The sequence below is a fragment of the Caulobacter sp. SSI4214 genome, assembly GCF_012184455.1.
Lineage (GTDB): Bacteria > Pseudomonadota > Alphaproteobacteria > Caulobacterales > Caulobacteraceae > Caulobacter > Caulobacter vibrioides_E.
The window spans coordinates 1-54,925 of sequence record NZ_SZWJ01000007.1; the positions used below are offsets into that span (position 1 = coordinate 1).

Below are 54,925 nucleotides of genomic sequence, written 5' to 3' on the forward strand. Positions count from 1 at the left end.
GAGCGGCGGCCTCCAGCGCATCGGCCAGGCGGCGCAGGGCGCGAGGGTTCTCACAGCCCAACGGCGCCCCGGTGACGTCCTGAACATAGAAAACGTCCAGGGCTTGGCCCTGACGGGAGGTAAAGACCCGGGCGCCGACCACGTTGCCGCCCAGCGACGAGATGGCGAGCGCCAGGTCGGCGAACAGGCCGCGACGGTCCTTGGCGGCGATGACGATCTCGGCGGCGTTCTGGCCGGGACGCACCCGGCCCTCGGCGGCGGCCCCGCCCTGGATGGCGGCGCGCCGGGCCAGGGCGGCGTGCTCCACAAGATCCTCGATCGGAAAGGCGCTGAAATAGGCGTTTTCCATGGCCACGGCCCAGCCCATCGCGGCGGGGTCGGTTTCGATCAACGCGGCGCGGGCGGTCTCGGCGACGCCCTCCTGGTGGCGTTGGACATTGGCGGCGGCCTCGCTGCCGCGCCCGCCCCGGAACACCGCCTCGGTGGCGTTGTAGAGCTCACGCAGAAGCTGACCCTTCCAGCCGTTCCACACGCCCGGCCCCACCGCGCGGATGTCGGCGACGGTGATGACCAGGAGCAAACGCAGGCGCTCGGGATTTTCGACGATCCGGGCGAAGGCCGCGACGGTGCCGGGGTCGGAGACGTCGCGCTTCTGGGCGAAGTCGCTCATCACCAGATGGTTCTCGACCAGCCAGGCGACCAGCTCGACCTTGCTGCGCTCGACGCCCAGGCGCTCGCAGGCGCTGCGGGCGCTGCGAGCCCCGGCCTTCTCCTGGCCGCCCACCCCGCCCTTGCCGGTGTCGTGCAGCAGCATGGCCAGGAACAGGGCCTCGCGATCCTCGATCAAGGGCATGATCGACACGGCCAACGGATGGTCCTCGGCGAGACGGCCGGCGGCGATGTCGCCAATGATGCCAACGGCCCGCAGGGTGTGCTCGTCCACCGTGTACGAGTGGTACATGTTGAACTGCATCTGGGCCACGACGCGGCCGAATTCGGGGATGAAGCGGCCTAGGACGCCCGCGTCGTTCATCAGGGTCAGGGTGCGATAGCTGCGCTTTCCCCTGGCCAGGAGGTCCAAGAACGCCTTGGTCGCTCGCGGGTCGCGGCGAACCTTCGAGGTGATCAGCGACAGCTGCCGGGTCACCGCCGTGAAGGCGTCGGGGTGCAGATCCAGATCGCGCTCGTCGGCGATCTTGAACAGGCGGATCAGGTTGACCGGATCGGCCTCGAAGATCTCCGGTCCGTCGATGTTCAGACGCCCGTTGTCCTCATAGAAGCCCTGGACTTCCAGCGCCTTGCGCTTGGGTCGCCCGCCGGGAAGGAAGCGTGAGATGCCCTTGGGCTCGTTCTTGAAGTGCTCGGCCTCCAGCTTGGCCGAGAAGGCGCGGGTCAGGGCCCCGACCTCCTTGGCGATCAGGAAGTAGCGGCGCATGAAGCGCTCGACCGCCGGCGCGTCGCCCCGGTCGCCATAGCCCATGCGGCGAGCGATCTCGGGCTGCAGGTCGAAGGTCAGGCGCTCCTCGGGCCGACCTGTCGTGAAATGCAGATGGGCGCGCACGGCGTGCAGGAAATCGAAGGCCCGGATGAAGGCCTTGGTCTCACGGCCGGAGAACACCTCCAGCTTGAAGACGTCCTCGGGCCGGTCGACGGGGTGCAGGTACTCGGCGATCCACATCAGGGTATGGAGGTCGCGCAGCCCGCCCTTGCCTTCCTTGACATTCGGCTCGACCATGTAGCGGCTGGTTCCGGCCCGGGCCTGGCGGTCGTCGCGCTCCTTCAGCTTGGCGGCGACGAACTGGGCGCCCGTGCCCTTCATCACCTCGTCGCGGAAGCGCTTCTTCAGCTCCTCGGCCAGGCGCTCGTCGCCGGTCAGGCGGCGCGCCTCGAGGATCGAGGTGCGGATCGTGAAATCTTCCTTCGACAGCCGCACGCACTCCTCGATGGTGCGCGACGCGTGGCCGACCTTGAAGCCCAGGTCCCACAGCGCATAGAGCATGAACTCGATCACGCTCTCGGCGTGCGGCGTCTGCTTGTAGGGCCGCAGAAACAGCAGATCGATGTCGCTGAACGGCGCCAGGGTGCCGCGGCCATAGCCGCCGACGGCCAGCAGGCACAGGCGCTCGCCCTCGGTGGGATTGCGCGCCCGGAAGACGTGCACCGTGGTGAAATCATAGAGCGCGGTGATTACCTCGTCGGTGACGCCGCTGATCAGGCGGGCGGTCTCGACGCCGCTCGCCCCGTTCTCCAGCCGCTCCTTGGCGATCATCCGGCCGCGAAACAGCGCCTGCTTCAGAATGTCGATGGCGCGCGACCGCTGCTCGGCCTCGTTGCCGATCGAGTCGAGGGCGGCGGCCGACAGGCGCGCCCGAAGGGCGAGACCGTCGACGACGTGTTCCAGGCGGGTGGGGCGGAGGCGACGCGGCATGACGGTTATAGGACTTACCACAGCGTGACAGCCAAAAGTGGGCCGTTTTGGCGACCATCACACGGCCACTAAAGACTCTAGGTCTTGAGCAGACCCTTAAGACGATAGAGCGCTTCCAAGGCCTCGCGCGGGCTCATGCCGTCAATGTCGAGGTCCGACAACGTCTCCTCGACGGCGCTGGGCGCCGCTTTGGCGGGCGCCCCCATGGCGGTTGTGGCCACCGCCTGACTCGCGGCGAACAGCGGCAGGTCGTCCAGCTTGGCCGGCGACTGGTCCTTGCTCTCCAGGCGATCCAGCACCTCGCGGGCCCGGGCCACGACCGGCAGGGGCACCCCCGCCAGCTTGGCGACCTGCACGCCATAGGAGCGGTCGGCGGGTCCGGGCGCCGCCTCATGCAGGAAGACGAGGTCGCCGTTCCACTCCTTGGCCCGCAGGGAGAGGTTGGAGACAAAGCTCATCCGCTCCTCAAGCGTCGCCAGCTCGTGATAGTGCGTGGCGAAGAGGGCGCGGCTCCGGTTGACGTCGTGCAGGGCCTCGGCGCAGGCCCACGCGATCGCGAGGCCGTCATAGGTGGCGGTGCCCCGGCCGATCTCGTCGAGGATCACCAGCGAGCGCGGCCCGGCCTGGGTCAGGATGGCGGCGGTCTCGACCATTTCCATCATGAAGGTCGAACGGCCGCGCGCCAGATCATCGCCAGCGCCGACGCGGCTGAACAGGCGATCGACGACGCCCAGCCGGAAGCTGGCCGCCGGCACATAGCACCCGGATTGGGCCAGGATCGCCAGCAAGGCGTTCTGGCGCAGGAAGGTCGACTTACCGGCCATGTTCGGCCCGGTGACGATCGACAGACGCGGCCCGCTCTCGCCCGAGGCGTCGAGACAGCAGTCGTTGGGCGTGTAGGGATCCCCGGCGCGCTTGACGGCCGCTTCCACCACCGGGTGGCGGGCAGCCTTGGCGTCGAAGGCGTAGGACGTATCGACAATCGGCCGCACCGCGCCGGCGTCCTCGGCCCATTCGGCCAGAGCGGAAGCCACGTCCAGGCGAGCCAAAGCCTCGGCGGCGATCTGGATGGCGTCGGCCAACATTCGGGCCTGCTCGCGCCAGTCCTCGAAAGCGGCGACCTCCATGGCCAGGGCCCGCTCGGCCGCCTGGGCGATGCGGGCGTCCAGGTCGGCGAGCTCCACCGTGGTGAAGCGGACCTGGTTGGCCAGGGTCTGGCGGTGGATGAAGGTCGCGTTGAGCGGCGGCTGGAACAACGGGTCGGCCTTGCCGGCCGTCGCCTCGACGAAATAGCCGAGCACGCCGTTGTGGCGGATCTTCAGCGGCACGCCGCTCTCGGCCATCAGTTGGGCTTCCATGGCCACGATCACCTTGCGGCTGTCGTCGCGCAGACTTCGGGCCTGGTCGAGCTCGGGCCGGACCCCCGCCGCCACGAAGCCGCCGTCGCGGGCCAGGGCCGGCAGATCCGCGCCCAAGCCCTGTTCCAGGGTGTTCAGGAACCGCGACAAACCCTCGTGCAGCGAGGGGGTCAGGGCTTTGAGCGCGTGCTCGACCTCGAACGGCGGCGGCGACAGGGGATCGGGCGATCCGCCGGCCATGCCGGCCAGACGCTCGCCGACCTTCAGCGTGTCGCGGATACAGCCAAGATCACGCGGGCCGCCCCGACCCAGGGCCAGACGCGACAGGGCCCGGGCCATGTCACCGGCGCCCTTGAGCACTTCGCGCAGGCGCTGGCGGAGCTGGCGGTGCTCCACGAACCATTCCACGGCGTCCAGGCGCTGGTCGATGGCGGCGACGTCCAGCAACGGCCGGGCCAGGCGCGAGGCCAGCATCCGCGCCCCGCCGGCGGTCACGGTGCGGTCGATGGCCGCCAGCAGCGAGCCGTTGCGGTCGCCGGTCTGGGTGCGGTCGATCTCGAGGCTGCCGCGCGTGGCCGGATCGATGGCCATGACGTCGGCGTCGGCCGCTCGCCGGGGCGCGCGAAGCGCCGGCAGCTTGCCGGCCTGGGTCATTTCCAGATGGGCGGCGATCAGGCCCAGAGCGCCGATCTCGGCCGGCGTCAGGCCGCCGAAGCCGTCCAGCGTCTCGACGCCATAGAGGCGCTTGACGCGGGTCTCGGAGGCTTGCGGCTCGGACAGGGCCGAGGGCATCGGCTGCACCAGGCCGCCACAGATCTTCAGCGTCTGGGAGAGGCTGTCGTCGGACAGCAGGCGGTCGGCGATCAGGGTCTCGGACGGCGCCAGGGCCGCCAGGATCGGCGCCACGGCCTCCTTGGCCAGGGCGAAGACCTCGACCTCGCCAGTGGACAGCTCGACGGACGCCACGGCCGCCTGCCCGGCGCGCAAGGCCACGGCGGCCAGACGGTTGGCGCCCCGCGCGTCCAGCAGACCGTCCTCGGTCAGGGTGCCCGGCGTGACCACGCGGACGATGTCGCGGCGGACGACGGACTTGGAGCCGCGCTTCTTGGCTTCGGCCGGGTCTTCCATCTGCTCGCAGACGGCGACCTTGAAGCCCAGGCGGATCAGCTTGGACAGGTAAGCCTCGGCCGCGTGCTGCGGCACGCCCGCCATCGGGATCGGCTGGCCGTTGTGCGTACCCCGGAACGTCTGGCTGATCCCCAACGCGGCGGCGGCCTTGTAGGCGTCGTCGAAGAACAGCTCGTAGAAGTCGCCCATGCGGAAGAAGATCAACGCATCGGGCTGCCGCGCCTTCATCTCGAAGAACTGAGCCATCACCGGCGTCGCGCCGGTGGGATCGATCTCGGAAGCGGCTGTGGGCGAGGCGTGGGCGTTCATCGCCCCGGAAACTACAGAGCGTCGCGGATGGCGTTAAGGGGTTTGGGGCCGGTTATCCACATGGGTAGCAAATTGCATTTTTTGCACATTGCTCCGAGGCGGTGGCTTAAGAACAGAGCGCTGTCACTTCAAACCTTTGCCCGTGTTCTTGATCGCCTTCTGAAGTCTACGTCCCACTTTCTTGATATCTTCGGCAGCAGGAAGCGCTTCTGGCATCTGCCCACCGATGTCCTTGATTGTTTGTCGAACCTTAGCCCCAACCTCAAAATGTGCGCGATTAGCCGCCAATCGGCCCTTTATGCCTTCGCGACGTAGCTTCTCTTCGGTTTGCGTAGCACGAAAGAGGTTTGCCGCGAGCTCAGTGCTGCCCATGTGGTCGAGGATAGCTTGCTTGGCTGCCAGGCTCTTTCGTCGACGAATACCCGCGACATCCAGCCCGCCATATAGACCTTTGTATCCCTCGGTCTGAAAGATCGCGAACTCCACGCCCTCACGCACACCAGCGTTCTTCGCCGCACTCGCGAGATGCTTGTTATGGGTTTTGATTTCATCACGGAGAAGAACACGCCGCTCGTCCTCAGACAGCGGAAGATACTCTTGAGCTTCTTGGTCCGCGATCTCCTGACGGCGCGTCTGGATCGCGAAATAGGTCTGAGCAAAAGCGATTGGTCGTTTTCGACCGTCACCATTCTGGGCGACCAAGTAGCAAGCGTAGCGGCTAAGTACGATATCATCGATCTCCCGCTCAGCGCCCTTGCCGATCGTGATCATCTTCCCGACGTCGGCAAAATGATCGGCGCACTGATGCCCGGCCTGTTCACAGGCCTCCTTCGCCTTAACGATGACAGCGAGGAAGTTATCCCACTTGGCATATCCAAGCAGGATCTGAAGGTCGCGACCGAACCAGTATTCGTTACCGCCGTCGTCGAGCTGTGCGGCAGCTTCAAACGCCGCCATTAACCCTTCGATCGTCTCTTCCGATCGTCTAAGCGGAATCGGCTCCGGAGGCGCGTGAGGACGATCCTGGGAAAATTTCTGAAGCGCCTCGTCAAACGCCAAATTGGCGATCTTACGGGCATGCTCGGGCTCATCAGACATCAGGGAGGCACCTTTAGCGAATAGGTACCCGGCTCTAGAGCCAGATCGGAACAATTATAGAACGATTCCGAAATTCTGCTAGAGCGCCAGCGCTTAGTTCCCCGTAACCTCTTCCCAGAACCTCTTCGCCTTGCCGACGAAGTTGGCCGACTTGGGGTTCTGCTTCTCGCCGCAAAGACCGGCCAGCTCGCGCATCAGTTCCTTCTGGCGCGCCGACAGGTGGGTCGGGGTCTCGACGAACAGTTCGACCACCAGGTCGCCGCGCTGGCGGCTGCGCAGGGACGGCATCCCCTTGCCCTTCAGGCGGACGGTCTTGCCGGTCTGAGCGCCTTCCGGAACCTGGACCGAGATCTTGCACTCGCCGTCGCAAGCCTCGCCGCCCAGCAGGCAGGGGGCCTCGATCTCGCCGCCCAGGGCGGCCGTGGTCATCGGCACCGGCACGGTGCAAAGCAGGTCGAGGCCGTCGCGCTCGAACAGCTCGTGCGGGGTCACCGATAGGAAGATGTAGAGGTCGCCGCGCGGACCGCCGCGGGCGCCGGCGTCGCCCTCGCCCGCCAGGCGGATCCGAGCGCCGTCGTCGACGCCGGCCGGGATGCGCACCGATAGGGTGCGCTCGCGCCGCACCTGGCCGTGGCCGTGGCAGTTGCCGCAGGGGTCCAGGATCATGCGGCCCGAGCCGCCGCAGCGGGGGCAGGTGCGCTCGACCGCGAAGAAGCCTTGCGTGGCCCGGACGCGGCCCGCGCCGCCGCACGTGCCGCAGACCGTGGGATTGGTGCCCGGCTTGGCGCCGGAGCCCTCGCAGACCTCGCAGGTCATGGCGGCGGGCACCTGGATCTCGACCTCGGCGCCCGCATAGGCCTGCTCGAGGGAGATCTCCAGATCATAGCGCAGATCCTGGCCGCGCTGGGGTCCGTTCGACTGCCGGCGACCACCGCCGAACATCTCGCCGAACACGTCGCCAAAGACGTCATTGAAGATGTCGCTGGCGTCGAAACCCTGGCCGCCGAATCCGCCTTGGCCGCCCTGGCCATTGACCCCGGCATGGCCGAAGCGGTCATAGGCCGCGCGCTTCTGCGGATCGGAGAGGACGCTGTAGGCCTCGTTGATTTCCTTGAACCGGCCGGCGGCGTTTTCGCACCCCCCGTTGCGGTCGGGGTGGTGTTCCATCGCCAGCTTGCGGAACGCGGACTTCAGACCAGCTTCGTCGATGGTCCGGGTCACGCCGAGAATTTCGTAATAGTCGCGCATCGTCAGCGTCTGGCGCCCAAAAGGCCCACGAAAGTGGCGTTGATAGGGGAAGAGGTGGGATAGCGCTCGGCCCGGCGCAAGGCGTCTTCGGGCGTCGAGACAAGAGGTCGCGGCCGCGGAACAAGGCTATCGCGAATGTTCCGCGGCGCGCGCATGGCGGCTTAGTGCGCCGGCTTGTCGTTGTGGTCGACTTCCTCGAACTCGGCGTCGACGACGCCATCGTCCGCGGCGTGGGCTTCACCGCCCTCGGCCGAGCCTTGCTGGGCCGCGTACATCGCTTCGCCCAGCTTCATCGAGGCCTGGATCAGGGCTTGGGTCTTGGCCTGGATGGCCTCGACGTCCTCGCCTTCCAGCGCCGACTTCAGGTCGGCGATCCCGGTCTCGATCGCGGTCTTCTCGGCCGCGCCGACCTTGTCGCCGTGCTCGGCCAGGGCCTTCTCGGTCGAGTGCAGGATCGCCTCGCCTTGGTTCTTGGCCTCGACCACCTTTTTCTTCTGCTCGTCCTGAGCCTTGTTGGCCTCGGCTTCCTTGACCATCCGCTCGATGTCCGCGTCCGAAAGGCCGCCGTTGGCCTGAATGCGGATCGAGTGCTCCTTGTTGGTCGCCTTGTCCTTGGCGTGGACCTGGACAATGCCGTTGGCGTCGATGTCGAAGGTAACCTCGATCTGCGGCACGCCGCGCGGAGCCGGCGGAATGCCGACCAGGTCGAACTGACCCAGGATCTTGTTGTCGGCGGCCATCGGGCGTTCGCCCTGGAACACGCGGATCGTCACGGCCGACTGATTGTCGTCGGCGGTCGAGAAGGTCTGCGAGCGCTTGGTCGGGATCGTCGTGTTGCGTTCGATCAGCGGGGTGAACACGCCGCCCAGGGTCTCGATGCCCAGGGTCAGCGGGGTCACGTCCAGCAGCAGCACGTCCTTGACGTCGCCTTGCAGCACGCCGGCCTGAACGGCCGCGCCCAGCGCCACGACTTCATCGGGGTTCACGCCCTTGTGGGGCTCGCGACCGAAGAAGTCCTGAACGGCTTGCTGGACCTTGGGCATGCGCGTCATGCCGCCGACCAGAACGACCTCGTCGATGTCGCTCTTCTTCAGGCCGGCGTCCTTCAGGGCCTGCTCGCACGGACCGATGGTCTTGGCGATCAGGTCGTCCACCAAGGCTTCCAGCTTGGCGCGCGACAGCTTGATGTTCAGGTGCAGCGGACCCGAGGCGTTCATGCTGATGAACGGCAGGTTCACTTCGTACTGAGCGGTCGAGGACAGCTCCTTCTTGGCCTTTTCGGCCTCTTCCTTCAGGCGCTGCAGGGCCAGCTTGTCCTTGCGCAGGTCGACGCCCTGCTCCTTCTTGAACTCGTCGGCCAGGTAGTCGACGATCCGAAGGTCGAAGTCTTCACCGCCCAGGAAGGTGTCGCCGTTGGTCGACTTCACCTCGAAGACGCCGTCGCCGATTTCCAGGATCGACACGTCGAAGGTGCCGCCGCCCAGGTCGTAGACGGCGATCTTCTTGTTGTTGTCCTTGTCCAGGCCATAGGCCAGGGCCGCGGCGGTCGGCTCGTTGATGATCCGCAGGACTTCCAGGCCGGCGATCTTGCCGGCGTCCTTGGTCGCCTGACGCTGGGCGTCGTTGAAGTAGGCCGGAACCGTGATGACCGCCTTGGTCACCGGCTCGCCCAGGTGGGCTTCGGCGGCTTCCTTCATCTTCTGCAGAATGAAGGCCGAAACTTCCTGCGGGCTGTAGTCCTTGCCGTGGGCCTTGACCCAGGCGTCGCCGGTCGGGCCCTTGACGATCTCGTAGGGCACCATGCCCTTGTCCTTCTCGACCACCGGATCGTTGGCGTTGCGGCCGATCAGGCGCTTGATCGCAAACAGGGTGTTGGTCGGGTTGGTCACGGCCTGGCGCTTGGCGGGCTGACCGATCAGGCGCTCGCCGTCTTCCAGGAAGGCCACGACCGACGGCGTGGTCCGAGCGCCCTCGGCGTTCTCGATCACCTTGGGGTTCTTGCCGTCCATGATGGCGACGCACGAGTTCGTGGTGCCAAGGTCGATGCCGATAATCTTGCTCATCTTCGTACCTGTCGCTCCTTTAGGCGGACGGCGGTGACAAGGGCCTTCTCGGAAGCGCCCCGGTTTTTCTCGCTCCGTCCCCAGTGGGGTTCGTACTCTAGTGGTTGATCCAAATCCTGTTCGCCCGGCGAAAACCGAGCGGGCAGAATGCGTTGTTCGAAGTTGACGAACCCGTCAACCCCGCTTCGCAGCGGATATGGGGGATAGCCGCGACGGTGCAAGGCCATAACCCCTCACGGCGAGGGGGAATCTGGGCCGGCGGCGACGAAAAAAGGCCGCGCCTCGCGGGCGCGGCCTTTGATATCGCGGGAAGATCCCCGAACGGCTTAGGATCAGCCGTTCTTGGCCACCCAGGCGGTGATCGCCGGCAGACGCTGCTGGCGAATCTTGGCGCGGTTCAGCACCCCGGCCGCGGCCTTCTCGGCCTCCTTGCGCGAGCCCTCGGCCAGGTTGGCCGCGGCGTAGGCCTTGATCTTGTCGGCCATGGCGGGGTTCGACGAGCTGGCGCCCAGACCCGGGATGAACCGGGTGCGGGAGCTGGAGTCGACCTTCTCGTTGACGGCGTCCTTGTGGGCCACGGCCCAGTCGAACGTCATGTCCGGGTGGTTGCGCGCCACGCCCGAGATCATCGAGCTGGACAGGGTTTCGCCCGGCTCCGGCGTCAGGGCCAGGTCCAGCGCCTTCTGGGCCAGGGTCTCGTCCTCGGCCGAGGCCAACAGCGAGTAGAGCTGGTTGCGGATCAGCGGGGTCTTCTCGGCCTGGGCCTGGGCGCGGATCGCGTCCCAGGTCGCGGCGTCGGCGTGCTTGGCCACCACGGAGGTGATGGTCCGGCGCAGCGGTCCGGGCAGGGCCGACGGATCGGTCTTGGAAGCGTTGAAGCGTCGGGTGGCCTCGGCGACCACGTCCGGATCGCCCAGCCCGCCCAGCACGCCGATCAGGTCGTTACGCAGGATGGCGATATTGTCGGCCTCGCCGGGCTTGGCGGTCCAGCCGACCTTGGCCAGCAGCGGCCGCAGGCGGGCGATGGCGAACTTGCGGAACGCCGCCCGCTCGGCCGGCTGACCTTCATAGTAGCCGTCGATCCCCAGGAAGGTGCCCGCCATCCGCGACAGCACCAGCGGATCGGCGTCCGCCGGGACCATCTTGCTGATGTCGAGGAAGTCGGTGGCGGGCTGGTAGCCGGCCAGGCCCATCGCCCACGAGTCGGTCATCAAGCCCAGTTGGTCGATCGCCGGCAGCTTGGCGAAGTTGGCGGCGATCTTCCCGAAACGCTCGGGACCATATTGGGTGCGGAAATAGCCGGCCTGGCCGGCATTGACCACGACCGGGCCACAGCCCGCCACCGTGACCGAGCCCTTGCCGCCGACGACAAGCGTCTTGGCCTCGCCGCCGCCCAGGGCCTTGACCGTCACCGGCACGCGCCAGGCCAGCGGCTTCTTGTCCTGATGATCGCGGCTGAATTCGCCTTGCGTGAAGGTCAGGGTCGTCTTGCCCGCCGCGCAGGTCTCGCCCGTCACCGTGATCAGCGGCACGCCCGGCTGCAGGGTGAAGTCGTGGGCGATGGCCTTGATCGGCTTCTTGGCCGAGGCCTCGACGGCGCTCCAAAGGTCGTCGCTGACCGTGTTGCCGTGATTGTGCTTCTTCATGTAGGCGCGCACGCCGTCGCGCCAGGCGTCATGACCCACATAGCTTTCCAGCATGCGGATGACCGCCTCGCCCTTCTGGTAGGTGATGGTGTCGAACGCCTGGCTCGCCTGCTCGACCGTCGCGACGTGCTGGACCACCGGGTGGGTGGTGGCCAGGCTGTCGACGCTCATCGCCGCCTCGCGGCCGCCGACGGCCTCCAGGGCGCCGTTCCATTCGGGGTGGAAGTGTTCGGTCGCCCGACCCTCCATCCACGAGGCGAAGCCCTCGTTCAGCCAAAGGTCGTCCCACCAGGCCATGGTGACCAGGTCGCCGAACCATTGGTGAGCCATTTCGTGGGCCACGGTGGTGAAGACGTTCTGCTTGTCGGTCTCGGTCGAGATCTTCGGATCCAGCAGCAGGGCGTATTCAAAGTAGAAGATCGCGCCCCAGTTCTCCATGGCGCTGAAGAACTGGCTGCGGCCGGGGGCGGCGATGTTGTCCAGCACCGGCAGCGGATAGGGCGTGCCGAAATAGTCGTTGTACCAAGGCAGGATCTCGGCGGCCGACTTCAGCGCGAACTGGGCCTTGGGGATGTCGCCCTTCTTGGTGACCACGCCGACATCGGCGCCCCCGGCCTTGACCGAGGCGCGGTCGAAGTCGCCGAGACCGAAGAACAGCAGGTAGGTCGACATCTTCGGCGAGGTCGCGAACTTGACCACCGTCTTGCCGTTGCCCAGGTCCTTGGACGAGGCGATCGGCATGTTGTTCAGGGCCATCTGGCCGGTGGGGATCGTCGCCTCGACGCTATAGGTGGCCTTGTAGAACGGCTCGTCCCAAGAAGGAATGAAGCGACGGGCGTCCGAGTTCTCGAACTGGGTGTAGATCGCCCGCTTCTTGCCGGCCTCGGTCTCGTAATCGAGGGCGAACAGGCCGGCGGCCTGCTTGTAGATCTTGCCCGCGTAATCGATCGCCAGGACGTATTTGCCCTTGGCCAGCGGCTTGTCGAACGTGAAGCTGGCGGTCTGGGCGTCGGCGTCGACCTTCACCTTCGCCTGGCCCACGCCGGCGATGGACACCTTGTCGAACGTCAGGTCGGCGGCTTGCAGGGTGACGGTGGCGGTCGGCTCGACCACCTCGATCGCGATCTTCACCTGAGCCGTGAAGGTTAGCTTGTCGAGGTCGGGCGTAAAGGCCAGATCATAGTGCGACGGGCGGACGTTGCGCGGCAGCTGGCTCGTCACCGAGGCGAAGGTGGCGCCTGGCGTACCGGCGGCGGCCGCGCTCGCGACGGGCTTGGCCTTCGCGGCGGCGGCTTTCGCGGCCGGGGCGGCGGAAACGCTCCCGGCGGCGAACAACATCACGGCGACGGCCGCGGAAGACATGAGACGACGCATGTTCGGTCCTAATGTGGAAAATTCGTCCGGCCCCCTCAGCCGGACGCGCAAACCAACACCGTCTGACAAAATGTCGCGCGTTAAATTTCAGTAATGTTTCGATCGCTTGAGATAACGCCCGGTTTCGACCTGTGGCCCGGCCTGCTGGACCTCGCCGCGCAACGGGATCTGGTCGAGACCGTCATGGCGGCGGCGGAGAGCGCGCCGTTCGCCCAGTATGAAACGGCTTATGGCAAGGCGATGAGCGTGGCCATGACCGCCTTCGGCCCGCTGGGCTGGACCAGCGACGGCGCCGGCTACCGCTATGCCGACCGCCATCCCGGAACCGGCGGGGTCTGGCCGGACATGCCCCGGGCGCTACTCGATCTCTGGGCGAAGCTGGGCGATACGGAGACGCCCCCGGACTCATGCCTGATCAATCTCTATCGCGACGACGCGCGCATGGGCTTGCACCAGGACCGCGACGAGGCCGATCCGCGCTTTCCGGTGCTGTCGATCTCGCTGGGCGACACGGCGGTGTTCCGGATCGGCGGGACCCGCCGCAAGGACCCGACACGCTCCCTACGCCTGTCCTCGGGAGACGTCTGCCGGCTGTCGGGTCCGGCGCGGCTGGCCTTCCACGGCGTGGACCGCATCCTGCCGGGTTCGTCGAGCCTGGTCCCCGGCGGCGGCCGGATCAATCTGACGCTTCGTCGGGCGCGGCGCGTGGCCTGACGCCATCGCCCCTTGAGCCATAAAAGGAAAAAGGCCGCCCCTTCGGGAGCGGCCATTTCCGTTCGAACCCTTTGAAAACCTGGACCCGGCTCAACCCCGCAGCTTGCGCGTCAGGGTCTCCAGGTCTTGGCTCAGCGCGCTGTCCTCGGCGCGTAGGGCTTCGATGCGGCGCACGGCGTGCAGCACCGTGGTGTGGTCGCGGCCCCCGAAGCGGCGGCCGATGTCCGGCAGCGAACGCGTGGTCAGTTGCTTGGCCAACCACATGGCGGCTTGGCGCGGGCGGGCCACGGCGCGGTTACGGCGCTCGCTGAGCAGGTCAGCCTGCTTCATGCCGTAGTGCTCGGCGGTCGCCTTCTGGATGTCGTCGATGGTGATGCGCTTCTCGCCCGAACGCAGGTGCGGGCGCAGGATGGCCTGGACCTCGTCCAGGGTCAGGCGCGACAGGCCCTCGCCCGCGCGGGCCGAAAGGGTGTTGAGCGCGCCTTCCAGCTCGCGGACGCTGTCGGTGAAGCGGTCGGCCAGGAACTGCATCGCCTCGGGACGCATGGTCGGCTCGAAGCCTTGCGCGGCCGAAAGGGTCTGGATCTTCCGCTCCAGAATGCCCAGGCGCAGGTTTCGGTCGGCCGGCTCCAGGCCGCAGACCAGACCCGCCGACAGGTGCGAGCGCAGGTGGGCGTCCATCTCGGTCATGGCCGACGGCGGGCGGTCGGCCGAGAAAACCACGCGGCCGCCTTCGCCCACCAGGGCGGTCAGGGTGTGGAACAGCTCTTCCTGGGTCGACTGCTTGCCGGCCACGAAATGCACGTCGTCGATGATCAGCAGGTCGGCGGCGCGCAGCTCTTCCTTGAAGGCCGCCGTCTGACGATCCATCACGGCGCGCACGAAGGTCGACAGGAAGCGCTCGGCGGTCAGATAGACCACGCGCTTTTCCGGCGCGTTGCGCATGGCTTCCCAGGCCAGGGCGTTCAGCAGGTGGGTTTTGCCGAAGCCGTAGGGGCCATGGAACAGCACGGGGTTGAAGTGACCGTCGGCCCAGTTGGCGATCCGGCGGGCCACGGCGTGGGCGAACTCGTTGGCCGGGCCGGGCACGAAGGTCTCGAAGGTGAAGCGCTCTTGCAGGCCCTGGGTGCGCGGGGACTTGGCGCCGGTCGGGGCCAGCGCGGGGGCGTCGCTGGAAACGGGCAGGACGATCTCGATGGGCTCCGGAGTCGGCGCGGCCTTGGGCGCGGCCTCGACATAGGCGCCCGCCGCCCCTTCCCGAGAGGCCTCGAACTCGAGACGCGACTTCAGGTCGATACGGCGACCCATGGCGTCGTTGGCGGCCCACAGCTCGCCGATCCGGCGCCAGGCGCTGCGACGGATCCAGTCGCGAGCGATGCCCGTGGGGGTCACGACGACGACATCACCGGTCGCGGCCTCGCGCAACGCCGCGGGCGCGATCCACGACCCGAAAGCCGCGTCGCCCAGCTCGCGTTTCAAAGCCACGCAAACCTTCGACCATACGCCCGGCGCCGGCTCGCAAGCCGTCGCGATCGTCGCCGAGAAGTCCTGACTGGCCACCCCGCCCTTCATCGTCATTCGTCCACCGCCTCGTACAAAAAAGAACCGCCGCATACACATCAGCCGCCGCCCCCCATGGCGCTCGGCCGGTTTCCTCAACGCACACAGGTTCTTACCCGGCGAACACGATCGGTCCGCCGCCGCCTTGTTTTTTCCAAGACTGGAGAAGCGTTGAGACGCTTAAACTAGCCAGCGGCCCCCGCCGGTCAAACGGAAAACTTGCGTCCGATCGCGGATATTTCTGTTGACTCGCGAGCGCCCCTCGCCCCGCAAGGGAATAGCGCCGCCGACTACTCAGATCACAGATTGCAACGACAGCGCTAAGACCTTTGATCCAAAGCAAAAGCCGGTCGAGCGCGCCCGACCGGCTTTTTTAAATACTTGAAAAGGTTGGACGAACAGCGTTCGTCCAAAATCTGGACTAGGCGGCGGCCTTATCCAGCTTCTTCAGGCGCGCCGCCAGACGGGACACTTTGCGCGAGCCCGTATTGGGGTGAACCACGCCCTTCGAGACCGCGCGCATCAGCTCCGATTGAGCTTCCACGAAAGCGGCCTTGGCGACGGCGACGTCGCCCTTGGCGATGGCGTCTTCGAACTTGCGCAGGAACGTGCGCACGCGCGAACGGCGAGCGGTGTTGACTTCGGTGCGACGAGCGATCTTGCGGATCGCTTTCTTGGCGCCGGGATTATTGGCCATGCGGTAGGACCTTCAAACGGACAGCCCGCGGGCGGCCGCGAAGCAGTTGAAATCGAGCGCGCGGATATACGGGAAGCGCCGGCCGGGGTCAACGGTCCACAGGCAGGAATCCGATGGTCCGGACGAAGCAAACGATTCCGCTTCCATTACGTCCCCGTGAACGTCGGCTTCCGCTTCTCGACGAAAGCCGCCATGCCCTCCTTCTGGTCGTCGAACGCGAACAGCGAGTGGAACAGGCGACGCTCCAGGGCCACGCCGGTCGTCAGGGTCGTCTCGTAGGCGGCCTGCACCAGCTCCTTGTTCATCGCCACGGCCAGCGGCGACTGGGCCGCGATCTTCGCGGCGATCGCGAGAACCTCGTCGATCAGACTGTCGGCCGGGAAGACGCGGGACACGAGGCCCGAGCGCTCAGCCTCGTCGGCGGCCATCATCCGGCCGGTCAGGATCATGTCCATGGCCTTGGACTTGCCCACGAAGCGGGTCAGGCGCTGGGTGCCGCCGATGCCGGGCGCGACGCCGAGATTGATCTCGGGCTGGCCGAACTTGGCGCTATCGGCCGCTATGATCATGTCGCACATCATCGCCAGCTCGCAGCCGCCGCCCAGGGCGTAGCCGGCGACGGCGGCGATGATCGGCTTGCGGCACTGCTCGATCGCCCGCGCCCCGGCGGTGAAGAAGTCGGCCTTGAACATCTGGGCGTAGGTCTTGTCCGACATCTCCTTGATGTCGGCGCCGGCCGCGAAGGCCTTGGCCGAGCCCGTTAGGACGATGCAGCCCACCTGGTCGTCGGCTTCAGCCGCCGCCAGGGCCTCGGCGAGCTCGGCCAGCAGGGCGGTATTGAGCGCGTTCAAGGCCTCGGGCCGGTTCAGGCGGATCAGGGCGACGCCTGGCGCGCGCTCGGGGGCTTCGACGATCAGGGTCTGGTACGCGGCCATCACGGGGTCTCCTGCTTGGAGAGTCCGTTATAAAGACACCGTCGCGCTTGGGGAGCCTCCCCTTACGTTCCGGCCGAGCTTTCAGACCTGGCACACCGGACAGAAGAACGTCGAGCGACCGGCCTGGACCTCCCGGGCGATGACCCCCTTGCAGCCCGTCGTCGGGCAGGGCTCGCCCTCGCGGTCATAGACACGGAAGCGATGCTGGAAATAGCCCAGGGCCCCGTCGGCGGCGGCGAAGTCCTTCAAGGTCGAGCCGCCGACCTCCACCGCCTCGGCCAGGACATCCTTGATCGCCGTGGTCAGGGGCGAGAGACGCGTTGGCGCGATCTCGCCCGAGGGCTTGAACGGCGAGACGCGCGCGCGGTGCAGGGCCTCGCACACATAGATATTGCCAAGGCCCGCGACGGTGCGCTGATCCAGAAGCAAGGTCTTGGGCCCTTGCTTGCGGCCCGCGAAGGCCTTTTCCAGCACACCGGCGTCGAAATCCGCGCTCAGCGGCTCGGGGCCCATGGCCGCGAACCAGGCGTGGCGCGCCAGCTGATCGGTCGGAACAAGGTCCATGAAGCCGAACCGGCGGGGATCGTAATAGGTGACCACGGCGCCGGCTTCGGTCTCGAAGACGATATGGGCGTGCTTGTCGTCCGGCGAAACGGGATGGGCGAAGTCCCCCGGGCGCCGGACGCCCTCCGGCGCCGCGATCTCGAACCGCCCGGTCATGCCCAGGTGCATCACCAAGGTGTCGCCCCGGTCGAGCGGCGCCAGCAGGTACTTGGCGCGGCGATCAAGGCGCAGGATCCTCGCGCCCGTCAGGCGCTGGACGAAACCCTCCGGCAAGGGAAAGCGGAGATCGGGCCGATTGGCGCGGACACGGACCAGGCGCGCGTCGGCGAGAACCGGCTCCAGGCCTCGGCGAACGGTCTCGACTTCGGGCAATTCGGGCAAGGATCATTCCTTAAGGCGATGACGCGACGCTTGGCGCGGGCTAAGAGCGGACGTTCATATAGAGAGCACGGCCCAATAACGTCATGAGCAACGCCTCCGCCAGCTTCGGTTTCAAGGACGTCGACGCCTCGCTGAAGGCGGGCCTGGTGCGCGGGGTCTTCGACCGCGTCGCCAAGAACTACGACATCATGAACGATCTGATGAGCGGCGGGGTGCATCGCCTGTGGAAGGACGCGGTCGCCGCGCGCCTGAACCCGCAGCCCGGCGAGATCATCATCGACTGCGCGGGCGGCACCGGCGACATGGCCCGTCGCTTCGCCAAGATGGCCCGAAGCGCCCAGGAGCGGCGCGGCGGTCCCGACGCGACGATCAATATCATCGACTACAACGCCGAAATGATCATGGCCGGCATCGAGCGCGGCGGCGAGCCGGAGATCACCTGGACCGTCGGCGACGCCCAGCGCCTGCCGCTGCCGGACAATTACGCCAACGCCTATGTGATCTCGTTCGGCATCCGAAACGTCACCGACATCGACGCGGCCCTGCGCGAGGCGCGTCGGGTGCTCAAGCCCGGCGGTCGCTTCCTGTGCCTGGAATTCTCGCGCCCAGTGACCGAGGCCCTCGCCAAGGCCTATGACGCCTACAGCTTCAAGGTCATCCCGCAGGTCGGCGAGTGGGTCGCCAAGGACCGCGACGCCTATCAGTACCTGGTCGAAAGCATTCGCCGCTTCCCCGATCAGCGGACCTTCGCCGGCATGATCGAAAACGCCGGCTTCAAGCGGGTCAGCTACACCAACTTCACCGGCGGCGTCGCCGCCCTGCACCAGGGCTGGGCGCTCTGATTTGCTTATGGTCTTTTTTCTTCCCGATCTCCCCGGCGAACGCCGGGGCCAAGATCGTAGGGCTGGGCGACGCCAGGATTGCTCCGCGCCCCGGCTGGATCTGGGTCCCGGCATTCGCCGGGAAGGTCGGCTGAAAGAGAGGCGCGTAAAGTGACCCGCCTCTCCGCATTTTTCCGCCTGACCAGCGCGGGCTGGGCCTTGGTCCGAGCCGACGCCCTGATCCCGCGAGAGGTCGAGCCGCTGCTGCCGCCGTCAGCGCGCTGGGCTGGACGGTTCCTGCGCCTATTCAGGGGCTCGGCCGCCAAGCGCGGCCGGCCGGGTCAGCGCCTGGCCGCCGTGCTGGAAAAGCAGGGTCCGGCGGCGATCAAGCTGGGCCAGTTCCTGTCGACCCGGGCCGACATCTTCGGCGCCGCCTTCGCCGACGACCTGGCCCACCTGAAGGACCGCCTGGCGCCGTTCCCCCTGGCGGTCGCCAAGGCCGAGATCGCCCGTAACCTCGGCAAGCCTCTGGGCGAGATCTATGCCGAGATCGGCGAGCCGGTCGCCGCCGCCTCCCTGGCCCAGGCTCATCCGGCCACGCTGATCGACGGTCGCAAGGTCGCCGTGAAGGTGCTGCGTCCCGGCGTCGAGCGTCAGGTGCAGCGGGACAGCGCTGTTCTGCGCCTGGCCGCGCGCCTGGCCGAAACGCTGGCGCCGGCCTCGCGCCGCCTCAAGCCGACCCAGTTCGTCGAGGTGGTGATCCGGGCGCTCGACCTGGAAATGGACCTGCGCTTCGAGGCCGCCGGCTGCGCCGAGCTGGGCGAGGCCATGGCCTTCGACCCCTATATGCGCGCGCCCAGCGTCATCTGGGAGGGCGTCGGCAAGCGCGTCCTGACCCTGACCTGGGCCGAGGGCGTCCCCCTGTCCGACCCCGGCGCCCTGGAGCTGCCGGGCCTGGACCGCAAGGCCCTGGCGGAGAACGTCACGCGCGGCTTCCTGGCCCAGGCCCTGGACCACGGCCTGTTCCACGCCGACCTGCACGAGGGCAATCTGTTCGTCGCCGCGCCCAGCGCGATCACGGCCGTCGACTACGGCATCATCGGTCGCCTCGGTCCGGGCGAACGCCGCTACCTGGCCGAAATCCTGTACGGCTTCCTGAACCGCGACTACGCGCGGATCGCCAAGATCCATTTCGACGCCGGCTATGTCCCGGCCCACCAGGACATGGACGCCTTCGCCCAGGCCCTGCGCGCCGTCGGCGAACCGGTCTTCGGCCGCGACGCCCGCGAGGTGTCGATGGGCCGCCTGCTGGCCCAGCTGTTCGAGATCACCGCCCTGTTCGACATGGCCCTGCGGCCCGAGCTGGTGCTGCTGCAGAAGACCATGGTTACGGTCGAGGGCGTGGCCCGCCGCATCGACCCCGCCCACGACCTGTGGGCCGCCGCCGACCCGGTGGTGCGCCGCTGGATCGGCCGCGAGCTGTCCCCCGCCGCCAAGGTCCGCGACTTCGCCGACGAAGCCCTTCGCGCCCTCAAGGCCCTGGCCCGCCTGGCCGAAACGCCGCCGTCTCAGCCCCCGGCCGGCGCCGAGCGCCCGCGCGCCTGGCCGCTGCTATGGTTCCTGACCGGCGCCGCCACGGCGGGCGCGGCCTTCGCGGCGGGGATACTGCTGGCGCGGTGACACCCATCGCCAGCTACAAACTTCCCGACTTTAAACGACGGAAAACACCGACGCCAACGCCGGAAGCGGCTGCGGCGATCGTCAACTCGGGGCGGTTAACCGACGTTGGCGCCAAGCATCAATTCGACCTGTGCTGGCGTGGAGCCGATCAGTCGAGCGATCTCATCGACCGCTATCGTCGGACGTTCTTTACGAAGGTCCTGGGCAGTCATAATCAAGCTTGCGGCTAGCGGATCGAAGAACATGCATGGCTTGCTGAGAGCATGCCCTACCGTGAGCACTCGCTCGTAGGTGCTGAATTCCTCCGGCCAATCCCCGCTCGCTACGATCTGACCAGCCTCGGGGACGCTTAGCCGCTTGAGAAAGTAGTCATCGAAGATGCGCTCCTCCTGAGCGACAAGCCAGTTCTGGCCGCAGGAGCTGCAGCTTGAGAGGTAGAGCCACCATTGCGGGCCGCCGTGCTCTAGGACGGGTTTGACCGTCGCAAACACTCTGACGTCCAGGTCGTCTCCGCCCATCGGCACCGCAGCCAAATCCGCGAGAGCGATGCATTCACACTTAGCTTCGGCCTCATGGTTCATGTTGGCTGGATAGCACGGGACAGTTGCAAGCGTCAGCAACGGGTCGCTAACGCCCTCCAGTTCAGCGCCGACAAGCGGACCGCTACGCAGCCCGCCCCTCCTCGCACCTACGGCCCACAATGGGGTTCCCGCCGTGAGATCGGGAACAGCGGCGCGAAGACCCCCTACCCCTCCGCCTCGTCCCGCTTCTTGGCCGCGGAGGCGCGCTTGTTCTCGCGGTCCTTCTGCTCGTCCCAGTACGAGGCGCCCTCGTCGGGCTTGAACATCGTGCGCGGCGCGCCGTCGCGAGAGACCACCGCGAAGACATTTCCCTTGGGATCGTAGATCAGCAGGTCGCCATTGGCCCGCTTCAGGGTCTGGGCGCCCTTGGGCGGGTCGCTGACGAAGGCGTGCACCTTGGCGACATAGTCGTCGGTCGATTTGGCGCCGAAGGTCGCACCGTTGCGTTCGAACGAGCGCTGGGCGTTCTCCTCGGCCGAGCGGGTGCGGTTGGCGGCCCAATAGGGCTTGCCCGCCACCAGCTTCACCGGCGCGTCGCGCGGATCGCTTCGACGGCTTCGTTCGCCGCCGCCAGTTTCCGTCGAGGCCGCGCCGCCGGGTTCGGAGCGCGTCTCGGCGCGGTCCCCGCCCTTGGGCGCCTTGACCGCCGAAGCCCCGCTGTCACAGCCCGCCAGCGTGGCCGCCGCCAGCATCGCCAAGCCGGCGAGCGCGAAATGTCGAACAACCTTCATGATCGTATCCGCCCGATAACTCTACCTGGACGTTTATTGAACGAAAGTGGAACGAGAGTCGAGTCCTTATCTTCAAGGCGGCTTTCCTCTGGCGTTGAGGCCCAAGCATGGGCATGTGCTGGACGGAACGAAACACGAGCCAGCGGAGCGCGACGTGAGCGGCAAGACCTCGAACGACAGGCGGGTTCTCCTGATCGTCGGCGGCGGCGTGGCGGCCTACAAGGCGCTGCCGCTGACCCGCCTGCTGCGCAAGGCCGGCGTCGGCGTGCGGCCGATCCTGACCAAGGCGGGCGCGGAGTTCGTGACGCCCCTGTCCCTGGCCGCGCTCGCCGAGGACAAGGTTTACCAGGAGCTCTTCTCGCTGACCGACGAGCACGAGATGGGCCATATCGAGCTGTCGCGCTCGGCCGACCTGATCGTCGTGGTCCCCGCGACGGCCGACCTGATCGCCAAGGCGGCCAACGGCCTGGCCGGCGACCTGGCCTCCACCACCCTGCTGGCCACCGACAAGCCGGTGCTGATGGCCCCGGCGATGAACGTGCGGATGTGGCTGCACCCGGCCACCCAGCGCAACATCGCGACCCTGAAGGCCGACGGCGTCGCCTTCGTCGGACCGGACGACGGCGCCATGGCCTGCGGCGAGTTCGGACCCGGCCGCCTGGCCGAGCCGGAAGAGATCTTCGCGGCGATCATCGCGCTGCTGGAAGGCCCCGCCGCGCGCCCACTGACCGGCAAACGCGCCCTGGTCACGGCGGGCCCGACCTTTGAGCCGATCGACCCTGTGCGCGGGATCACCAACCGCTCCAGCGGCAAGCAGGGCTTCGCGATCGCCGAGGCCCTGGCCAAGCTCGGCGCCGAGGTGACCCTGGTGGCCGGACCCGTCGCCCTGCCGACCCCCGCGGGCGTCAAGCGCGTGGACGTCGAGACCGCCCGCCAGATGCTGGCCGCCAGCCAGGCCGCCCTGCCCGCCGATGTCGGCGTCTTCGTGGCCGCCGTCGCCGACTGGCGCGTGGACGAGGCGTTCGGAACCAAGCTGAAGAAGGAAAAGGGCGGCCCGCCGGCCCTGACCTTCGTCGAGAACCCCGACATCCTGGCGACGCTGTCCGCCACGGGTCCGAACCGGCCCAAGCTGGTCGTCGGCTTCGCGGCCGAGACAGACCATGTCGAGGACCACGCCCGCGCCAAGCTGGCGCGCAAGGGCTGCGACTGGATCATCGCCAACGACGTCACCGAGCCCGGCGTGATGGGCGGGGGCGAGAACGCCGTTCTGTTGGTGACCAAGGACAATGTCGAGCGCTGGGACCGGGCGGCCAAGGATCAGGTGGCGGCGCGGATCGCCCAGCGGATCGCCGCCGCGCTCGCTTAAGGGGCCCTGCCCGAGGCCCGGCAAATCAGCTAAAGCCGGGCGGCTCTTCAGAAGGATCCGCCCGCATGTCCGCCATTCCCGCCGGCCTCGTCATCCGCTTCAAGCGCTGGGAAGGCAATGCCGACCTGCCGGTCCCGGCCTACGCCTCAAGCGGCGCGGCGGGCTTCGACCTGCGCGCGGCGGCGCCCGAGGGCGAGACCCTGGTTCTCAAGCCTGGCGCGCGGGCCATGGTCCCGACCGGCTTCTCGGTGGCGATCCCGGACGGTTACGAGATGCAGGTGCGCCCACGCTCGGGCCTGGCCTTCAAGAACGGCGTCACCGTGGTCAACGCGCCGGGCACCGTCGACAGCGACTATCGCGGCCAGGTCTGCGTGCTGCTGATCAATCTGGGCGAGGAGGACTTCGCCATCCGTCGGGGCGACCGCATCGCCCAGGGAATCATCGCGGCCGCGCCGCAATGGCCGCTGGTCGAGGTCGATGACCTGGACGCGACGGAGCGCGGCGCGGGCGGGTTCGGCTCGACGGGCGTTTAGAGGTTCGCCACTGGGCGGATCGCGTGGGGGACCAGCATAAGGTAACCCCCAAAGCCGGTGGCGAAGGCGGCGGCCGCCAGCCAAAGCACCGGACGGATGATGTCCATCGTCGACGCCGGCGCCTCGCCCAAGGACGGTTGAGCCTTCATCGGAACCTCCCGTGACCATGACGGAACCAGCGCGAACCAGCGCCTTAGGAGATACGCGCTCGCGGCCGTGGGGTTGCGGTCGGGAAGCGACCCCACTGTGTCGTGATTCCGACAGAAGAGGGAATTGCGACCCGCTGTCGCGGACCCGCGCCCTATCCGTGCAGCCAGAGACCCCCGCGGCCCAGGCATTGATTTATGGACGAACCCGTCCATTTATCCCTTGAAGCGCACGGCCGACGTCGATATCCGGCGCGTTGCCGCGCTTCGCGGAACAGGGGGTCGGATCATGGCGGCGTCAGACAGGAAGAAGCTGGTTCCGATGCTCGCGGGCGGCGTCGCGGTCATCGCCGTGGCCACGGGCGGAACCCTGTGGTTCCTCGACAAGCAGCACTACGAAAGCACCGACAACGCCTTCGTCGAGGCCGACACCGTCCAGGTCAGCCCCCAGGTCAGCGGTTACGTGGCCGAGGTTCTGGTCGCCGACAACCAGCGGGTCGAGCCCGGCCAGGTGTTGGCCAAGATTGATCCGTCGACCTTCCAGGCCCGTGTCGACCAGGCCATCGCCAACGCCGGCGCCGCCGACGCGGCCGTCCGCGCCATCGACGACAAGAGCAATTTGGAACAGGCGATGATCGCCCAGCGGGTCGCCGGCGTGACGAGCGCCCAGGCCGACGCCGGACGCGCAAAGGCAGATCTCGACCGCTACGACGCCCTGGCCCGGCAGGGCTGGGTTTCGCAGCAGAAGGTCCAGACCACGCGCGCGGCCGCGACCCAGTCCGCCGCCGGCGTCTCCAGCGCCCAGGCCGCGCTGGAGGCCGAAAAACGGGCCGCCCAGTCGCTTGGCTCGGCCAAGGCCCAGGCCGTGGCTCAGGCCGCCGCCGCCCATGCCGCCGTCGAGGCCGCCAAGCTCGATCTCGAGCGCACCGTGATCAAGGCTCCGGTCGCCGGGGTTGTCGGCGCGCGCTCGGTCCGCCCGGGCCAGCTGGTTCAGCCCGGCGTCGCGCTGATGTCGGTTGTGCCGCTGGGCCAGGCCTATGTCGTGGCCAACTTCAAGGAGACCCAGGTCGCCCGGATCCGCGTCGGCCAGCGCGTTGAGTTGAAGGCCGACGCCTTCGGCAAACAGAAGATCGTCGGCAAGGTCGACAGCTTCGCCCCGGCCACCGGCCAGGAGTTCGCGCTGATCCCGGTCGAGAACGCGGTCGGCAACTTTACCAAGATCACCCAGCGCCTGCCGGTCAAGATCGTCGTCGACCGCGGCCAGTTGGGCGCGGCGTTGCGCCCGGGGCTGTCGGTCGAGGTCAAGGTCGACGTCCGCGACCGCTCGGGCCCCTCGTTCGCCGAGGCCGGCCAGATCGCCCCGCGCGTCGCCCGCCAGGGCGTGGACCGCTAAGGCGGACGGGCCATGACGGACGCCGCTCCCCCCGCTGACGGCGCGCCGAGCGGGCCGCCGACGCGATCCGCTCCCGTCCGGCCGGCCGGCGCGGCGAGCGCTCCGGCCCAGGTGAACTGGACCAAGCTGTTCCTTGGCTTCGGAGCCATGGTCATCGGCCAGTTCATGGCCATCCTGGACATCCAGATCGTCGCGGCCTCGCTGCCCCAGATCCAGGCCGGCGTCGGCGCAAGCACCGATCAGGTCAGCTGGATCCAGACCGCCTATCTGATCCCCGAGGTCGTGATGATCCCGCTGTCGGGGTACCTTTCGCGGCTATGGGGCACCCAGAGGCTCTATCTGGCCTCGTGCCTGGGCTTCATCGTCATGAGCGTGCTGACGGGCCTCAGCTCATCGATCGACATGATGATCCTGACCCGCGCTTTGCAGGGCTTCATTGGCGGCGCGATGATCCCGACAGTGTTCGCCACCGCCTTCACCGCCTTCCCGCCCGAACGGCGGGTGACCGCCAGCGTGATCATGGGGCTGATCGTTACCCTGGCCCCGACCGTCGGCCCCACCCTGGGCGGCCATCTGACCGAGGCGCTGAGTTGGCGCTGGCTGTTCTTCATCAACGTGCCGACTGGCCTCCTCGTGCTGTTCGGCGTGGCCCGCTGGGGCGATTTCGACAAGGGCGATCCCAGCCTGGCCAAGGGTTTCGACTGGTTTGGCCTGATCGTCATGGCGATTTTCCTGATGAGCATGCAGTACGTGCTTGAGGAAGGCGCCAAGGACGACTGGTTCGACGACGCCGGCATCCTATGGCTGACCGTGGTGGCGGTTCTGGGCGGGGTGACCTTCATCTGGCGCCAGCTGACCTACAAAAATCCGATCGTCGAGCTGCGGGCCTTCGCCAACCGCAACTTCACCGTCGGCGTGATGATGACCGCCGTCTCGGGCGCCAGCCTGTTCGGCGGCACCTTCCTTCTGCCGCAGTTTCTGGGCCGGGTGCGCCACTATTCCGCGTCGGAGGTTGGCACGACGATGATCGTCTCGGGCCTGTCGATGTTCGCCACCGGCCCGCTGGCCGGCCGCCTGGTGCGCAAGATGGACCCCCGCGCGCCGATGTGCATCGGTTTCGCGCTGGCCGGCTTTGGCATGTACATGGCCCATGCCGTGACCAAGGACTGGGGTTTCTGGGAATTCGCGGGCGTCCAGGCGTGCCGGGGCGTCGGCGTGATGATCGCCATGATCGCCACCCAACAGATCACCATGAGCACCCTGCCCCCCCAGATGATCAAGAACGCGTCGGGCCTGGTGAACCTGTCGCGCAACACCGGCGGCGCCATCGGCCTGGCCTTGCTGGCGACCTCGATCACGCAGCAGACCGCGCTGTACTACAACGACCTGACCTCCAAGCTGACCCAGGGCGGCGCCGCGGCGGGCATGATGGCGGGCCTCGGCGAGCGGATGACGCAGCTAGGCGTCGCCGATCCGAGCGGCGCGGCGCGCAAGGCGATCGGGGGGATGCTGCAACAGCAAGCGACGGTGCTGGCGTTCGGCGACAGCTTCACTGTGCTGGCCATCGGCTGCTTCATCGCGGCCGGCGTGTCGCTGCTGGCCGCGCCGGTCAAGAACGCCCCTCCGCCCCCTTCGGACGCCCACTGATGCCGCGCGTTCCGGGACAGATCGATCAGGCCAAGACCGAGGCCATCCTCGACGCCGCCGTCGAGGTGATCGGAGAGCGAGGCCTGGCCGCGCCGATGGAGGCGATCGCCCGCCGCGCCGGGGTCTCCAAGCAGACGGTCTATAATCACTACGGCTCCAAGGCCGAATTGATGCGGGCTCTGATGCAACGGCGCGTGGAAGCGATCACCGCACCGCTCCGCGAGCCTGGCGCGGTCGAAAATCCGGCCGAGGCGCTCGAGGCCTATGCCCGCTCGGTGCTGGAGACGGTGATCACCACCAAGCGCTATTCGATGATGCGCGTGATTATCCTGGGCTCGGGCGAACTCCCCGACGTGGCCAAGGAGGTCTATGAAGCCGGTCCCCTCAGCGCCCGGCGCCAACTGGCCGCGTTCCTGAAGACCGAGACCGAGCTGGGCCGCCTGAAGGTCGAAGACTTCGACCAGGCCGCCGAGTTCTTTTCCGGCATGGTCATGGGCCACAGCCAGCTACGGTCGCTGCTGCGGCTGCCTTCCGAAAAGACCCAGGAAGAGTACGGCCGCCTCGCGAAGGAGGCGGCCGCCCGTTTCATGAAGGCCTATGCGCCGTAGCCGAGCGGCCCTCGTCCTTAGAGCGTGATAGCCGAAAGTGTGAGCGGTTTCGGCGATTATCACGCTCTAAATGTTTGATTTAGAGCCTTATCCGCTCGAATGATTCCATTCGAGCGGATAAGGCTCTAGGCAAGCTCAGGACGAGGCTTCGGTCCCGAAGGCTTACGCCTCGTCCGGCTCGGGCATCCCCATCATGTGGAAGCCGGCGTCGACGTGGACGACTTCGCCCGTGGTCGACTTGCCAAGATCCGAGACCAGCCACAGGGCGCAACCGGCGACGCCCTCCATGGAGGTGTCTTCCTTCATCGCCGAGAACGCGCGGCCCTGAGCGATCATGCCGCGGCCGCCCGAGATGCCGGCCAGGGCCAGGGTGCGCATGGCGCCGGCCGAGATGGCGTTGGCGCGGATGCCCTTGGGTCCCAGGTCGCGAGCGATATAGCGGGTCGAGGCCTCCAGGGCCGCCTTGGCCACGCCCATGGTGTTGTAGTTCGGGATGGTCCGCTCCGACCCCAGATAGGTCATGGTGATCAGCGAACCGCCGTTCGGCATCAGCTTGGAGGCGCGCTTGGCGATGTCCACGAAGCTGAAGGCCGAGATGTTCATGGCCAGCAGGAAGCCTTCGCGGGTGGTGTTGTCCACGAACGAACCCTTCAGTTCGTTCTTGTTGGCGAAGGCGACCGAGTGAACGACGAAGTCGAGGGTCCCGAAGACCTTCTCGATCTCGGCGAAGGCCGCGTCCATCGAGGCGTCGTCGGTGACGTCGGCCGGGATCATCGTCTTGACGCCGATGCTCTCGGCCAGCGGGCGCACGCGACGCTCCAGCTCTTCGCCCTGATAGGTGAAGGCCATCTCGGCGCCTTGGGCGGCCAGCTGGCTGGCGATGCCCCAGGCGATCGAGTTGTGGTTGGCCACGCCCATGACGAGGCCCTTCTTGCCCCGCATCAGCTCGCCCTTGGGGAACGCGTAATCGTCGGCCATGTGTCGGGCCCTCTTTGGAAAATCGTTGTCCGCCGAATAGCAGGGCGGGCGTGCTGGCGAAACCCGTCAGACCTTGCTGAAGATCAGGGTCCCGTTGGTGCCGCCGAAGCCGAAGCTATTGGACATCACCGTTTCCAGCGGCTTGTCGACGCGCTGACGCAGGATCGGCAGGTCGGCGAACTCGGGGTCCAGCTCCTCGATATGGGCGCTTTCGGCCGCGAAGCCGTTGTCGAGCATCAGGATCGAGTAGATGGCCTCCTGCGCCCCGGCCGCGCCCAGGCTGTGGCCGGTCAGGGACTTGGTCGAGGAGATCATCGGCGGCTTGTCGCCGAACACCTCGCGCACCGCGCCCATCTCCTTGCTGTCGCCGACCGGCGTCGAGGTGCCGTGCGGGTTCAGATAGTCGATGGTCCGGTTGCCCGCGTCGGCCATGGCCAGCTTCATGCAGCGCGCCGCGCCCTCGCCGGACGGCGCGACCATGTCGTAGCCGTCGGAATTGGCGGCGTAGCCGACCAATTCGCCGTAGATCTTGGCCCCGCGCGCCTTGGCGTGTTCGTACTCTTCCAACACCACGATCCCGGCGCCGCCGGCGATCACGAAGCCGTCCCGCGCCTTGTCATAGGCGCGGCTGGCCACCGCCGGGCGGTCGTTGAAGTTGCTGCTCATCGCGCCCATGGCGTCGAACAGGTTCGACAGGGTCCAATCCAGCTCCTCGCAGCCGCCGGCGAAGATGATGTCCTGCTTGCCCATCTGGATCTGCTCGGCGCCCGCGCCGATGCAGTGGGCGCTGGTCGCGCAGGCCGAGCTGATCGAATAGTTGATCCCGCGGATCTTGAACCAGGTCGACAGCACCGCCGAAGGTCCCGAGCTCATGGCCTTGGGCACGGCGAACGGTCCGATCCGCTTGGGGCCCTTCTCGCGGGTCGTGGCGGCGGCCTCGACGATGACGCGGGTCGAGGGACCGCCAGAGCCGACGATCAGGCCAGTGCGTTCATGGGAAATCTCGGCCTCCGACAGCCCAGAGTCGGCGATCGCCTGTTCCATGGCGATGTGGGCGTAGGCCGTGCCCGGCGCCAGGAAGCGCGACGCGCGACGGTCGACCATCGACTCCCACGCGATTTGGGGCGCGGCGTGAACCTGGCAGCGGAAGCCCAACTCGGCATATTCCGGAGCGGCGACCACGCCGGACTTGGCCTCGCGCAGCGAAGCCAGAACCTCGTCGGCGTTGTTGCCGATGGACGAGACGATACCCAGTCCGGTGACGACGACGCGTCGCATATCTTAAATCCTCTTCTCCCCTTCCATCCGTCAGGGGCCGGTTCTTTCGATCCTCGGGGCGCGGCGGTCGCCGAAACGGATATCCATCTTCGGCTGCCACGCTCTAAGGAACGACCGGTCTCGTCTAACGGATCAACCCATCTGTTCGGGCGTGAACAATCCGACCTTCAGGTCCTTGGTTTCGTAGATCACCTTGCCGTCGGCTTCCATCACGCCTTCGCCGATTCCCATGACGAGTTTGCGCAGGATGACCCGTTTCAGGTCGATCTTGTAGACAACCTTCTTCACGGCCGGCGTGACCTGGCCAGTGAACTTGACCTCGCCGACGCCCAGGGCGCGGCCGCGGCCGGGCGCGCCCGACCAGCCGAGGAAGAAGCCGACCAGCTGCCACATGGCGTCCAGGCCCAGGCAGCCGGGCATGACCGGATCGCCGATGAAGTGGCAATCGAAGAACCACAGGTCCGGGTTGATATCGAACTCGGCCTCGACATAGCCCTTGCCGTACTTGCCGCCCTCGGACTCGATCCGGACGATCCGGTCGAACATCAGCATCGGCGGCGCCGGCAACTGGGCGTTTCCGGGACCAAACAGCTCGCCTCGGCCGCAGGCCAGAAGTTCTTCGTAGGTGTAGGCGTTCTTCTGCATGAGGCACGCCCTAGCACGGGGTCGGGTCGGGCCTCAACGTTTCCCTGTCGTCCCCGTTTCGCGAGCAGGCGGGATCTCGCCTAATTCTTGTGGCACTGGACGGCCGGGTCGGCGCCCCAAATGTCGCTTTCCTTGGCCCAGCCGGCGGCGCCGTCGGCCCGCAGCTTGCACCAGCCCTTGTCGCACTTGTCGAGCGCCGCCACCGCGCGCCCCTTCAGATAGGCGGTCACCTTGGCGCCCTCCTTGGGCGATCCCAGCAGGGGCAGGGTCGTGGGCTGAACCCGCATCGCCGTGCGACGGCCGTCGGTCGTGCGCTTGTGCACCCAGGCCAGGCCGCCCTCGGGATCGCAAACCCGCCGCCATTCGCGCGTTTCGGCCACCACCTGAACCGGCATCCCCTTGGCGTGGTAGATCCACAGAAGTTGATGCGCCTCGTCCGGACCGTTTCGGGCGTTGACCTGGTCGTACTTCAACGAAACGTAACGCGGCACCTCGAGCCCCGACGGGGTGATCTTGGGGCCGTCCGCCCGGGCCGGACCGACGCCCAGCACGACGAAACCCGTCAGAAGCGCGCCGAAAGCGGCCTGGAACGAACGATGTTTCAAATTCGACGGCATGTTGCTTGGCCCCCTCGGGCCCCTTTGCTACAGCTTTTGAACGCCCGTCAGTGAGAGCTTTTCAAACCGCCCATGGCCGCCCGCAAGCTCAAAGTCATCGTCACCCGCAAACTCCCCGATCCGGTGGAGACGCGGATGTGCGAATTGTTCGACACGGAACTGAACGTTTCCGACAAACCCTTGACGGCCGATGAACTCGTCGACGCGATGAGCCGCGCCGACGTTCTGGTGCCGACGATCACCGATCGTATCGACTCGCGCCTTCTGTCGCGATCCGGCGACCGGCTCAAGCTGATCGCGAATTTCGGGGCCGGGGTCGACAATATCGACGTCGCCACGGCCAATGCGCGCGGCATCATCGTCACCAATACGCCGGGGGTTCTCACCGAGGACACCGCCGACCTGACCATGACCCTGATCATGGCCGCCTCGCGCCGGATCGTCGAAGGCGCCGAGGTCGTCAAGGCCGGCGGCTTCCAGGGCTGGGCGCCAACCTGGATGCTGGGTCGCCGCCTGTGGGGCAAGCGCCTGGGCATCATCGGCATGGGCCGCATCGGCCAGGCCGTGGCTCGCCGCGCCAAGGCCTTCGGGATGCAGGTCCACTACCATAACCGCAAGCCCGTCAGCCCGCGCATCGCCGAGGAACTGGGCTGCACCTATTGGGAAAGCCTCGACCAGATGCTGGCCCGGATGGACTTCGTGTCGGTCAACTGCCCGCACACTCCGGCCACCTATCACCTGCTGTCGGCCCGCCGGCTGAAGCTGCTGCGACCGCACGCCATCCTGGTCAACACCGCGCGCGGCGAGGTGATCGACGAAGGGGCGCTGGCCAATATGCTGGCCAAGGGCGAGATCGCCGGCGCGGGCCTGGACGTGTACGAACACGAGCCGGCCATCAACCCGAAGCTCCTGAAACTGCCCAACGTGGTCCTGCTGCCGCACATGGGCTCGGCGACGGTCGAGGGCCGCGTCGACATGGGCGAGAAGGTCATCGTCAATGTGAAGACCTTCATGGACGGCCACCGGCCGCCGGACCGGGTGATCCCGGCGATGCTCTGAGGGCTTGAGCCCTCAGCGTGTCCGCATTCCCGCGGCCATCCGACCGAAGACCTCGCGCAGGGCCTCGGCCATCTCGGATCCGACGCCGGCCCGCTCGAGGGCGCGGCCCATCGCGTCGGTCCACTGCCGCGCCAACTCCGCGTCGATCGGCATCGCCCGGTGCAGCGACATCATGCAGACCCCCGGCCGCGCGGCGAACCAGTCGCGCGGCCCGCCCAGCCAACCGGTCAGAAACCCCGCCAACGAAGCGCGCATCGGGGCCAGGTCCAGCGCATGGATGGACCTGAGGCGCGCATAGGCCGGATCCACGTCCATTAGGTCATAGAAGGCCTCGACCACCGCCTGCACGCGGGCCGAGCCGCCGATCTGGTCGAACGGCGTCTCGTCCGCCTGAGTTTCCACGTCGCTCATCGGGGCCGCATGTCGCCGGTCTCGATGAACCGCTGATGCCAGGCGAAGGCCTCGGCCAGGAGGGTCGGGGACTGCTGGCCATACGAGTCGCGCCGGGCGCGGATCAGGTAGTCCTTCAGGGCGGGCCGGTAGTCCGGGTGCGAGCAGTTCTCGATGATGACCTCGGCCCGCTGGCGGGGCGAGAGCCCGCGCAGGTCGGCCAGGCCCTGTTCGGTGACCAGGATCTGGACGTCCTGGTTGATGTGATCGACGTGCGGGGTCTTGGGCACGATCGTCGAGATCTTGCCGCCCTTGGCGACCGAAGGGGCCATAAAGATCGAGACATAGGCGTTGCGGGCGAAGTCCCCGCTGCCGCCGATCCCGTTCTGGATGCGCGAGCCCATCAGGTGGGTGGAGTTCACCGCCCCGTGGATATCGGCCTCGATCATGCCGTTCATGGCGATGCAGCCCAGCCGCCGGATCAACTCAGGATGGTTGCTGATCTCCTGCGGCCGCAGGACCAGGCGATCGCGGAAGCGCGCCATGTCGGCGTTCAGGGTCGCCGCCGCTTCGGGGCTCAGCGAGAAGGCGGTGGCCGAGGCGGTCAGCAGCTTGCCCGACTCCATCAGGTCCAGCATCCCGTCCTGCAGCACCTCGGTATAGGCGGTCATGCCCTCGAACGGCCCGTCGACCAGGCCCGCCATCACGGCATTGGCGATGTTGCCGACGCCCGACTGCAAGGGCAGCAGACTGGCCGGCAGACGACCGCGCGCGACCTCGTGGCGGAAGAATTCCAGCAGATGGCCGGCGATGGCGCGGTGGTCCTCGCCCGGGGCGTCGAACGGCAGATTGCGATCGGGCGCGTCGGTCTCGACCACCGCCACGACCTTGTCCGGATCGCAGCGGAAATAGGCCTCGCCGATGCGGTCGTCGGGGCGGACCAGCGGGATCGGTACGCGGCTCGGCGGCAGGGCCGTGCCGTAGTAGATGTCATGCATCCCTTCCAGCGCCGGGTTCTGCCAACGGTTCACCTCGAGGATCACCTTCGAGGCGCGGTCGATCCAGGTCTTGTTGTTTCCCACGGACGACGACGGGATCAGGGAGCCGTCGGGCCGGACGCCGCTGACCTCGATGATGGCCGTGTCCAACGGCCCCAGGAAGCCTTGCCAGGCCATCGGCGCGACTTGGCTGAGGTGCATGTCGAAATAGTCCATCTCGCCGCGATTGATCTTCTCGCGCGCGATGGGGTCGGAATTGTAGGGCAGTCGGAACTCTATGCCGTCGGCCTTGGCCAGCGCGCCGTCCAATTCCGGCCCGGTCGAGGCGCCGGTCCAGACCCGCAGACGGAAGGGGTCGCCCGCCGCGTGCGCGGCCTCGATCCGGCGCGCCAGGGCCATCGGCGCGGCCTTGGGATAGCCCGAGCCGGTGAAGCCGCTCATGCCCACCGTCTCGCCCGGGGCGATCAGGGCGGCGGCGGCCTCGGCCGGCATTACCTTGGCCTTCAGGGCCTCCAGTCCGATCCGCGAACCACTCATCTCGACGCCTCCCTCTGAGAACGAGGCGACCTAGACCGTCCAAGGTCTCTTGTCTTGATCCGTAGAAACGCGGAGCCGCCGTCAAGAAGCCGGATGGGCCGCCAGCCAGGTCTCCAGATCGGCGCGCGAGCGGTCCGGAATCTGCTCCATCGGCACATGGCCGACCCTCGGATAGAGGATGAGGGTGGCGCCGGGTATGGCCTGACGGAACTTCTCGCCATCGGCGGCGGGGATCAGCCGGTCGTCCTCGCCGAACATCACCAGGGTAGGCGCGTGGATCGCCGCCAGCGCCGAGGCGGTCGCCTCGCGCCGGGGTCCAGCCTGCAGACCCATCATGATGTCGCGATGGCCCGGCGCGCGGGACAGTTCGACATATCGGTCGACCAAGGCCGGCGTCACCAGCTTGGGATCGACATAGGCCGCGCGCAGCCCCTGGGTGATCAAGGGCCGGATGTCGAGATCGCGCATCACCCGACGGCCGACCGGATTGCCCAGGACTCGAAAGACCATGGCCCCGCCCTTGTCGGTCCTTGGCCACCCCGCCGCGTCGACCAGGATCAGGCGGCGCACCCGGTCCGGATGGTCAACGGCGTAGGCCCAGGCCACGGCGCCGCCCATCGAGTTGCCGCCGAGGGTAAAGCGCTCCAGGCCCAGCCGCCGGGTCAACTGGTCGACCACCGTCTCGAAGCCGTCCCGCCCCACCGCGTAGCCTTCGGAGGTTCGGGTCAGGCCGTGACCAGGCAGATCGAGCACCACCACCCGATAGGTTTTGGACAGCTTATCGGCCCAGGCGTCCCAGGCGTGCGTCGAGGCGGCGAAGCCGTGGACCAGCACCAGCGCCGGCGCGTCGCGCGGCCCCAGGTCCCGGTAGTGCGCCCGCACCCCGCCCGGCAGGTCCATGTAGCGGGAATCCGCGTAGCCATACCGCGCTTCGAGCGTCGCATAGGGAATGTCCGGACGGCGCAGCAACAGCCATCCCGCCGCCGCCAGCCCGGCGATCAGCAGAAGCGTGGTGATCAGTCCCCTGGCCAGCGCCCTCATCTCGCCTCCCCGCGATCTGGACATCGCTGTCAGACGTCAACGAACGCCGTTCTTTCGCGATCGTCAAGCCGCGCACGAAGGACAATGCGGATCGGCGCCGATCCGGACGGTCCGGCTCTCGGCGGAAAGGGCGTCATGGATCAGAAGCTTGCCCGACAAGGGCTCGCCCGCGCCGGTGATCAGCTTGACGGTCTCCAGCGCCATCATCGACCCGATGATCCCGGCCAAGGCGCCGACCACACCGACCAAGGCGCAGGTCTCGGCGTCGGGCGGAACCTGCGGCACCAGGCAGCGATAACAGGGCTTGCCGTGGAACACACCGACCTGGCCGGCCCAACGGCCCAAGGCTCCACTGACCAGCGGCTTTCCTCGCGCGACACACGCATCGCTGACGGCGAAGCGGGTGGCGAAATCGTCGGTGCCGTCCAGGACGAGGTCATACCGCGCCACGAGCTCGTCGGCGTTGGCGGCGTCGAACCATACCGGATGGGGCTCGACCCGGACATGGGGGTTCAGCGCCTCCAGCCGGTCGACCGCCGCCTCGACCTTGGGCCGGCCGACGTCGCCGGTCGCGTACAACACCTGGCGCTGCAGGTTTGACAGCGACACCGCGTCGGGATCGACGAGGCCGATGGTCCCGACCCCCGCCGCGGCCAGATAGAGCGACGCCGGCGCGCCGAGCCCCCCCGCCCCGACCACCAGAACCCTGGCGGCCTTCAGTTTCTGCTGACCTGGACCGCCGACCTCGCGCAGCACCAGATGGCGGGCGTAGCGCTCGACTTCGCTTTCCGAAAAACTCATGGCGCTTGACCCTCCGACCCGGCCTCGCCACATGCGAAGCCATGCAAAGTTCGACTTCCTTCCCCGCCAGCTCTTTTCCCGACTGGCACGGCACGACCATTCTGGCGGTGCGCAAGAACGGTCAGACCGTGATCGCCGGCGACGGACAGGTCTCCATGGGCCAGACCGTCGTCAAGGGCAACGCCCGCAAGGTCCGTCGTCTGGCCGGCGGCAAGGTGGTGGCGGGGTTCGCCGGCGCCACGGCCGACGCCTTCACGCTCATCGAGCGTTTGGAAGCTAAACTGGAGCAGTATCCCGACCAACTGGCCCGGGCCTGCGTCGACCTGGCCAAGGACTGGCGCACCGACCGCTACCTGCGTCGGCTGGAGGCCATGCTGCTGGTCGCCGACAAGACCGCCATCTACACCGTCACCGGCGTCGGCGACGTGCTGGAACCGGGCGAGAGCGGCGACGGAAACGCGGTGGCGGCCATCGGCTCGGGCGGCAACTACGCCCTGGCGGCGGGCAAGGCCTTGATCGATCAGGATCTTTCGGCCGAGCAGATCGCCCGCAAGGCGATGGGCATCGCCGCCGAGATCTGCGTCTACACCAACGGCAACCTGACCGTCGAAAGCCTGTAATGACCGAGTTTTCGCCCCGCGAGATCGTCTCCGAGCTGGACCGCTACATCGTCGGCCACGCCGAGGCCAAGAAGGCTGTCGCCGTGGCTTTGCGCAACCGCTGGCGCCGCCGCCGCGTACCGGCCGACCTGCGCGACGAGGTGACGCCGAAGAACATTCTGCTGATCGGTCCGACCGGCGTCGGCAAGACCGAGATCGCTCGTCGTCTAGCCAAGCTCGCCCAGGCTCCATTCCTGAAAGTCGAGGCCACCAAGTTCACCGAGGTCGGCTATGTCGGCCGCGACGTCGACCAGATCGTCCGCGACCTCGTCGAAAGCGCGCTGGCCATGGTCCGCGACAAGCGCCGGGCCTCCGTCCGCGCCAAGGCCGAGGCCGCCGCCGAGGAGCGGATCCTCGACGCGCTCACCGGCCCCGGCTCGACCGCCGCCCGCGAGGCCTTCCGCAAGAAGATCCGCGCCGGCGAGCTGGACGACAAGGAAATCGAGCTGCAGTTGGCCGACAGCGGCGGCCAGACCTTCGAGATTCCGGGCCAGCCGGGCGCGGCGGTGTTCAACCTGTCAGACATGATGAAGTCGCTGGGCGGCGGACGCACCAAGACCCACAAGACCACCGTCTCGGCCGCCTGGACTCCGCTGATCGCCGAGGAAAGCGACAAGCTGCTGGACCAGGAGGCCCTGACGCAGGAAGCCCTGGAGCTGGCCGAGAACCACGGCATCGTCTTCCTGGACGAGATCGACAAGGTCGCCAGCTCCTCGCAACGCTCGGGCGCGGACGTCTCGCGCGAAGGCGTGCAGCGGGACCTCTTGCCACTGATCGAGGGCACGACCGTCTCGACCAAGTACGGGCCGGTGAAGACCGACCACATCCTGTTCATCGCCTCGGGCGCCTTCCACGTGGCCAAGCCGTCGGACCTGCTGCCCGAACTGCAGGGCCGCCTGCCAATCCGCGTGGAGCTGAAAGGTCTCTCCCGCGACGACATGCGCCGGATCCTGACCGAGCCGGAAGCCAACCTGATCCGTCAGCATCAGGCGCTGATGGCGACCGAGGACGTCGCGCTCGCCTTCACCGACGAGGCGATCGACGCCCTGGCCGACGCGGCCGTGGCCGTGAACGCCTCGGTCGAGAACATCGGCGCCCGCCGCTTGCAGACGATCATGGAAAAGGTGGTCGAGGAGATCAGCTTCACCGCCGCCGACCGGGGCGGCGAGACCGTGACCATCGACAAGGCCTATGTGACCGAGCGGGTCGGGGCGCTGGCGGCGAACGCGGATCTGAGCCGGTTTATTCTTTAAACGGAAACCTTCTCCCTCGGGGAGAAGGCGGGACCCGCGCCGCAGGCGTGGGGGGATGAGGGGTTAAAGCGGTCGACGGGCCATCCCCTCACCCTCCCATCGCTCCGCGATGGGCCCCGCCCTCTCCCTCTGGGAGAGGGTGTCTTTGGACCGCCTCCATCCCCAAAATCGCCGCCTTGCGGGCTAGCCCCCAGTGATACCCCGTAAGCTTGCCGCTCTTGGCGATGGCGCGGTGACAGGGGATCAGCAGCGAGATCGGATTGGCGCCGATCGCGCCCCCGGTCGCCTGGAACGCGCGGGGCTTGCCGGCCCAGGACGCTACTTGGCCATAGGTGGCCGTCTCGCCCGCCGGAATGTTCAAGAGCGCCTTCCAGACCTGGATGTGGAACGGCGAGCCGATCAGCACCACCGGCAACGGCCCCGCCCCGCCCGCGAAGGCGCGCAGGGCCATGCCTTGGGCGGCCGCGTCGTCCCGGATCCAGTCGGCGGCGGGGAAGCGGCGGTGCATGTCGGCGAAGGTCGCCGCGTCGTCGCCGTCCGAAAAGGCCAGGCCCGCCAGGCCCCGCTCGGCGATCACGAACAGGCCCCGGCCGAACGGCGTCGGCGCCCAGCCCCAGCGTAATCGCATCCCCGCTCCGCGCCGACGCACGTCGCCGGGCGTCGCCGCCTCCTGGGCGATGAACAGGTCGTGCAGACGCGAAGGCCCCGAGAGGCCCGCGTCGAAGGCCGCGTCCAGCACCGTGCCGCCGGCTTCCAGCGACCGCCGGGCCTCGGCATGGGCGATCGCGGACACGAAGCTCTTGGGGCTGACCCCCGCCCAGCGGGTGAAGATGCGCTGAAAGTGGAACGGCGACAGGCCCACGGCCTGGGCGGCCTCGTCGAGCGAGGGATGTTCGGACCACCGCTCGGCCAGCCAGTCCAGGGCCTTGGCCATGCGGTGATAGTCGACCGAGCGTTCGGCTAGACGAAGCAATTCCTCGCTCGCGGCGGACAGATTGGGGGCGTCGTAGGCCATGCTCACAGGCTAGGGCCCTTCCAGATCGAGCGCCGCCCGGTTCTTGCGGTCATGACCACCGCTCGTTCCGGGCCGCGCGAATGGCCTCCCGCAGGGCGTCGGCGAAGTCCATCCGGGCGTCCGGGCTGAGCGCCCGCCCCACGGTCAGGCGACGGCGGTGGATCATCAGGCGCACGCGGGTGTCGTGCTCGCCGGGCTGGTCGACCTCCACCCGGGTGAAGGCGGTCGGCGAGGTCCAGATGGTTCGCGCGCCCTTCTCGTCCTCGCGGCTAACGGTGACGGCCTCGGCGGTGACATGGACCCGCTCGATACGCCGCGCGGCGCGGGCGCTGGCCCGCAGCGCCAGCCAGATCCCCAGCACGTCCAGGCCCAGGAACGGCAGCACCACGGGCGCGTGCAGAACCAGCAGGAACAGCGCCACCAAGGCATTGAAGGCGATGACGATCCCAAGCACGACCTTCATGCCCCGATCGCTCAGCGACCGGTTCGGGGTGATCTGGGCGTCCATGTAGATCGGCGCGGTCATCGCTCGGGAATTTAGGGATCCGCGCCGCGCTTGGCGAGGCGTCCTTCTTGGCGAGATCGGCGCATCACGGCATGGTCGCGCCGATGGCCAAGTCCCCTGTCCCGAAGAAGAAGCCCGCCGCCAAGCGGATCAGCCCCGCCGAGCGCGAGCGCGTCGAGATCCTGTTCCGCAGGTTCGAAAGCCTGGATCTGCATCCCAAGACCGAGCTCAACTATTCCAACCCCTACGAGCTGGTCACCGCCGTGGCCCTGTCGGCCCAGGCCACCGACATTCAGGTCAACAAGGCGACCGGCCCGCTGTTCCAGGTCGCCGACAGCGCCGAGAAGATGCTGGCGCTCGGCGAAGAGGGCCTGATCAAATACATCGCCTCGATCGGCCTCTTCCGCACCAAGGCCAAGAACGTCATCGCCGCCGCCCACATCCTGATGGACAAGCACGGCGGCCAGGTCCCGCTGAACCGCGCCGATCTCGAGGCCCTGCCGGGCGTTGGCCGCAAGACCGCGTCCGTCGTGCTGAACGAACTGGACATCGAACCGGCCATCGCCGTCGATACCCACGTCTTCCGCGTCTCGCACCGGCTGAAGCTGTCGAAAGGCAAGACGCCCGACGCGGTCGAGCAGGACCTGATGCGGATCGTGCCCGGCCCCTACCAGACCCGCGCGCACCACTGGCTGATCCTGCACGGGCGCTATGTCTGCGTGGCGCGAAAGCCGAAGTGCGAGGTCTGCAAGATCAGCGATCTTTGTCCGTCGCGGGAGCTTTTTCTGGGGGCGTAGGCCTGCTCGGTTCCTCCCCGCGACGCGGGGGGCAGCTTGTCTTAACTACCCGATCGCCCGCATCACCGCCGCCGCGAAGGCCGCGCCATGGTCGTGGGCGTGTTCGAGGAAGAGGTCCGGCTCGATGGCCTCCAGCTCCATCAGCCGAGGCGTATGGTCCAGCCCCCGGATCAGGTCGACGCGGGCATAAGTCAGGTCGCTAGGCGCGGCGCTCAGCACCATCTCGGCGGCGCGCAGGGCCTCGGGCTCGGGGGCGATCTCGCTGACCCGACCGCCGAACCGCGGCTGGACGCGGAAATCGCCCTCGACCGCCACCTTGGCCACCGCGTGGCTGAAATGACCGTCGAAATAGAACAGCGACAGCTCGCCCTCTTCGCCCACCGCCGGCAGGAACGGCTGGATCAGCGCCGGACCGCCGGGACAGCCGTCCAGCGCGCCATGACGCTTGATCCGGACGGTGTCGCGCGCGCCGGCCGAGACCTGCGGCTTGACCACCAGCTCCTCCACGCCAAAGGCGTCGAAAGCCGCCGCGATCGCCTCGGGCGTGAGCTTGTCGTGCGCGTGGGTCGGCACGACCGGCGCGCCGCGCTCGGCCAGTTCGAGCAGATAGGTCTTGGTCGAATTCCAACGCAGCACCGAGACGGGATTGGCGACGCGGACGCCGTCGCGCTCCAGCCGGTCGAGGACGCCGAACCACTCGGCCTCGCGACCGTGATAGCCCCAGGCCAGGGACGGCGTGACCAGCCGCGCGCGGCCCTTGTCGAACGCTTCCGTCCAGGGCTGGGCCTCGACGGTCAGGCCCCGCGCGCGCAGCGGCGCGGCCAGGCGCTCGAACTGCGGGCGCCAGCTGTCCTCGGGCCGGGGGTCGTCACGGGCGGGGACCAGGATCAGGACGTCGATCATCGGTTTGCTCATGCTGGGCGGGAATTGGCGGCTAGAATGTCGCGGTCCGCGAGGCAAGCCTTGCGTTGCCTTGGACGGCCACTTCCTTTAATCGCCTGCTGTTTGCGCCTTTCGGCCCGTTCTTTCAAAGGTTTGCTCCGCTCCATGACCGCGCTTTACGACGTCGCCGGCATCGGCAACGCCATCGTCGATGTCATCGCCCAGTGCGACGACGCCTTCCTGGAGAGGGAGGGCCTGACGAAAGGCGCGATGGCCCTGATCGATCCGGCGCGCGCGGCCAGCCTGTATGAGGCCATGGCGGCGGGCATCGAGGCCTCGGGCGGCAGCGTCGCCAACACCATGGCCGGCATCGCCAGCTTCGGCGGCAAGGCCGCCTATATCGGCAAGGTCGCCGACGACCAGCTCGGCCGGGTTTTCCGCCACGACATGAAGGCGATCGGCTGCGCCTTCACGACGCCGCCGCTGGCCGAGGGACCGGCCACGGCCCAGAGCCTGATCAATGTGACCGCTGACGCCCAGCGCACCATGTCCACCTATCTGGGCGCCTGCGTCGAGCTGACGTCCGCCGACGTCGACCCCGAAATCATCGAGGCGGCCCAGATCTCGTATCTGGAAGGCTATCTGTTCGATCCGCCCGAAGCGCGCCGCGCCTTCGCCAAGGCCGCCGCCCTGGCCCACGGCGCCGGGCGCAAGATCGCCATGACCCTGTCCGACAGTTTCGTGGTCGACCGCCACCGCTCGGCCTTGCTCGGCTTCGTCGAAACCCAGTGCGACATCGTCTTCGCCAACGCGAGCGAGGTCTGCGCGCTGTTCGAGACCACCGACTTCGAAGAGGCCGTCAAGGCTTTGGCCGATCGCTGCGAGATCGCCGCCGTTACCCGCAGCGAAAAGGGCTCGGTGGTGGTCGCCAACGGGCAGTTGCATGAAATCTCGGCCTATCCGGTCGAAAAAGTCGTGGACACGACCGGCGCGGGCGACCAATACGCGGCGGGTTTCCTCTACGGCCTTTCCCAGGGCCGCCCGCTGCCGGTCTGTGGCCAGCTGGGCAGCCTGGCCGCCGCCGAGGTGATCGACCACTACGGTCCGCGTCCGCAGGTCTCCCTGCGCGCGCTGGCCCAGAAGAACGGACTTTAGAACTCAGATGGCCCGCACCGCTGAAGTGGTCCGCGAGACGAAGGAGACCCAGATCCGGGTCTGGATCGATCTCGACGGGACCGGCGCCTCGACGATCTCCACCGGCATTGGTTTCTACGACCATATGCTGGAGAGCTTCGCGCGCCACGGCGGCTTCGACCTGAAGGTCGAGACCAAGGGTGACCTGCACATCGACATGCACCACACGGTCGAGGACACCGGCATCGTGCTGGGCCTGGCGGTGAACAAGGCGCTGGACGGCTTCAAGGGCATCCGGCGCTTCGGCTCGGCCTATATCCCGATGGACGAGACCCTGACGCGCTGCGCCATCGACCTCTCGAACCGCCCGTACCTGGTCTGGAAGGTCGAGTTCAAGCGCCCCAAGGTCGGCGAGATGGACACCGAGCTCTTCAAGGAGTTCCACCACGCGTTCGCGATGAACAGCGGGGCGTGCGTGCATCTGGAGACGCTGTACGGCGACAACACCCACCACGTCGCCGAAAGCGGCTTCAAGGCCCTGGCCCGGGCGCTGCGTCAGGCGGTCGAGATCGACCCGAAGACCGGCGGCCAGGCTCCGTCCACCAAGGGCGTGCTGTAAGGACACTCCATGCAGACCGTCGCCCTGATCGACTACGGGTCGGGCAACCTGCGTTCGGCCGAGAAGGCCCTGCGTGAGGCGGCCCGCCGCCGCGCGCTCGACGCCGACATCGTCGTCACCGCCGATCCCGACCTTGTCGCCAAGGCCGATCGCGTCTTCCTGCCCGGCGTCGGGGCCTTCGCGTCCTGCCGCGCCGGCCTGGACGCCACCGGCGTCTACGAGGCGATGAACCAGGCCGTGCACGGCCGGGGCGTGCCCTTCATGGGCATCTGCGTCGGCCACCAGCTCCTGGCCACCGAGGGCCTGGAGTTCGGCGTCACGCCCGGTCTCGACTGGATCGCAGGCCAGGTGAAGAAGCTCGAACCCGCCGATCCGTCGCTGACCATCCCGCACATGGGCTGGAACGCCATCGCCTTCACCCGCGCTCATGCCCTGTTCGCGGGCATCGAGGACGGCGCCCACATGTACTACGCCAATTCGTTCGCCCTGACGCCTTCCAACCCGGAAGATGTCGTCGCGACAACCGACCACGGCGGACCGTTCACGGCCGCGGTGGCCAAGGACAATGTCGCGGGCGTACAGTTTCACCCCGAAAAATCACAAGCCTCAGGGCTCGCCCTGCTCGCCAACTTCCTGGAATGGCGCCCATGATCCTCTATCCCGCCATCGACCTGAAGGACGGCCAGTGCGTGCGCCTGCTGCACGGCGACATGGAGAAGGCCACGGTCTTCAACACCTCGCCGGCCGACCAGGCCCAGCGCTTCGTCAAGGACGGCTTCTCGTGGCTGCACGTCGTTGACCTGAACGGCGCCATCGAGGGGAAGTCGGTCAATACCGCCGCCGTCGAGCATATCCTGGAGTCGATCTCGATCCCGGTGCAGCTGGGCGGCGGCATCCGCACGCTGGAAGGCGTCGAGGCCTGGATCGAGGCGGGCGTCTCGCGCGTCATCCTCGGCACCGTCGCGGTGCACGACCCGGAACTGGTCAAGAAGGCCGCCCGCCTGTGGCCCGAGCAGATCGCCGTGGCCGTCGACGTCCGCGACGGCAAGGTCGCGGTCGACGGCTGGACCGGCCTGTCGGATCTGGACGCCATCACCCTGGGCAAGCGCTTCGAGGACGCGGGCGTCGCGGCCCTGATCGTCACCGACATCAGCCGCGACGGCGCCCTGACCGGCGTCAATGTCGAGGGCGTGGGCGAGCTGGCCGACGCGGTCTCGATCCCGGTCATCGCCTCGGGCGGCGTCGCCTCGGTGGCCGACATCGAGCGGCTGAAGGCCCGCAAGGGCGTCGAGATCGCCGGCGCGATCCTGGGCCGCTCGCTCTATGCCGGCACGATCAAGCCGGCCGAAGCCCTGATCGCGGCGGCCGCCTGATGCTGAAGACCCGGATCATTCCCTGCCTCGACGTGAAGGATGGGCGGGTGGTCAAGGGGGTCAACTTCGTCTCCCTGCGCGACGCCGGCGACCCGGTGGAGCAGGCTCGGGCGTATGACGCGGCCGGCGCGGACGAGTTGATGTTCCTCGACATCACCGCCTCGAGCGAGGGCCGGGGCCTGATCCTGGACGTCATTTCGCGCACCGCCGAGGTCTGCTTCATGCCCGTCTCGGTGGGCGGCGGCGTTCGGCAGGTCTCGGACATGCGCCGCCTGCTGCTGGCCGGCGCCGACAAGGTCTCGGTCAACACCGCGGCCGTCGAGAACCCCGACCTGATCGCCGGTGGCGCCGACGCCTTCGGAGCCCAGTGCGTGGTCGTGGCCATCGACGCCAAGGCCCGCCAGGACGGCTCGGGCTGGAACGTCTGGACCTATGGCGGCCGCAAGGACACCGGCATCGACGTGGTCGAATGGGCCGCCAAGGTGGTCGAGCGCGGCGCGGGCGAGATCCTGCTGACCTCGATGGACCGCGACGGCGCCAAGATCGGCTACGACATCCCGCTGCTGAAGGCCGTCACGGCCGAGGTCACCGTGCCGGTGATCGCCTCGGGCGGCGCGGGCAATACCGAGCACCTGGTGGAAGCCGCCCGCGACGGCCACGCCGCCGCCGTGCTGGCCGCCTCGATCTTCCACTTCGGCGAGATCTCGATCGGCGAGGCCAAACGGGCCATGGCCGAGGCCGGCATCCCCGTGCGTCTCGACGCCCTGAAGGAAGTCGCATGAGCCAGCGCCTGACCGACGTGCTGCAACGCCTGTCCGCCACGATCGAGGCCCGCAAGGGCGGCGATCCGGCGGTGTCCTATACCGCCAAGCTGCTGAACGATCCGGCCCTGGCCGCCAAGAAGCTGGGCGAGGAAGCCGTCGAGACGGTGATCGCCGCCGTGGCCCAGGGCCCGGATGCCTTGGCCGCCGAAAGCGCCGACCTGCTCTACCACTGGCTGGCCCTGATGGCCGCTTCCGGCGTCCCGCTGGACGCCGTGGCCGAGAAGCTGGAAGCTCGCGAGGGGACCTCGGGCATCGCCGAGAAGGCGTCGCGGAAGGGCTAGACCCGCCGCTTCAGCGCCACGTACAGCGCCCCCTCGCCGCCGTGGCGGCGGTCGGCGGTGGAGACGCCGGCGATCATTTCGCGCAGGGAGGGATCGGCCAGCCATTCGGGCGTGCGGGTGCGCAGGACGCCCTGCCCCACCTTGCCCTTGCCGGTGATCACCAGCACCGCCCGGTGGCCCTGGCTGAACGCGCGGCGGATGAAGGCCTCCAGCGTCGCGCGAGCCTGGTCCTGGTCGAGGCCGTGCATGTCCAGCCGCGCGCCGATCGGGTCGCGCTCCTTGACGATCCGCAGTTTGCGATTGGGCTCGATATGGCCCGCCGGGCCCTTGAGCGGCTTCGGCGCGGGGACCTTCAGATCCTCCGGATCCAGCCGCAGCGGCGCGATCGAGACCAGGCGCGTCGGCGGATCGGCGGGCAAGGCGGTGTCGGCCTTCAAAGACGGCCGGATCCGCGCCTTGGACCGCATCTTCTCGGGTTTCACCGGCGCGCGCGGCGTCACCGTCGACGCGACGAGCTTCCAGAGTCGCCTGTCGTCGTCCGGGCCGGGTGGCGGCTTCCTGGCCACGTCAGGATCGCGGAGTCGGCACGAGCCGATAGAGCCGCAGCGCGTGGCGCACGCGCCCGGCCTCGGCGCCGGCCGCGTCGCCCGTGCCCATATAGAGGTCGGCCCGGACGTCGCCCTTGATCGCGCCGCCGGTGTCCAGCGCCATGGCCAGACGGCGATAGGCCGGGAAGGCGCCCGATAGCTTGGGCGTCGCGGCGTCCAACCAGTAGAGGCCTCCCATCGCGTGGCGGCTGGGATCGACGGCGATGGCGCGGCCAGGCGGCAGCGATACGCCGGCCGAGCCGACCGGCTCCTTGCCGTCGTCCGGCGTTGTCCGGAAGAACACATAGCGCGGGTTCAGCCGCATGATCGCGTCGGCCTCGGGGCCGCGATGGGCGGCCAGCCAGGATCGGATCGCCTCGCCCGAGGTGTTGTTGTCGGGCAGCAGGCCCTTGTCGCGCAGGGCGCTGGCGATGCCGACGAACGGCTTGCCATTCGTGCCGGCGAAGACCGCCCGCACCCGGCGCCCGTCCGGCAAGACCAGCACGCCCGAACCCTGGATCTGCAGAAAGAACAGGTCCTCGGGCCGCATCCAGGCCAGGGGCTTGTCGGTCGGGACCGCCTCGATCTCGCCGCGGTCTGGATAGGGGACGAAGGTCGGTCCTTCGACATGGCCGGTGATCTTCTTGCCCACGAACGCCGGATCGAAGGGGCCAAGATCCACAACGGCCAGGTCGGAGGGCAAACCCCGCATCGGGGCCGAGAACTCGGCGTTGCGCGACATGCGCGCGTCGTAGCGAGGGGCGAAATAGGCGGTCAGCAAGCCCTCGTCGCCGACCGGCTCGGGCCGGAAATTGGCCTCCAAAAACGCCCGCGCGCCCGGCTCGTCCTGGATTACCGTCGCCTTGGCCAAGCCGCAGACCCGGGCCATGGCCGGTTCCTTGGCTACGCCGCAGCCCGCGCGAAAAGCGTTCAAGGCCGCCAGGTGGTCTTCCTCGCTCCAGCCCGTCAGGCCGGAGAACGACAGAGCGGGCGAAGTCGAAGGCGAAGGCGCGGGCGGCGAAACGGTCGCTGGGGGCGGAGCGACGGCTCCCGAGCTCGCGGACGGCGGCGGCGCCGTACTCGCGCAGGCGCTCAGCAGCATGGCCGCCAGGGCCAGCGGCGCAACGGCGCCGGGAACGGCGATACGACGAGTCATTACGCCTCGGCGGCGGCGACGAACGCCAGGCGCCAGTTCGGATTGGCGCTCTTGACCTCGCGCTCGAAGGTCCAGAGCTCCGCCGTGCGACGGTCGTCGACGCCCTCGCCGCGCTCGTCCTTGGTGCGGGTGCGGACCTCGGCCAGGATGCGCACCACGGCCTTGGCGACGTCCCCGATCACATCGACCTTTTCGAGATCCAGGCGCGGCGCGGTCAGGAACTCGACCTTCTCGGCGCGGCCGGCGGTCTCGCGGGCCGCCATGGCCTGCTCGAAATTGTCCATGACTTCCTGGACCAGAAGCGGCTTCAGCGTCTCGCGGTCGCCGGCGGCGTAGGCCGTGACGATCTGCTCGTAGGCCGAGCGCGCGCCGGAGAGGAACTTGTCCGGGTCGAAGTCCGGCTGCTTGGCCTTCAACGTGGCCACGCCCTCGATCGCGTGTCCCGGGTTGGCTTGCGGCGCGGGACTGGGCGAGCCCGGAATCGCCCCAGCGGGCGCGTCCTCGGGCTGACGCCCCACCCGGCGGCCCAGGGTGGCGTAGAGCTGGTACAGGACGACGGCGGCGACGGCCGCGAGGAACAGGATCTGGAGCACTTCAGGGTCCGGCGGCGGGCTTTCGAGCCCTTGGGATGGTGTCTATATAGGCGAGAGACGCTCTTCCGTCAGGCGCCTGGCGTTGCGCCAGAACAGCCCGCATGGTAGCAGCGCCCACCTTTTCTCAGGCGTTCTAGCCGCCGATTACGGATTTTATCCTAATGACCGACACCACCGCCCCCAATGGTACCCCTGGGGCGACCCCGGAAGGCGCCGAGGCCGGCCAAGCGGGCATCCGCATCCTGGCCCAGTTCGTCCGCGACTTCTCGTTTGAAAATCCCCTGGCGCCCGACAGCCTGCGGGCTGGCGCGACCCAGCCGGCCATCGACATGGGCGTTGAGATGAACGCCCGGGGCCGTCCAGACGGTCTGTTCGAAGTGGACCTGAAGCTGTCGGCCCGCGCCCTGCGCGAGGAGCAGGCGGTGTTCCACGTCGAGGTGGTCTATGGCGGCCTGTTCCACATCGAAGGCGTCAGCCAGGAAGATCTGGAGCCGGTGCTGCTGATCGAGTGCCCTCGCTTCCTGTTCCCCTATGCCCGTCGTCTGATTTCGGACGTCACGGCCGAGGGCGGCTTCCCGCCGTTCCTGATCGACCCGATCGACTTCGCCGGCGTCTACGCCGCGCGCAAGGCCCAGGCCGAAACCGGCGGCGTGGTCGGCAACGCCTGAGGCGTTGGAGCAAAGTGATCCGAGAGGGGCTCGGCCGAAAGGCTGGGCCCTTTTCTTTTGATCTCAAGCCTAAGGCTGCAGCCTGTACCCGCCCATCTCGGTGATCAGAATCCGCGCCACGGCCGGATCGGGCTCGATCTTCTGGCGCAGGCGGTAGACGTGGGTCTCCAGCGTATGGGTGGTGACCCCCGCGTTGTAGCCCCAGACCTCGGTCAGCAACTCCTCGCGCGACACGGGCTTGGAGCCGGCGCGGTAGAGGTACTTGAGGATGTTGGTTTCCTTCTCGGTCAGCCGCACCTTCTTCTGCTTCTCGTCGATCAGCAGCTTGGCCGAGGGGCGGAACTCGTAGGGGCCTATGCGGAACAGCGCGTCTTCCGAAGCCTCGTAGACCCGCAGCTGGGCGCGGATGCGGGCCAGCAGCACGCCAAAGCGGAAGGGCTTGGTGACATAGTCGTTGGCGCCGGACTCCAGGCCCAGGATCGTGTCGCTGTCGCTAGCCGCGGCCGTCAGCATGATCACCGGGGCGGTGACGCCGTTCTTGCGCATCAGGCGGCAGGCCTCGCGGCCGTCCATGTCGGGCAAGTCCACGTCCAGCAGGATCAGGTCGGGCTTGATCTCGCGCGACATCCGCACGCCTTCGCCGGCGCTGGCGGCCTCGGCGACCGCGAACTCCTCGTGAAGGGCCAGTTGCTCGGCAAGGGCGCCGCGCAGGTCGTCGTCGTCATCGATGAGCAATAGGGTCTTGCGTTGCGCCATAAGGGGAAACATGCACCGCTGCGCCCCTTCGGGACAAGCCCGAGCAAGGCCTTAAGTCCGGGAGTCGACCGATCATGCCGTTTCGCGCCCATGCCGATGGCCGTTTCGAGCTGGAAGGCCGCGTCGTGCGCTGCGCGATCGGCAAGGCCGGCGTCATCGCCGCCGCCGACAAGCGCGAGGGCGATAACAGGAGCCCGCTCGGCGTCTGGGTCATGCGGGAGGTCTGGTACCGACCGGACGTCTATCCCGAGGGTCCCCGAACCGCCCTGCCCCGCCGCGCCACGCGACCCGACGACGGCTGGTGCGACGCGCCGGGGGACCCCCGCTATAACCGCCCCGTCACCCTGCCCTATCCGGCCAGCGCCGAGCGGATGTGGCGCGACGACGCCGTCTATGACTTGGTGGTGATCCTGGGCCACAACGACGACCCGCCTGTTCCGGGCCTGGGCTCCGCGATCTTCATGCATCTGGCGCGGGAGGGGTATCCCGGCACCGAAGGCTGCGTGGCGCTGGCGCGAGCGGATATCGAGGCGGTTCTGGCCGCAGCGAAGCCGGGCGACGCCATCGAGATCGCGTTTTAAGCGTAGTCGCGCCGTCCAAACAGCGCCGAACCGACCCGCACCGAGGTCGCGCCCTCCGCGATCGCGATTTCGAAATCGTCGCTCATGCCCATGGACAGCTTCTCGACGCCGGTGCGCTGGGCGATGGCTCTCAGCTTGGCGAAATGCGGCGCGGGGTCCGCATCGACCGGCGGGATGCACATCAGCCCTTCGACCGGCAATCCGTAGGTCTCCCGGCAGGCGGCGATGAAGGCGTCCGCCTTGTCCGGCGCGATGCCGGCCTTCTGGGGCTCCTCGCCGATATTGACCTGGACATAGAGGCGCGGCACCTTGCCCGCCCGCTGGATCTCGTCGGCCAGCACACGAGCCAGCTTTTCTCGATCCAACGTCTCGATCACGTCGAAGAAGGCGACGGCCTCGCGCGCCTTATTGGTCTGCAGCGGACCGATCAGGCGCAGCTCGAGCCCCTCGCGGCGCTGACTCCAGCGCTCCATGGCCTCCTGGACGCGGTTCTCGCCGAACACTTTCTGCCCCGCGTCCAGCACCGGCGCGATATGCTCCCAAGGCTGGGTCTTGGACACCGCCACCAGCGTCACGTCGCCAGCGGGACGACCGGCGCGGGCCTCGGCGGCGGCGATGCGGCCTTGGATCTCGGCGAGGGCTTGCGACATGGAGAGCTCGATCTTGCGGACGGAAAGCGAACTGGAGGTCCTGTCTAGGACGGCGAGCGGGTTTTCGCCAAGGATCGCGCGCGGTCGGGTTCTGCCAAACCTGCTGTTCTTCACGGACCCGGCCAGGGTGGCCGACCCGGAGGCCGTCGCCCTGCGGCTACCCCGCGGGGCAGGGATCGTTTTACGGGCCTTCGGCGCGCCGGAGGCGGTCGACCAAGGCCGGCGGCTGCGGGCGATCGCCGACGCGCGCGGCTTGATCCTGCTGGCCGGCGCCCACCCCCGGCTCGCCGAGGATATCGGCGCCGATGGTCTGCACATGCCCGAACGTCTGTCCGGAGAAATCCCCCGCCTGCGCGTCGAACATCCCGACTGGCTGATCACGGTGGCGGCCCATGACCGTTCCGCGCTGACCGCCGCCGAGCGTTTGGAGGCCGACGCGGTCGTGGTCTCGCCGGTATTTCCCAGCAACAGTCCCTCGGCGGGCGCGCCCTTGGGTGTAGAAGGCCTGAACGCGCTGGTCTCCGCCACCGCCCTTCCGGTCTATGCGCTGGGGGGCGTGCGCGCGGACACCGCCGGACGTCTATCCGGCAGCGGCGTCGTGGGAATCGCGGCAGTGGAAGCGCTGGCCGGCTCTAAATCAAATGTTTAGAGCGTGAGATAAGCTGAAGCCGGTTCCGACCTTCAGCCTCACGCTCTAGAACTTGAACGCGGTTTCCAGGCGAACGCGCGGGGCGGGATCGCTCTGCTGCGCGCGGCGAGCGGCCAAGGCCGGATTGGACTCGCCCAGGCTGACGGCGCCGCCGACCCGGATCGACGGGGTCACCTTGAAATAGGCGCCGGCCTGAACGTCCTGCATTTCCATTTCACGGTTGGTCGGCTGGTCGAGGTCCAGCTTCAGGCCCCAGCGGCCCTTCTTGGCGTCCCAGCGCAGGGTGCGCTTGTCGTCCTGAGGGTACTGCACGCCGGCGGGAGCGCCGCTTGTGAAGTCGTTCTTGGCGGTGAAATCGGGGGCGACGGCATGAGGCTTGGCCTGGGCGAACGCCATCGACGCCGATCCCGAAAGGATCAGCGCGGCGGCTCCCGCCAGAAAGAAACGCGTCGCGACCATCGCTACTCGCCGCCTATACTCTGTTGTCCCCACCCATCCCATATAGGGAAGGGTCCCTGAAAATGCGATTAAAGGCTTGGGCTAAACGCGGTCAACCTCACTGTCGTCGCACTTTCGCCGGTCTTGTACGATTCAATCGTCTCGTGTGGCGATGAGGTCACGCGATTCCTGTTTTGAGGCAGCGCAGCCGTGCTATAGACCGGCTCCCGGCCGCGGGGGCGCGCCTGGAAGCGCGAAGCCGCGCCGGCAAGAATTTGGAGCGAGGTAATATGGCGTTTGAGCGTGGGTCTGTGATGCGCGGCGTCGCCGCGGGTGTCCTGGCTCTGTCGATGCTGGGCATGACGGCGTGCGCCAGCAACAAGGCCCCCAAGACTTTCGCCGCCGAAGGCCAGAAGAAAGGCTTCCTGGGGCTGGGTCACGCGAAGAAGGCTCAGACCCCGGACGCCGCCATCGGCGTCAACGGCTATCTGTGGCGCGCCAGCCTCGACACCCTCGCCTTCATGCCCCTGGCCTCGGCCGACCCCTATGGCGGCGTGATCATCACCGACTGGTACGTGAACCCCGAGACTCCCGCCGAGCGTTTCAAGGCCACGGTCTATATCCTCGACACCCGCCTGCGCGCCGACGGCCTGAACGTCACCGTGTTCAAGCAGTCGAAGGACGCGAACGGCGCCTGGGTCGACGCTCCGGTTTCCGACCAGACGGCCACCGACATCGAAAACGCGATTCTGACGCGCGCGCGCCAGCTTCGCCTGTCGAACATCAAGGGCTAAGGCCCGGCGGGGTCCTCCTTCGAGCGAAGAGGACCCCGAACACCCATATTCCTGCGCGCTCCGGCCGCGAAACCGCCTAGTCTTGCGCGGCGTCGCCTTACGGGGCGCCTTTTCGCATCCAAGACCTGGTTTCCGATGGCCCGCTACAATCCCAAAGACACCGAGCCCAAGTGGCGTGACGCCTGGGCGAAGGCCGACGTCTTCAAGACCGGCGAGATCAACGACGGCCGTCCGAAATACTACGTGCTCGAGATGTTCCCGTACCCGTCGGGTCGCATCCACATGGGCCACGTCCGCAACTACGCCATGGGCGACGTGGTGGCCCGCTACAAGCGCGCCCAGGGCTTCAACGTCCTGCACCCGATGGGCTGGGACGCCTTCGGGATGCCAGCCGAGAACGCGGCCATGGAGCGCGGCGTCCACCCCAAGGGCTGGACCTACGACAACATCGCCGCCATGCGCGAGCAGCTGAAGGCGCTGGGCATCTCGGTCGATTGGTCGCGCGAGTTCGCCACCTGCGACCCGGAATACTATGGCAAGCAGCAGGCCTGGTTCCTGCGCCTGCTGAAGCGCGGTCTGGTCTATCGCAAGGAAGCCTCGGTCAACTGGGACCCGGTCGACATGACCGTCCTGGCTAACGAGCAGGTGATCGACGGCAAGGGCTGGCGCTCGGGCGCGACGGTCGAGAAGCGCAAGCTGACCCAGTGGTTCCTGCGCATCACCGACTACGCCGACGCCCTGATCGACGGCCTGAAGACCCTGGACCGCTGGCCCGACAAGGTTCGCCTGATGCAGGAGAACTGGATCGGCCGCTCCAAGGGCCTGCGCTTCAAGTTCCAGTTTGACGGCGAAGCGCCCGACGGCCTGGCCGAGGGCCTGGAAGTTTACACCACCCGTCCCGACACCCTGTTCGGCGCCAGCTTCGTCGGCATCGCCCCCGAGCACCCGCTGGCCGAGCAGCTGGCGGTCGAGAACCCGCAAATCCAGCAGTTCATCGCCGACTGCCGCAAGGGCGGCACCTCGGAAGCCGAGATCGAGAGCGCCGAAAAGCTGGGCTACGACACCGGCCTGCGGGTCAAGCACCCGCTGGACCCGTCGATCACCCTGCCCGTCTGGATCGCCAACTTCATCCTGATGGACTACGGGACCGGCGCGATCTTCGCCTGCCCGGCCCACGACCAGCGCGACCTGGACTTCGCCCGCAAGTACGACCTGCCGGTCAAACCGGTGGTGCTGCCTAACGAGGAGGATCCGGCGACCTTCACGGTCGGCAAGGAGGCCTATGTCGGCCCCGGCAAGATCTTCAATTCCGAATTCCTGGACGGCATGGACGTCGAGACCGCCAAGGCCGAGGCCGTGGCGCGCATCGAGGCGGCCGGCCAGGGCCAGGGCGCGACCGTCTATCGCCTGCGCGACTGGGGCGTTTCGCGCCAGCGCTACTGGGGCTGTCCGATCCCGGTCATCCACTGCGAGGCCTGCGGCGTCGTCCCCGTCCCGGAAGACCAGCTGCCCGTCGCCCTGCCCGACGACGTCACCTTCGACAAGCCGGGCAACCCGCTGCTGCGTCACCCGACCTGGCGCCACACCACCTGCCCGTCCTGCGGCGGCAAGGCCGAGCGCGAGACCGACACGCTGGATACGTTCATCGACTCCAGCTGGTACTTCGCCCGCTTCGCCGACACGGAAGCCGCCGAGCCGGTCGGCAAGGCCGCGGCCGACTACTGGCTGCCGGTCGACCAGTATATCGGCGGCGTCGAGCACGCGATCCTGCACCTGCTGTACGCCCGCTTCATCACCCGCGCTCTGAAGGACGAGGGCCTGGTTTCGGTCGAGGAGCCGTTCGCGGGCCTGTTCACGCAAGGCATGGTCACCCACGAGGCCTACAAGAACGAGGCCGGCGAATGGGTCGAACCTTCCGACGTGGTGATCAAGGTCGAGGGCAATAGCCGCTCGGCCACGCACGCCAAGACCGGCGCGCCGATCGTCATCGGCGACATCGAGAAGATGTCGAAGTCCAAGAAGAACGTCGTCGCCCCCGAGGACATCTTCGAGGCCTACGGCGTCGACAGCGCCCGGCTGTTCGTGATGTCCGACAGCCCGCCCGAGCGCGATGTTCAGTGGACCAACGCTGGCGTCGAGGGCAGCTGGCGCTTCACGCACCGCCTGTGGAACGAGTTCGACAGCCAGCCCGCCGGCGACTTCGCCCACGACGACAGCGATGAGGCGGCTCTGGCGTTGCGCAAGGCCGCCCACAAGCTGATCGGCTTCGTCACCGACAGCATCGAGGGCTTCCGCTTCAACAGCGGCGTGGCGCGCCTGTACGAGTTCCTGAACGCCCTGAAGGCCGCGCCGGCTGAAGGCGCTTCGGATGCCGTCCTGGCGGCCCGGGCCGAGGCCCTGAACATCCTGGCCCGGCTGGTCGCCCCGTTCACCCCGCACCTGGCCGAGGAGGCCTGGGCGAAGATCGGCGGCGAAGGCATGGTCGTCAACGCTCCCTGGCCCAAGGCCGACCCGGCCCTGGCCGCGGACGACGAACGCGTCCTGCCGATCCAGATCAACGGCAAGCGTCGCGGCGAGGTGAAGGTCAAGGCCGGCGCCCCGGACGACGAAGTGACCAAAATCGCGCTGGCGGATCCCAACGTCATGGCTCACCTTGAGGGCGTCACGGTCCGCAAGGTGATCGTGGTGAAGGACCGCATCGTCAACATCGTGGCCAATTGAGACTCCAAGCGACAACGATGAAACGCACCCTGGCAGCCGCCACAATCGCGCTTTCGGCCATGGCCCTGTCGGGCTGCGGCTTCACCCCCCTCTACGCCCGTCCCGGCGTCGAGGGTGGCCTCTCCAGCATCGAGGCCGTGTCGTCCGAGGGTCGCGCCGGCTACCTGCTACGGGAAGCCTTGGACGACGCCCTGGCGCATCACCAGGGGACTCAGCCGGCCTATCGGCTGACCTATTGGATCAGCGAGCGTCGCTTCCCTCGCGGCGTGCGCCTCGACAACGTGGCCAACCGCTACGAGCTGCAGATGACCGTCACCTGGCGCCTCATCGACGCCAAGACGGCCGCCGAGGTCCACAAGGGCGTCACGCCCGTATCGGTCACCTATGACTCGGCCGACCAGCCCTATGCCGCGATCGCCGCCCAGGAGGATGGCCAGCAGCGGGCCGCGACCGAGGCCGCGCGCCGGATCCAGCTGGACCTGGCCGCCTGGCTGGCGGGCAAGGCCCCGGCGTAAGGCCTCGGGATGATCCTCTCCAAGCGTCCGGACGTCGAACGCTTCCTGAAGGAGCCGACCCCGGACATTCGGGCCGTGATTATCTACGGCAAGGACCGAGGCGTGGTGCGCGATCGCGCCAA

General features: G+C 67.8%; 55 protein-coding genes (1 of these 55 cut by a window edge). 25 read left to right on the forward strand and 30 right to left on the reverse strand.

Going from position 1 to position 54,925, the window contains the following annotated elements; genetic code table 11:
* From FCU40_RS03390 to FCU40_RS03415, 6 genes are all read right to left on the reverse strand, one after another.
* On the reverse strand, nt 1–2,428 hold a 2,428-nt coding region (locus FCU40_RS03390; RefSeq protein WP_168072922.1), incomplete at its 3' end, for a [protein-PII] uridylyltransferase.
* 77 nt (nt 2,429–2,505) lie between these two features.
* A complete protein-coding gene (mutS, locus tag FCU40_RS03395; protein WP_168072924.1) occupies nt 2,506–5,223 on the reverse strand; it encodes a DNA mismatch repair protein MutS in 2,718 nt (905 codons plus the stop codon).
* A gap of 123 nt (nt 5,224–5,346) precedes the next feature.
* Nucleotides 5,347–6,321 carry a DNA damage-inducible protein D gene (gene dinD / locus FCU40_RS03400; RefSeq protein ID WP_168072926.1) on the reverse strand — a complete coding sequence of 325 codons (975 nt, stop codon included), beginning with the start codon at nt 6,319–6,321 and terminating at the stop codon, nt 5,347–5,349.
* Nucleotides 6,322–6,414: 93 nt separating this feature from the next.
* Complete coding sequence (gene dnaJ, locus FCU40_RS03405) at nt 6,415–7,569, reverse strand: molecular chaperone DnaJ (protein WP_168072928.1); 1,155 nt, start codon at nt 7,567–7,569, stop codon at nt 6,415–6,417.
* A 161-nt stretch (nt 7,570–7,730) separates the two neighbouring features.
* Nucleotides 7,731–9,632: a molecular chaperone DnaK gene (gene dnaK / locus FCU40_RS03410; RefSeq protein ID WP_004617404.1), complete on the reverse strand. Its 1,902-nt coding sequence runs from the start codon at nt 9,630–9,632 to the stop codon at nt 7,731–7,733.
* A 332-nt stretch (nt 9,633–9,964) separates the two neighbouring features.
* Nucleotides 9,965–12,652: a M1 family metallopeptidase gene (locus FCU40_RS03415; protein ID WP_168072930.1), complete on the reverse strand. Its 2,688-nt coding sequence runs from the start codon at nt 12,650–12,652 to the stop codon at nt 9,965–9,967.
* A 93-nt stretch (nt 12,653–12,745) separates the two neighbouring features.
* On the opposite strand from FCU40_RS03415, the gene FCU40_RS03420 reads away from it, so the two are divergent.
* A complete protein-coding gene (locus FCU40_RS03420; protein WP_168072932.1) occupies nt 12,746–13,366 on the forward strand; it encodes an alpha-ketoglutarate-dependent dioxygenase AlkB in 621 nt (206 codons plus the stop codon).
* Between the two features lie 90 nt (nt 13,367–13,456).
* Here the strand turns inward: FCU40_RS03420 and dnaA are convergent, their stop codons facing one another.
* The 4 genes from dnaA to mutM all read right to left on the reverse strand — a co-directional run bounded on the left by dnaA (nt 13,457) and on the right by mutM (nt 17,503).
* Nucleotides 13,457–14,944, reverse strand: a complete 1,488-nt coding sequence (gene dnaA, locus FCU40_RS03425; protein WP_004617407.1) for a chromosomal replication initiator protein DnaA — start codon at nt 14,942–14,944, stop codon at nt 13,457–13,459.
* A 403-nt stretch (nt 14,945–15,347) separates the two neighbouring features.
* On the reverse strand, nt 15,348–15,623 hold the full coding sequence (gene rpsT, locus FCU40_RS03430) for a 30S ribosomal protein S20 (RefSeq protein WP_004617408.1): 276 nt from the start codon (nt 15,621–15,623) through the stop codon (nt 15,348–15,350).
* Nucleotides 15,624–15,769: 146 nt separating this feature from the next.
* Nucleotides 15,770–16,558, reverse strand: coding sequence for an enoyl-CoA hydratase (locus FCU40_RS03435; protein ID WP_168072934.1), 789 nt, complete (start codon nt 16,556–16,558; stop codon nt 15,770–15,772).
* Between the two features lie 81 nt (nt 16,559–16,639).
* Nucleotides 16,640–17,503: a bifunctional DNA-formamidopyrimidine glycosylase/DNA-(apurinic or apyrimidinic site) lyase gene (mutM, locus tag FCU40_RS03440; protein ID WP_168072936.1), complete on the reverse strand. Its 864-nt coding sequence runs from the start codon at nt 17,501–17,503 to the stop codon at nt 16,640–16,642.
* Between the two features lie 83 nt (nt 17,504–17,586).
* On the opposite strand from mutM, the gene FCU40_RS03445 reads away from it, so the two are divergent.
* Together FCU40_RS03445 and ubiB are read left to right on the forward strand one after the other, a co-directional pair.
* Nucleotides 17,587–18,345: a class I SAM-dependent methyltransferase gene (locus FCU40_RS03445; RefSeq protein WP_168072938.1), complete on the forward strand. Its 759-nt coding sequence runs from the start codon at nt 17,587–17,589 to the stop codon at nt 18,343–18,345.
* A 150-nt stretch (nt 18,346–18,495) separates the two neighbouring features.
* Nucleotides 18,496–20,004 carry a 2-polyprenylphenol 6-hydroxylase gene (ubiB, locus tag FCU40_RS03450; RefSeq protein ID WP_168072940.1) on the forward strand — a complete coding sequence of 503 codons (1,509 nt, stop codon included), beginning with the start codon at nt 18,496–18,498 and terminating at the stop codon, nt 20,002–20,004.
* Between the two features lie 95 nt (nt 20,005–20,099).
* Here the strand turns inward: ubiB and FCU40_RS03455 are convergent, their stop codons facing one another.
* Nucleotides 20,100–20,624 (reverse strand): hypothetical protein, encoded by a 525-nt coding sequence (locus FCU40_RS03455; protein ID WP_168072942.1) that lies wholly within the window; start codon nt 20,622–20,624, stop codon nt 20,100–20,102.
* Nucleotides 20,625–20,749: 125 nt separating this feature from the next.
* Nucleotides 20,750–21,316 carry a hypothetical protein gene (locus FCU40_RS03460; protein WP_168072943.1) on the reverse strand — a complete coding sequence of 189 codons (567 nt, stop codon included), beginning with the start codon at nt 21,314–21,316 and terminating at the stop codon, nt 20,750–20,752.
* Between the two features lie 154 nt (nt 21,317–21,470).
* Between FCU40_RS03460 and coaBC the strand changes: the two genes are divergently transcribed.
* Both coaBC and dut read left to right on the forward strand, forming a co-directional pair.
* A complete protein-coding gene (coaBC, locus tag FCU40_RS03465; RefSeq protein WP_168072945.1) occupies nt 21,471–22,682 on the forward strand; it encodes a bifunctional phosphopantothenoylcysteine decarboxylase/phosphopantothenate--cysteine ligase CoaBC in 1,212 nt (403 codons plus the stop codon).
* 65 nt (nt 22,683–22,747) lie between these two features.
* Nucleotides 22,748–23,215, forward strand: coding sequence for a dUTP diphosphatase (gene dut, locus FCU40_RS03470; protein ID WP_168072947.1), 468 nt, complete (start codon nt 22,748–22,750; stop codon nt 23,213–23,215).
* On the opposite strand, the gene FCU40_RS03475 is transcribed toward dut, so the two are convergent.
* Nucleotides 23,212–23,364 carry a hypothetical protein gene (locus FCU40_RS03475; protein ID WP_004617425.1) on the reverse strand — a complete coding sequence of 51 codons (153 nt, stop codon included), beginning with the start codon at nt 23,362–23,364 and terminating at the stop codon, nt 23,212–23,214. The genes dut and FCU40_RS03475 overlap by 4 nt on opposite strands.
* A 286-nt stretch (nt 23,365–23,650) precedes the next feature.
* Between FCU40_RS03475 and FCU40_RS03480 the strand changes: the two genes are divergently transcribed.
* Genes FCU40_RS03480 through FCU40_RS03490 form a run of 3 tightly spaced genes read left to right on the forward strand, consistent with a single transcriptional unit; the run spans nt 23,651 to nt 27,009 of the window.
* Nucleotides 23,651–24,754 carry an HlyD family secretion protein gene (locus FCU40_RS03480; RefSeq protein ID WP_168072949.1) on the forward strand — a complete coding sequence of 368 codons (1,104 nt, stop codon included), beginning with the start codon at nt 23,651–23,653 and terminating at the stop codon, nt 24,752–24,754.
* Between the two features lie 12 nt (nt 24,755–24,766).
* A complete protein-coding gene (locus tag FCU40_RS03485) occupies nt 24,767–26,401 on the forward strand; it encodes a DHA2 family efflux MFS transporter permease subunit (protein ID WP_168072951.1) in 1,635 nt (544 codons plus the stop codon).
* A complete protein-coding gene (locus tag FCU40_RS03490; protein WP_004617431.1) occupies nt 26,401–27,009 on the forward strand; it encodes a TetR/AcrR family transcriptional regulator in 609 nt (202 codons plus the stop codon). The genes FCU40_RS03485 and FCU40_RS03490 overlap by 1 nt, the downstream gene beginning before the upstream one ends.
* 162 nt (nt 27,010–27,171) lie before the next feature.
* On the opposite strand, the gene FCU40_RS03495 is transcribed toward FCU40_RS03490, so the two are convergent.
* The 4 genes from FCU40_RS03495 to FCU40_RS03510 form a co-directional block, all read right to left on the reverse strand.
* Nucleotides 27,172–27,987 (reverse strand): enoyl-ACP reductase, encoded by an 816-nt coding sequence (locus FCU40_RS03495; RefSeq protein ID WP_168072953.1) that lies wholly within the window; start codon nt 27,985–27,987, stop codon nt 27,172–27,174.
* 66 nt (nt 27,988–28,053) lie between these two features.
* Complete coding sequence (gene fabB, locus FCU40_RS03500; RefSeq protein ID WP_168072955.1) at nt 28,054–29,265, reverse strand: beta-ketoacyl-ACP synthase I; 1,212 nt, start codon at nt 29,263–29,265, stop codon at nt 28,054–28,056.
* Between the two features lie 132 nt (nt 29,266–29,397).
* Nucleotides 29,398–29,910 (reverse strand): 3-hydroxyacyl-[acyl-carrier-protein] dehydratase FabA, encoded by a 513-nt coding sequence (fabA, locus tag FCU40_RS03505; RefSeq protein ID WP_004617438.1) that lies wholly within the window; start codon nt 29,908–29,910, stop codon nt 29,398–29,400.
* An 80-nt stretch (nt 29,911–29,990) separates the two neighbouring features.
* The gene (locus tag FCU40_RS03510; RefSeq protein WP_004617440.1) at nt 29,991–30,527 is read right to left on the reverse strand and encodes an SH3 domain-containing protein; all 537 of its coding nucleotides are present in this window, start codon (nt 30,525–30,527) and stop codon (nt 29,991–29,993) included.
* A 72-nt stretch (nt 30,528–30,599) separates the two neighbouring features.
* Here FCU40_RS03510 and FCU40_RS03515 point away from each other — a divergent pair, with 72 nt between their 5' ends.
* Nucleotides 30,600–31,586, forward strand: a complete 987-nt coding sequence (locus FCU40_RS03515) for a D-glycerate dehydrogenase (protein ID WP_004617442.1) — start codon at nt 30,600–30,602, stop codon at nt 31,584–31,586.
* Between the two features lie 12 nt (nt 31,587–31,598).
* Here the strand turns inward: FCU40_RS03515 and FCU40_RS03520 are convergent, their stop codons facing one another.
* The 4 genes from FCU40_RS03520 to moeB all read right to left on the reverse strand — a co-directional run bounded on the left by FCU40_RS03520 (nt 31,599) and on the right by moeB (nt 35,353).
* A complete protein-coding gene (locus FCU40_RS03520) occupies nt 31,599–31,997 on the reverse strand; it encodes a group II truncated hemoglobin (RefSeq protein WP_168072956.1) in 399 nt (132 codons plus the stop codon).
* Nucleotides 31,994–33,511 (reverse strand): acetyl-CoA hydrolase/transferase family protein, encoded by a 1,518-nt coding sequence (locus FCU40_RS03525; RefSeq protein ID WP_168072958.1) that lies wholly within the window; start codon nt 33,509–33,511, stop codon nt 31,994–31,996. Before FCU40_RS03525 ends, FCU40_RS03520 begins: the two co-directional genes overlap by 4 nt.
* Nucleotides 33,512–33,592: 81 nt before the next feature.
* Entirely contained in the window at nt 33,593–34,552 is a 960-nt protein-coding gene (locus tag FCU40_RS03530; RefSeq protein ID WP_168072960.1) for an alpha/beta fold hydrolase, read from the reverse strand.
* Between the two features lie 63 nt (nt 34,553–34,615).
* Complete coding sequence (gene moeB / locus FCU40_RS03535; protein ID WP_168072962.1) at nt 34,616–35,353, reverse strand: molybdopterin-synthase adenylyltransferase MoeB; 738 nt, start codon at nt 35,351–35,353, stop codon at nt 34,616–34,618.
* A 5-nt stretch (nt 35,354–35,358) separates the two neighbouring features.
* Between moeB and hslV the strand changes: the two genes are divergently transcribed.
* Both hslV and hslU read left to right on the forward strand, forming a co-directional pair.
* On the forward strand, nt 35,359–35,973 hold the full coding sequence (gene hslV, locus FCU40_RS03540; protein ID WP_165570579.1) for an ATP-dependent protease subunit HslV: 615 nt from the start codon (nt 35,359–35,361) through the stop codon (nt 35,971–35,973).
* On the forward strand, nt 35,973–37,265 hold the full coding sequence (gene hslU, locus FCU40_RS03545; RefSeq protein WP_168072964.1) for an ATP-dependent protease ATPase subunit HslU: 1,293 nt from the start codon (nt 35,973–35,975) through the stop codon (nt 37,263–37,265). Before hslV ends, hslU begins: the two co-directional genes overlap by 1 nt.
* Nucleotides 37,266–37,353: 88 nt before the next feature.
* Here the strand turns inward: hslU and FCU40_RS03550 are convergent, their stop codons facing one another.
* Complete coding sequence (locus tag FCU40_RS03550) at nt 37,354–38,286, reverse strand: methylated-DNA--[protein]-cysteine S-methyltransferase (protein ID WP_168072966.1); 933 nt, start codon at nt 38,284–38,286, stop codon at nt 37,354–37,356.
* 43 nt (nt 38,287–38,329) lie between these two features.
* Complete coding sequence (locus FCU40_RS03555) at nt 38,330–38,806, reverse strand: DUF2244 domain-containing protein (protein ID WP_168072968.1); 477 nt, start codon at nt 38,804–38,806, stop codon at nt 38,330–38,332.
* A gap of 71 nt (nt 38,807–38,877) precedes the next feature.
* Here FCU40_RS03555 and nth point away from each other — a divergent pair, with 71 nt between their 5' ends.
* The gene (nth, locus tag FCU40_RS03560; RefSeq protein ID WP_168073031.1) at nt 38,878–39,582 is read left to right on the forward strand and encodes an endonuclease III; all 705 of its coding nucleotides are present in this window, start codon (nt 38,878–38,880) and stop codon (nt 39,580–39,582) included.
* Nucleotides 39,583–39,627: 45 nt separating this feature from the next.
* Here the strand turns inward: nth and FCU40_RS03565 are convergent, their stop codons facing one another.
* Complete coding sequence (locus FCU40_RS03565) at nt 39,628–40,485, reverse strand: transporter (RefSeq protein ID WP_168072970.1); 858 nt, start codon at nt 40,483–40,485, stop codon at nt 39,628–39,630.
* A gap of 144 nt (nt 40,486–40,629) precedes the next feature.
* Here FCU40_RS03565 and FCU40_RS03570 point away from each other — a divergent pair, with 144 nt between their 5' ends.
* Genes FCU40_RS03570 through FCU40_RS03595 form a run of 6 tightly spaced genes read left to right on the forward strand, consistent with a single transcriptional unit; the run spans nt 40,630 to nt 44,695 of the window.
* On the forward strand, nt 40,630–41,619 hold the full coding sequence (locus tag FCU40_RS03570; protein WP_168072972.1) for an adenosine kinase: 990 nt from the start codon (nt 40,630–40,632) through the stop codon (nt 41,617–41,619).
* Between the two features lie 7 nt (nt 41,620–41,626).
* A complete protein-coding gene (gene hisB / locus FCU40_RS03575) occupies nt 41,627–42,217 on the forward strand; it encodes an imidazoleglycerol-phosphate dehydratase HisB (protein ID WP_168072974.1) in 591 nt (196 codons plus the stop codon).
* A 9-nt stretch (nt 42,218–42,226) separates the two neighbouring features.
* Nucleotides 42,227–42,868, forward strand: a complete 642-nt coding sequence (gene hisH, locus FCU40_RS03580) for an imidazole glycerol phosphate synthase subunit HisH (RefSeq protein WP_168072976.1) — start codon at nt 42,227–42,229, stop codon at nt 42,866–42,868.
* A complete protein-coding gene (hisA, locus tag FCU40_RS03585) occupies nt 42,856–43,590 on the forward strand; it encodes a 1-(5-phosphoribosyl)-5-[(5-phosphoribosylamino)methylideneamino]imidazole-4-carboxamide isomerase (protein ID WP_168072977.1) in 735 nt (244 codons plus the stop codon). The genes hisH and hisA overlap by 13 nt, the downstream gene beginning before the upstream one ends.
* Entirely contained in the window at nt 43,590–44,372 is a 783-nt protein-coding gene (gene hisF / locus FCU40_RS03590; RefSeq protein WP_168072979.1) for an imidazole glycerol phosphate synthase subunit HisF, read from the forward strand. Before hisA ends, hisF begins: the two co-directional genes overlap by 1 nt.
* The gene (locus tag FCU40_RS03595; protein WP_004618205.1) at nt 44,369–44,695 is read left to right on the forward strand and encodes a phosphoribosyl-ATP diphosphatase; all 327 of its coding nucleotides are present in this window, start codon (nt 44,369–44,371) and stop codon (nt 44,693–44,695) included. The genes hisF and FCU40_RS03595 overlap by 4 nt, the downstream gene beginning before the upstream one ends.
* On the opposite strand, the gene FCU40_RS03600 is transcribed toward FCU40_RS03595, so the two are convergent.
* Genes FCU40_RS03600 through timA form a run of 3 tightly spaced genes read right to left on the reverse strand, consistent with a single transcriptional unit; the run spans nt 44,692 to nt 47,031 of the window.
* Nucleotides 44,692–45,261 carry a Smr/MutS family protein gene (locus FCU40_RS03600; protein WP_168072980.1) on the reverse strand — a complete coding sequence of 190 codons (570 nt, stop codon included), beginning with the start codon at nt 45,259–45,261 and terminating at the stop codon, nt 44,692–44,694. The two genes, FCU40_RS03595 and FCU40_RS03600, sit on opposite strands and share 4 nt — an antisense overlap.
* 1 nt (nt 45,262) lies before the next feature.
* Nucleotides 45,263–46,438, reverse strand: a complete 1,176-nt coding sequence (locus FCU40_RS03605) for an MltA domain-containing protein (RefSeq protein ID WP_168072981.1) — start codon at nt 46,436–46,438, stop codon at nt 45,263–45,265.
* Complete coding sequence (timA, locus tag FCU40_RS03610; RefSeq protein ID WP_168072982.1) at nt 46,438–47,031, reverse strand: TIM44-related membrane protein TimA; 594 nt, start codon at nt 47,029–47,031, stop codon at nt 46,438–46,440. The genes FCU40_RS03605 and timA overlap by 1 nt, the downstream gene beginning before the upstream one ends.
* A 161-nt stretch (nt 47,032–47,192) precedes the next feature.
* Between timA and secB the strand changes: the two genes are divergently transcribed.
* Nucleotides 47,193–47,699, forward strand: coding sequence for a protein-export chaperone SecB (gene secB / locus FCU40_RS03615; protein ID WP_168072983.1), 507 nt, complete (start codon nt 47,193–47,195; stop codon nt 47,697–47,699).
* Between the two features lie 69 nt (nt 47,700–47,768).
* On the opposite strand, the gene FCU40_RS03620 is transcribed toward secB, so the two are convergent.
* The gene (locus FCU40_RS03620; protein ID WP_035017107.1) at nt 47,769–48,455 is read right to left on the reverse strand and encodes a response regulator transcription factor; all 687 of its coding nucleotides are present in this window, start codon (nt 48,453–48,455) and stop codon (nt 47,769–47,771) included.
* A 74-nt stretch (nt 48,456–48,529) separates the two neighbouring features.
* Here FCU40_RS03620 and FCU40_RS03625 point away from each other — a divergent pair, with 74 nt between their 5' ends.
* Nucleotides 48,530–49,036, forward strand: a complete 507-nt coding sequence (locus FCU40_RS03625; RefSeq protein WP_168072984.1) for a L,D-transpeptidase family protein — start codon at nt 48,530–48,532, stop codon at nt 49,034–49,036.
* Here FCU40_RS03625 and FCU40_RS03630 read toward each other — a convergent pair.
* Entirely contained in the window at nt 49,033–49,686 is a 654-nt protein-coding gene (locus FCU40_RS03630; protein WP_168072985.1) for a YggS family pyridoxal phosphate-dependent enzyme, read from the reverse strand. The genes FCU40_RS03625 and FCU40_RS03630 overlap by 4 nt on opposite strands.
* 13 nt (nt 49,687–49,699) lie before the next feature.
* On the opposite strand from FCU40_RS03630, the gene FCU40_RS03635 reads away from it, so the two are divergent.
* A complete protein-coding gene (locus FCU40_RS03635; protein ID WP_175582056.1) occupies nt 49,700–50,335 on the forward strand; it encodes a thiamine phosphate synthase in 636 nt (211 codons plus the stop codon).
* A 45-nt stretch (nt 50,336–50,380) separates the two neighbouring features.
* On the opposite strand, the gene FCU40_RS03640 is transcribed toward FCU40_RS03635, so the two are convergent.
* Entirely contained in the window at nt 50,381–50,794 is a 414-nt protein-coding gene (locus FCU40_RS03640) for an NtrZ family periplasmic regulatory protein (protein WP_004618196.1), read from the reverse strand.
* 254 nt (nt 50,795–51,048) lie between these two features.
* On the opposite strand from FCU40_RS03640, the gene FCU40_RS03645 reads away from it, so the two are divergent.
* The 4 genes from FCU40_RS03645 to holA all read left to right on the forward strand — a co-directional run.
* The gene (locus tag FCU40_RS03645; protein WP_081612904.1) at nt 51,049–51,567 is read left to right on the forward strand and encodes a DUF3576 domain-containing protein; all 519 of its coding nucleotides are present in this window, start codon (nt 51,049–51,051) and stop codon (nt 51,565–51,567) included.
* A 135-nt stretch (nt 51,568–51,702) separates the two neighbouring features.
* Nucleotides 51,703–54,288 carry a leucine--tRNA ligase gene (gene leuS / locus FCU40_RS03650; RefSeq protein WP_168072986.1) on the forward strand — a complete coding sequence of 862 codons (2,586 nt, stop codon included), beginning with the start codon at nt 51,703–51,705 and terminating at the stop codon, nt 54,286–54,288.
* A gap of 17 nt (nt 54,289–54,305) precedes the next feature.
* The gene (gene lptE / locus FCU40_RS03655; RefSeq protein WP_168072987.1) at nt 54,306–54,803 is read left to right on the forward strand and encodes an LPS assembly lipoprotein LptE; all 498 of its coding nucleotides are present in this window, start codon (nt 54,306–54,308) and stop codon (nt 54,801–54,803) included.
* A gap of 9 nt (nt 54,804–54,812) precedes the next feature.
* Nucleotides 54,813–54,925 carry the 5' end (the start) of a DNA polymerase III subunit delta gene (gene holA, locus FCU40_RS03660; RefSeq protein ID WP_004618192.1) on the forward strand. Its footprint extends 940 nt past the window's final position, so the window shows 113 of its 1,053 coding nt (coding positions 1–113); it begins with the start codon at nt 54,813–54,815; its stop codon lies off the right edge, out of view.

What these genes read in the sequence shown, in the direction of transcription:
- mutS (WP_168072924.1), bottom strand. Translation starts at nt 5,223, where the DNA reads ATGAACGCCCACGCCTCGCCCACAGCCGCTTCCGAGATCGATCCCACC.
- dinD (WP_168072926.1), bottom strand. Translation starts at nt 6,321, where the DNA reads ATGTCTGATGAGCCCGAGCATGCCCGTAAGATCGCCAATTTGGCGTTT.
- dnaJ (WP_168072928.1), bottom strand. Translation starts at nt 7,569, where the DNA reads ATGCGCGACTATTACGAAATTCTCGGCGTGACCCGGACCATCGACGAA.
- dnaK (WP_004617404.1), bottom strand. Translation starts at nt 9,632, where the DNA reads ATGAGCAAGATTATCGGCATCGACCTTGGCACCACGAACTCGTGCGTC.
- FCU40_RS03415 (WP_168072930.1), bottom strand. Translation starts at nt 12,652, where the DNA reads ATGCGTCGTCTCATGTCTTCCGCGGCCGTCGCCGTGATGTTGTTCGCC.
- FCU40_RS03420 (WP_168072932.1), top strand. Translation starts at nt 12,746, where the DNA reads ATGTTTCGATCGCTTGAGATAACGCCCGGTTTCGACCTGTGGCCCGGC.
- dnaA (WP_004617407.1), bottom strand. Translation starts at nt 14,944, where the DNA reads ATGACGATGAAGGGCGGGGTGGCCAGTCAGGACTTCTCGGCGACGATC.
- rpsT (WP_004617408.1), bottom strand. Translation starts at nt 15,623, where the DNA reads ATGGCCAATAATCCCGGCGCCAAGAAAGCGATCCGCAAGATCGCTCGT.
- FCU40_RS03435 (WP_168072934.1), bottom strand. Translation starts at nt 16,558, where the DNA reads ATGGCCGCGTACCAGACCCTGATCGTCGAAGCCCCCGAGCGCGCGCCA.
- FCU40_RS03445 (WP_168072938.1), top strand. Translation starts at nt 17,587, where the DNA reads ATGAGCAACGCCTCCGCCAGCTTCGGTTTCAAGGACGTCGACGCCTCG.
- FCU40_RS03460 (WP_168072943.1), bottom strand. Translation starts at nt 21,316, where the DNA reads ATGAAGGTTGTTCGACATTTCGCGCTCGCCGGCTTGGCGATGCTGGCG.
- dut (WP_168072947.1), top strand. Translation starts at nt 22,748, where the DNA reads ATGTCCGCCATTCCCGCCGGCCTCGTCATCCGCTTCAAGCGCTGGGAA.
- FCU40_RS03475 (WP_004617425.1), bottom strand. Translation starts at nt 23,364, where the DNA reads ATGAAGGCTCAACCGTCCTTGGGCGAGGCGCCGGCGTCGACGATGGAC.
- FCU40_RS03480 (WP_168072949.1), top strand. Translation starts at nt 23,651, where the DNA reads ATGGCGGCGTCAGACAGGAAGAAGCTGGTTCCGATGCTCGCGGGCGGC.
- FCU40_RS03485 (WP_168072951.1), top strand. Translation starts at nt 24,767, where the DNA reads ATGACGGACGCCGCTCCCCCCGCTGACGGCGCGCCGAGCGGGCCGCCG.
- FCU40_RS03490 (WP_004617431.1), top strand. Translation starts at nt 26,401, where the DNA reads ATGCCGCGCGTTCCGGGACAGATCGATCAGGCCAAGACCGAGGCCATC.
- FCU40_RS03495 (WP_168072953.1), bottom strand. Translation starts at nt 27,987, where the DNA reads ATGGCCGACGATTACGCGTTCCCCAAGGGCGAGCTGATGCGGGGCAAG.
- fabB (WP_168072955.1), bottom strand. Translation starts at nt 29,265, where the DNA reads ATGCGACGCGTCGTCGTCACCGGACTGGGTATCGTCTCGTCCATCGGC.
- fabA (WP_004617438.1), bottom strand. Translation starts at nt 29,910, where the DNA reads ATGCAGAAGAACGCCTACACCTACGAAGAACTTCTGGCCTGCGGCCGA.
- FCU40_RS03510 (WP_004617440.1), bottom strand. Translation starts at nt 30,527, where the DNA reads ATGCCGTCGAATTTGAAACATCGTTCGTTCCAGGCCGCTTTCGGCGCG.
- FCU40_RS03515 (WP_004617442.1), top strand. Translation starts at nt 30,600, where the DNA reads ATGGCCGCCCGCAAGCTCAAAGTCATCGTCACCCGCAAACTCCCCGAT.
- FCU40_RS03520 (WP_168072956.1), bottom strand. Translation starts at nt 31,997, where the DNA reads ATGAGCGACGTGGAAACTCAGGCGGACGAGACGCCGTTCGACCAGATC.
- FCU40_RS03525 (WP_168072958.1), bottom strand. Translation starts at nt 33,511, where the DNA reads ATGAGTGGTTCGCGGATCGGACTGGAGGCCCTGAAGGCCAAGGTAATG.
- FCU40_RS03530 (WP_168072960.1), bottom strand. Translation starts at nt 34,552, where the DNA reads ATGAGGGCGCTGGCCAGGGGACTGATCACCACGCTTCTGCTGATCGCC.
- moeB (WP_168072962.1), bottom strand. Translation starts at nt 35,353, where the DNA reads ATGAGTTTTTCGGAAAGCGAAGTCGAGCGCTACGCCCGCCATCTGGTG.
- hslU (WP_168072964.1), top strand. Translation starts at nt 35,973, where the DNA reads ATGACCGAGTTTTCGCCCCGCGAGATCGTCTCCGAGCTGGACCGCTAC.
- FCU40_RS03555 (WP_168072968.1), bottom strand. Translation starts at nt 38,806, where the DNA reads ATGACCGCGCCGATCTACATGGACGCCCAGATCACCCCGAACCGGTCG.
- nth (WP_168073031.1), top strand. Translation starts at nt 38,878, where the DNA reads ATGGTCGCGCCGATGGCCAAGTCCCCTGTCCCGAAGAAGAAGCCCGCC.
- FCU40_RS03565 (WP_168072970.1), bottom strand. Translation starts at nt 40,485, where the DNA reads ATGATCGACGTCCTGATCCTGGTCCCCGCCCGTGACGACCCCCGGCCC.
- FCU40_RS03570 (WP_168072972.1), top strand. Translation starts at nt 40,630, where the DNA reads ATGACCGCGCTTTACGACGTCGCCGGCATCGGCAACGCCATCGTCGAT.
- hisB (WP_168072974.1), top strand. Translation starts at nt 41,627, where the DNA reads ATGGCCCGCACCGCTGAAGTGGTCCGCGAGACGAAGGAGACCCAGATC.
- hisH (WP_168072976.1), top strand. Translation starts at nt 42,227, where the DNA reads ATGCAGACCGTCGCCCTGATCGACTACGGGTCGGGCAACCTGCGTTCG.
- hisA (WP_168072977.1), top strand. Translation starts at nt 42,856, where the DNA reads ATGGCGCCCATGATCCTCTATCCCGCCATCGACCTGAAGGACGGCCAG.
- hisF (WP_168072979.1), top strand. Translation starts at nt 43,590, where the DNA reads ATGCTGAAGACCCGGATCATTCCCTGCCTCGACGTGAAGGATGGGCGG.
- FCU40_RS03595 (WP_004618205.1), top strand. Translation starts at nt 44,369, where the DNA reads ATGAGCCAGCGCCTGACCGACGTGCTGCAACGCCTGTCCGCCACGATC.
- FCU40_RS03605 (WP_168072981.1), bottom strand. Translation starts at nt 46,438, where the DNA reads ATGACTCGTCGTATCGCCGTTCCCGGCGCCGTTGCGCCGCTGGCCCTG.
- secB (WP_168072983.1), top strand. Translation starts at nt 47,193, where the DNA reads ATGACCGACACCACCGCCCCCAATGGTACCCCTGGGGCGACCCCGGAA.
- FCU40_RS03620 (WP_035017107.1), bottom strand. Translation starts at nt 48,455, where the DNA reads ATGGCGCAACGCAAGACCCTATTGCTCATCGATGACGACGACGACCTG.
- FCU40_RS03625 (WP_168072984.1), top strand. Translation starts at nt 48,530, where the DNA reads ATGCCGTTTCGCGCCCATGCCGATGGCCGTTTCGAGCTGGAAGGCCGC.
- FCU40_RS03630 (WP_168072985.1), bottom strand. Translation starts at nt 49,686, where the DNA reads ATGTCGCAAGCCCTCGCCGAGATCCAAGGCCGCATCGCCGCCGCCGAG.
- FCU40_RS03640 (WP_004618196.1), bottom strand. Translation starts at nt 50,794, where the DNA reads ATGGTCGCGACGCGTTTCTTTCTGGCGGGAGCCGCCGCGCTGATCCTT.
- leuS (WP_168072986.1), top strand. Translation starts at nt 51,703, where the DNA reads ATGGCCCGCTACAATCCCAAAGACACCGAGCCCAAGTGGCGTGACGCC.
- lptE (WP_168072987.1), top strand. Translation starts at nt 54,306, where the DNA reads ATGAAACGCACCCTGGCAGCCGCCACAATCGCGCTTTCGGCCATGGCC.